Source organism: Nocardia sienata NBRC 100364, assembly GCF_001613205.1.
GTDB lineage: Bacteria > Actinomycetota > Actinomycetes > Mycobacteriales > Mycobacteriaceae > Nocardia > Nocardia sienata.
The window spans coordinates 56899-113479 of the sequence record NZ_BDBX01000024.1; the positions used below are offsets into that span (position 1 = coordinate 56899).

Genomic DNA, 56581 nt, shown 5'->3' on the forward strand with positions numbered 1-56581 from the left:
TTCGCGACCAATCCCGAGATCGCGCGGCACGCGGTCGATCAGCGGATGGTCGCGTTCATCGAATCGCTGGCCGATACCGTGCAGATGCTGTGGAGCGAGGGCAACTGGACCCTCGGCATGCTTCCGGTCGGCACCACGGCCAAGGACTGGGAGACCGGTATCGACGCCGTCCTGCGGTTGTCGGGCCTGCTGCACGTGCTGCCGCCGGTCACCGAACCCCGCTCCGACGATGCCGAACCCGCGGCCTCGCGCCCGCGTCCCCGGATCCGCTCGGCGGAATACGACGACCGGGACGAAGACTACGACGATTTCGCCGACGACCGCGAAGACGGTCGCTACGGGCGGCCGGTTCCCAATGTCCGGTACCGTCAGGACGATTCCGAGGATATCGACGAACCGGACCGGCGCGACTCCGCTACCGGCGAGGCCCCGCCGCGGCGGCCGAGCCTGGCCGTGGTGCCCGATGCCCGGCCGGCGAACCGGCCCGCGCGCTCGGAGGCCGACCGCGACTCCGGCCCGCGGGAGCGCCGGGAATCCGCCCCCGGTGACGACCAGGACCCACCCCGGCCGGGCGGTCCGTTCCACCCGGGATTCCGCCCCTACCAGGGTCCGGTCCCGCAGTAGATTTCCCCGATACGCACTCCGCGCGACCTGCGACAACTCTGCGCGGAGCGTCCCCGTATCCTGCTTCGCAGGGCGTCGCAGCGGGCGCCGGGACATTACTGCCGTGACTCGCCTACGTGGGCGGAAGGACACCGATGATCGACCAGGCAACGACCGACCGGGACGTTTTGGCCGGACTGGTGCGCGACTTAGCCGTCGTGCACGGCAAGGTGACGCTGTCCTCGGGTAAGGAGGCCGACTACTACGTCGACCTGCGCCGGGCGACCCTGCACCACCGGGCGGGTCCGCTGATCGGCAAACTGCTACGCGACCTGGTCGCCGACTGGGAGTTCGACGCCGTCGGTGGCCTCACGATGGGGGCCGACCCGGTCGCGCTCGCGGTGATGCACGCCCCGGGTCGGCCGATCGACGCGTTCGTGGTGCGCAAGGCGGCGAAGACCCACGGGATGCAGCGGCAGATCGAGGGCCCCGATGTGGTGGGCAGACGCGTCCTGGTGGTCGAGGACACGACGACCACCGGTAATTCCCCGCTGACCGCGGTGCGGGCGCTGCGCGACGCGGGCGCGACAGTGGTGGGGGTGGCCACCGTGGTGGACCGGGAGACCGGCGCCGACCGGGTGATCGCCGACGAGGGCCTCGAGTACCGCTCCATCCTGAGCCTCGGGGACCTCGAGCTCGGCTGAACACCGCTGCCGATCACGGCGGCTGTGCACCGGTCCGGCCCGCTCGGTTAGCCTGAGAATCCGACAGTACTGCAAGTGAAGGGTCGTGGAGTCGTGGTGAGCATTGCCGGCAAGAAGGGGCACGACAACGTAGCAATGCTCGGCATCGGTGCGTACCGGCCGACGCGCGTGGTCAGCAATGACGAAGTGTGCAAGGTCCTGGATTCCACCGATGAATGGATCTTCGAACGCAGCGGTATCCGTAACCGGCGCTGGATCAGCGGCGACGAGTCGCTGCGCTCCATCTCGGTGGCCGCGGGCCGGCGTGCCCTGCGCAACAGCGGTGTGGACCCCTCGCAGATCGGCGCCCTCATCCTGGCGACCTCCAGCTGGCCGATGCTCACCCCGCACGGCGCCCCGATCGTCGCCAGCGACCTGGGTATGAACGGTATCGCCGCCTTCGACCTGACATCGGGGTGCGGTGGCTTCGGGTACGGGCTCGGGGTCGCCGGCGATATGATCCGCGCCGGTTCGGCCGAGTACGTGCTGCTCATCGGGGCCGAGACCATGACCATCGGCATCGACCCGACCGATCGCGGTACGGCATTCATCTTCGGTGACGGTGCCGGTGCGGTGGTGATCGGCCCGAGCGAGGAGAACGGGATCTCCCCGACGGTCTGGGGCAGCGACGGCGAGAACGCCGAAGCGATCAAACAGGACGTCAATTTCGTCGACTACATGCAGCGGGCCCAGGACCTGCAGGGCACCGACCCCAAGGTCGAACCGGTGGGCCGGATGGCGCTACGTATGGAGGGGCCGCGGGTGTTCCGCTGGGCCGCCGTCACGCTGCCGCGGGCGCTGTCCACCGCGCTCGATGTGGCCGGGGTGTCCAAGGACGATATCGAGGTCTTCATTCCGCACCAGGCCAATGCCCGGATCAACGAGCTGATGAAGAAGAATCTGGGCCTGGCCGACGAGATCCCGATGGCGGGCGATATCGAGAACACCGGCAATACGTCCGCGGCCTCGATCCCGCTGGCCATGGAGGAGATGCTGGCCACCGGTAAGGCCAAGGGCGGTCAGCTGGCGCTGCTGCTCGGTTTCGGCGCGGGGCTCAGCTACGCGGGTCAGGTCGTCATCCTGCCGCCGGCGCCCGCCGAGTCGAGTCTCTGATATGCGCCCGCTACGGGCCGGATTCCTCGCCGCCACCGCGGTGACCGTGGCGGGTGCGCTCACCGGTCGACAGCGCTGGCAGTGGATGGCCAAACCGCTGATGATGCCGCTGCTCGCGGCCGATATCGCCACCTGCCGAGCCGATATCCTGCCCGCCGACCGGACTCTGCTGTTGAGTTCGCTGGGGGCCGCGACCGTCGGGGATGTACTGCTCATCGACCCCGACGACGATCGCCGGCTCATCGCCGGAGCGTCCTCGTTCGCCGTGATGCAGACCGGGTATGCCGCGCTGTGGTGGCGTCACGGCGCGCGGCCGTCCCCCGCGGTGGCGGTACCGAGGATGCTGGCCTGGGCCGGCGCCGCTGCATTGCTCCGCGCCAAGGCGCCCGCACTCGCCGCGCCGCTGAGCGCCTACGGCGCGACGCTGGGCACCGCGGCGGTACTCGCCTCCGATCCGGCCCTGGCCGCGGACGCGGACAACGTTGCGGGGCTGAATATTCCGAATGCCGATCCGCGCAGCCGGCTCGGGGTGGGGGCGCTGCTGTTCACGGTCTCGGACGGGCTCATCGTGCTGCGGCGGCTCTTCGCGCGTGGTGAACGGTCGCGGCGGGTGATCGAAGCGGTCATCCTGGCGACCTACGGCGCCGCCCAGTTCCTGCTCGCCGACCCGGCCGCACACGAGCGCACACCGCTCGGCAACGCTGAGCCCGAACGGATTTCCGCGGGTAGCGCCTAGGCGCCACCCGATATCATCCCCGCATGAGCTACCCGCCGCCCGCGTACGGTTATCCGGCGTACGGTTATCCGCCACCGCCCGCTCACCCGCAGGCGATCACCGTATTGGTCCTCGGCATCGTCGGAATGATGTTCTGCCAGGTCTGCGCCCCGTTCGCGTGGGTGATGGGACGCCGGACCCTCAACGAGATCGACGCCTCCGGCGGCACCGTCGGTGGTCGCAGCAATGTGCTGGTGGGTTACATCCTGGGAATCATCGGCTCGGTGCTGCTGATCCTGGGAGTGCTCGCGGTCATCGCCTACATCGTGTTCATCGCCATCGCGCTCGGGTCGAACTAGCGCCCGAACACCCGGACGGCACCCGCAGTCACCAGGCGGCGGTGAGGTCCGCGTGCTGGCGGATCCAGGTATGCATGGCGATCCCCGCCGCGACTCCCGCGTTGATACTGCGAGTGGAGCCGAACTGGGCGATGGACACCGTGAGGACCGCCGCGTCCCGCGCGCTTTCGGTGATCCCCGGCCCCTCCTGCCCGAACAGCAGCAGGCAGCGTCGCGGTAGCCGGACGGTTTCCAGCGGTACCGAACCCGGGACATTGTCCACCGCGACCACGCTCAGGTCCTCGGACCGGGCGAATTCGAGCAGGGCCTCGATATCCGGGTGGTGGGTGATGTGCTGGTAGCGGTCGGTGACCATGGCGCCGCGCCGGTTCCAGCGGCGGCGGCCGACTATGTGCACCGCCCCGGCGGCGAAAGCGTTGGCGGTACGCACGACCGTGCCGATGTTCGCGTCGTGTCCGAAGTTCTCGATGGCGATGTGGAACGGGTGGCGGCGGCGGTCGATATCGGCCACGATCGCTTCCCGGGTCCAGTAGCGATACGCGTCGACGACATTGCGGCGGTCGCCCTCGGCGAGCAGAACCGGATCGAGCCGATCGTCCTCCGGCGGTGGCCCGTCGTGCTCGGCCGTCCACGGTCCGACCCCGTTGGGGTTCTCGCCCCATTCGGTCGGGCCGGGTCCGGGCTCGGGGTCCGGGTCGGGATCGTCGGATTCCTGTCGCGCTGCCGGCTGCGGGTCCGGGCTGGGCGCTGTGGCGACGCCGGATATCCGGAGCCGGGCGGGGCCCGGCTCGGCCCCTAGCGCTGGGTTGGTCACGGCACGATCGTAGTGCGGGCGGAACGGGGTGCTGCCGGCTCGGTCCGGTCCACTCGAAACATGTTGGGGCCCGCAGGTTCTGGAGGCGAACGGTTCACTCGCCAGGTCGGAGCATTCGGGAAGTCCGCGCGACACGCCCGGCGTAAACCGGGCTTGACGATATGCTCCTACCCGTTCCTCGGGTTGTTCGGCGCTGATTCCACGAGGTCCGGACCGAATCCGGGCGGAGTCGAACGGTTGCGCGTCGAGTCGGTAACAATTGAGCGGCGGAAAAGTCGATTCGCCTGGCAATATGGGTTTCATGACCCCGCCCAGCGACGATCTCGACGTTCCCCGGCGCTGCGCCGGGCAACAGCGCAGGCCGCTGGGCGACCCCGCGACACGCTGGTCCGAGCGGGCCGACCGGGCCGAGGCCGCGATCATCTCCCGCCATCTGCGGCCGGTGTGGCTGCTGCCGGGGACCGCGCTCGGCGTGGTGGGCTGGCCGTCGATCCGGCGCGAGCGCTTCTTCTTCACCTGGCACTACTGGTGGCAGGCCCATCTGATCGATTGCGCGGTCGACGCCGCCAACCGGGCGCCGACAATCGAACGCCGCAAACGGGTGGCCGCCCTGGTCCGGTCCCACCGGCTCCGCAATATTTCCGGGTGGACCAACCGCTACTACGACGATATGGCCTGGCTGGCCATCGCCCTGGAGCGCGCGGCCCGGATCCGCGACAACGAGGAGGCCGTCGGCGGGCTCGGCCCGCTGGAACAGAAGCTGTACACGGCGTGGAACCCGGCGGTGGGTGGCGGCATCCCGTGGCGGGTGGGAGCGGATTTCTACAATGCTCCGGCCAATGGTCCCGCCGGTATCGCGCTGGCGCGGCTGGGCCGCTACGAGCGGGCAGCGGAAATAGCGGGCTGGATCGACGAGACGCTGCGCGATCCGGAGACCGGTCTGATCTTCGACGGTATCCACCTCCCCGCCCGTGAGCTGGAACGCCCGGTCTACACCTACTGCCAGGGTGTCGTGCTCGGCCTGGAAACCGAGCTCGCGGTACACACCGGCGATTATGCGCATCTCGACCGGGTGCACCGCCTCTTGGACGCCGTGGAGGACCACCTGACCGTCGAGGGCGTGGTGCGCGGCGGTACCGGTGGGGACGGCGGCCTGTTCAACGGTATTCTCATCCGCTATCTCGCGCAGGTCGCGCTGATGCTGCCCGGGAACGAGCACGAACAAGTCGCCGACCGGCGCACGGCCGCGCGCATCGTGAAGGAGTCGGCGGCCGCGGCCTGGGAGAACCGGCTCGATGTGGAGGGCGAACCGCTTTTCGGCCACGACTGGTCCGTATCGACTCAGCTGCCCAGCGGTAGCCGCGGTGCCGGAGGGCTCACCTCCAACGGGGCGGTCAGTTCCTCCCGGGTACCCGAACGGGACCTATCGGTACAGCTGTCGGGATGGATGCTCATGGAAGCCGCCCATATGGTCACCGCGGCCGGCCTGTAGTTCGTAGCGGCTGTGCCCGTTGCCGGGGTGGTGGTTCGCCTGGCCGAGCCCGGGCAGTGGCATGGTGTCGGCATCGGCGGACGCGGAATCGAGTTCGAAGTCCTCGATCGGCTGCGACATCTCCTGCCGGTACTGCCGGATGCCGATGATGGTGCCGACGATCAGGCACACCACCAGCGAACCGATCACGATCGGCATGAGCCAGGAGATCCGCTGGATGAAGCCGCCGGCGTAGTACCCCATCAGCAGCAGGACCGGGGCCCAGATGATCGCGCCGATGGTGCTGGCCACGGTGTAGCGGCGGTGGTCCATGCCGGCGGCGCCGGCCACCATCGGGCACAGGGTGCGCACCCAGGGAATCCAGCGGGCGATCAGGACCGCCACGAAACCGTGCCGCTGCAGCAGTTCGGCGACCCGGACCAGATTGCGGGTATTGATATAGCGCCCGTTCTTACGGGCGACGAGCCGGTGGCCGGTTCGTCGCCCGACCATATAGCCGACCTGGTTGCCGGCGATGGCGGCGACCATGGCGCCCACCGCGAGCAGCCACACCTGGGTTTCGCCCGTGGTGTGGGAGGCCATCACGATTCCCGCGGTCAGCAACATCGAATCGCCGGGCAGGAACAACCCGAGAATGAAGGCGCATTCGAGGAAGACGAAGGTCAGGACCACGGTCCAGACCAGTGCCGGTCCCGCGGAGATCAGGGGTTCGAAGCTGCCCATCGCATGGGGCACGGCCTGGGCGCTCACCACTTACCGAACAGGGGAATCGTTTGCGCCGACCGGCCCCGCGTGATGTACCACCGGCAGGGGCATAGTGCTGTCGATCTGCCCGGGCAGGTCCATGGTGGGAAGCTCCGCGGTCGAGGTCAGGGCGCCGTCGGCGACGGGATCGCCCGCCTTGCGCCCGAGCAGCTTCTTGGCGACCGCGCTGATGCCCGGCAGGATCGAGACGAACACGATGAGCAGGAAAATGGCCTCGACATGGTCGCGGATGAAGGCGACATTGCCCAGGAAATACCCGAGAACGGTCACTCCGCCGCCCCAGGCGACGGCGCCGACGATATCGAAGGCGACATAGCGCTGGTAGCTCATCTTGGAGACCCCGGCCAGCACCGGCATGAAAGTCCGGACGATCGGGACGAAACGGGCCAGGATGATCGTTTTGGGGCCGTGCTTCTCGAAGAATTCGTGCGTTTCGGTGACGTAGCTCTTCTTGAAAAAGCGTGTGTCCTCTTTGTTGAACAGCGCGGGACCGATGGCCCGGCCGATCCAGTACCCGCACTGGTCACCGGCGAAAGCGATGAAGACGACGGCCGGAACCAGTACCCAGATGGACACCGGGGGGTTGGGTTGCGCGGCCAGCAGACCACCGGTGAAAAGCAGCGAATCGCCGGGCAGCAGTGGGAACAGCAGGCCGGTCTCGATGAATACGATCACGAGGATGGCCGGAAGCACCGCGTTCTTCAGCCAGGTCTCGGTCAACAGGTGCATCGGGTCGAGCAGTTCGGTCAGAGCCAGATTGCTCGTCACCGCGTCGGTAGCTGCCAGCGCAATCACCCGGCCCACAGTACCGGTTACATCGACCGCTGTACGGTGCGGCGGCGCAAACAATCCCCTTATACCGGATGAAACCTGCCTGCCTTAGGGTATGTGCAGAAACAGACAATCCCACGTCTGCCGCACAACACGGAGGTCTTCACAGTGCCGATCGCGACTCCGGAGGTCTACGCCGAGATGCTCGGTCAGGCCAAGGCGAACTCTTTCGCCTTCCCGGCCATCAACTGCACATCGTCGGAGACGATCAACGCGGCGATCAAGGGTTTCGCCGAGGCGGGTAGTGACGGGATCATCCAGTTCTCCACCGGTGGCGCGGAGTTCGGTTCCGGCCAGGGCGTGAAGGATATGGTCACCGGTGCGGTCGCGCTGGCCGAATTCGCCCATGTGGTGGCCGCGAAGTACGACATCACCATCGCGCTGCACACCGACCACTGCCCCAAGGACAAGCTGGACGGGTTCGTCCGGCCGCTGCTGGCCATCTCGCAGGAGCGGGTGGATGCGGGGCGCGATCCGCTGTTCCAGTCGCATATGTGGGACGGTTCGGCCGTGCCGATCGACGAGAACCTCTCCATCGCGCAGGAGCTGCTGTCCGCCGCTGCCGCAGCGAAGATCATCCTCGAGGTCGAGATCGGCGTCGTCGGCGGTGAAGAAGACGGTGTCGAGGCCGAGATCAACGAGAAGCTCTACACCTCGCCCGCCGACTTCGAGAAGACCATCGACGCGCTCGGCGCCGGCGAGAAGGGCAAGTACCTGCTCGCCGCCACCTTCGGCAATGTGCACGGTGTGTACAAGCCGGGCAATGTGGTGCTCAAGCCCGAGGTGCTGGCCGAGGGGCAGCGGGTGGCCGCGGCCAAGCTGGGCCTGGCCAATGACGCCCAGCCGTTCGATTTCGTGTTCCACGGCGGTTCGGGGTCGCTGAAGTCGGAGATCGACGATTCGCTGCGTTACGGCGTGGTGAAGATGAACGTCGACACCGACACCCAGTACGCGTTCACCCGGCCGGTCGCCGCGCATATGTTCAGCAACTACGACGGTGTGCTGAAGATCGACGGTGAGGTCGGGAACAAGAAGACCTACGACCCGCGCAGCTACCTCAAGAAGGCCGAGCTGTCGATGGCCCAGCGGGTGGTGCAGGCGTGCAACGACCTGCGGTCCGCAGGGCGTTCCATCAGTGCCTGATCTCTTCGCACCGTCCGTAGCCGGATGACACTCGATCTCCGCGTGCTGGGGCCCGTGCGTCTACTGGTCGGCGGTGAACCGGTGCCGGTCGGCGGGCCCAAACCCCGGGCCCTGCTGGCCGCACTCGCGGTGAACCGGCGCCGCGCCGTGTCCTCCTCGACCCTGGCCGATATGGTCTGGAACGAGGAGCCGCCGGATGCCTACGCGGCCAGTCTGCAGGTGTTCGTTTCGAATATTCGCAAGGCGCTGCGCAATTCCGGGATCGACCCGGCGGGTGTGCTGCGCACGGAGTCCTCGGGCTATCGGCTCGAGATCGCCGACGATGCCTGCGACCTGGGCCGCTTCGAAGCCGCCCGGGACGCGGGCACCCGGGCGTCGGGGGCCGGCGACCACGCCTCGGCGTCCCGGCTGTTCGCCACCGCCCTGCGTGAGTGGAACGGCCGGGCGCTGTCGGATCTGGCCGGACTCGGTTTCGCCGACAGTTTCGCCACCGCCATGGAGGAGGAGCGGCTGCTGGCGGTATCGGCCCGGTTCGACGCGGAGATCGCGTGTGGCCGGGCCGCCGCCGTGATCGGCGAACTGGTCGCGCTCACCAGTGAGCACCCGCTGCGGGAGCCGCTGTGGGGCCAGCTCATCACGGCGCTCTATCTGTCCGAACGTCATGCCGACGCGCTGGAGGCGTGCCGGCGGGTGCGGGCGGTACTGGCCGAGGAACTCGGCATCGACCCCGGGCCCGCGCTGGTGGAGCTGGAACGGCGGGTGCTGCGCCAGGAACCACTGAGCACCGTCGAGATGAAGAGTGTCGAGCGGATGGCCGCGGCGATGACCGATACGGTCACCGAGGTGCCGCGCACGGTACGGAGCGGTCAGCTGCGGTTACCGGACGGGCGGACAGTGGTGGTCGCCCACGGCGGCTTCCGGATCGGCCGGATGACCGATAACGATCTGATCCTCGACGATCCGAAGGCCAGCCGGTATCACGCCCTGATCAAACTGGGCCGGGCGGGACTGCTGATCGAAGACCTCGACTCCGCCAACGGAGTCTTCGTCAACGAGCAGCCGATCGATTCCGCGCTGCTGGCCGACGGCGATGCGATCCGGATCGGCAATACCGTGCTGGCCTTCCAGGCCGTCCGCTGAGGTATCAGCCCAGCACGTCGTGGCGGACGATGGTCTGCTCGCGGCCCGGTCCGACCCCGATACAGGACATCCGGGCACCCGAGAGCTCCTCCAGCCGCCGCACATAGGCCTGGGCATTGGCGGGCAGCTCCTCGAAGGTCCGCGCGCCGGAGATGTCCTCCCACCAGCCGGGCATCTCCTCGAAGATCGGCTTGGCGTGATGGAAACCGGTCTGGGTGGTCGGCATCTGCTCGACCCGTTCGCCATCCACCTCGTAGGCCACGCAGATCGGCACCCGGTCCAGGCTCGACAGCACGTCGAGTTTGGTGAGGAAGTAGTCGGTGATGCCGTTGACCCGGGTCGCGTAGCGGGCGATGACCGCGTCGAACCAGCCGCAGCGGCGGGCCCGGCCGGTGGTGACGCCGACCTCACCGCCTGTCTTGGCCAGATAGGCGCCCGATTCGTCGAACAGCTCGGTCGGGAACGGGCCCGAGCCCACCCGCGTGGTGTAGCACTTCAGGATGCCCAGCACCGTACCGATCTGGTTGGGTCCGATGCCCGCGCCCACTGCGGCGCCGCCGGCGGTCGGGTTGGACGAGGTGACGTAGGGGTAGGTGCCGTGGTCCACGTCCAGCAGGGTGCCCTGCGAACCCTCCAGGAGCACGGTCTCACCGCGTTCGAGGGCCAGGTTCAGTTCCAGCCGGGTATCGCTGATGCGGTGCGCGAATCGCTCCGCCTGGCCGAGAACCTCCTCGACAACCTGCTGGGGGTCCAGGGCGCGCCGGTTGTAGATCTTGACCAGCACCTGGTTCTTGAACTCGAGCGCGGCCTCGACCTTCTGGGTGAGGATCTTCTCGTCCAGTACATCGGCGACCCGGACCCCGACCCGCGCGACCTTGTCCTGGTAGCAGGGGCCGATACCGCGACCGGTGGTGCCGATCTTGTTGTTGCCGAGGAACCGTTCGGTGACCTTATCGATGGCCACGTGGTACGGCATGATCAGATGCGCGTCGGCGGAGAGCAGCAGACCCGAGGTGTCGACATCCCGGTCCTCGAGCCCGGCGAGTTCGTCGAGCAATACGCCCGGGTCCACGACCACACCGTTGCCGATGACGTTCTTGACGCCGGGGGTCAGGATGCCGGACGGAATGAGGTGCAGCGCGAAGTTGTCGCCGTTGGGTAGCACCACGGTATGGCCGGCGTTGTTACCGCCCTGGTACCGCACCACCCACTGCACGCGGCCCCCGAGTAGATCGGTGGCTTTGCCCTTGCCCTCGTCACCCCACTGGGCTCCGATGAGGACGATTGCCGGCATGGTCGTGTCTCCTACGATTCGACGCGCAACACTCGAGTGCTGCAGCTACCTGCCGTAATGCGGAGGAAGCCGGGAGCACAGTCTAGCCGAGACCGTGCGGGCGCCGGGGAACGGTCGCCGGGGCCGGGCCGTTGCGCGGGTCGCCACCGGGCACCCTTTACACTCATGGGTGACCGGTCCGAGGGAGGGTGTTGGGCGTTTGAGTACCCAGGTTCTCCGCTGTGCCGACGCACCGGTACCCATCGCCCTCGCCGCGCAGCCCACCGCGCAGACCGGGGCAATACCGGACACCGGCCTGATCGACGAGCTCCTGCCGGTGCTGGCGGCCGACAGCCTGCCGCGGCTGATCGTGCTGGGCGGCGACGCGGCGCTGGCCGCTGTGCTCACCCACCTCATGCGTACCGAGCGGTTGCACGTGGAAGTCGGCTATGTACCCCTGGAGCGGACCTACGCCGCCGAGGCCTATGACCTCGCCACCGGAAACGCCGCGGCGAAACGGGCACTGGAGGGTTCGGCCATCGAAACCCCGCTGATACGCGACGACACCGGTACCGTGCTGGTCGGGCGCGCCAAGATCACCGGGCCAGGGGGCGGTCAACTGAGCGGTGAGGCCTATGTCGACGACACCTGCCTGTTCTCCGGCTCGATCCGGGCCATGTTCGTCACCCCCACGCTGGAGTTGCCCGGAGTCCGAGCGAGCTATCCGCGCCGGTTCCGGCGCCGCCGCTGGACCTACGGTCGTGCCGCGCAGCTCGGTACACCCGCAGCGGTGATCAACCGCGACGGTATCCAGAGCGACCGGGTGGTCCCGCGGTCGACGTTCTACCGGCATCACGAACCCTGGCGACTGGTCCGCTGATGCGGAACCCCCGCCGACGCTTCGTCCTCCGCCGTCCGGGGGCCGGCCGGTCCGCGCAGTTCGGACGGACTGCGGTGGGCGGACAAGGGTTGCTTCGCCGTCGGCGGATCGGTCCGCAAGAGCGGATGGGTGGGCGGCCGTGACCCCCGGCGTACCGGCTCTGCGGCGCGGTGCGATCCGTCCGAGTCCGGTCTTCCTGCTGGTCGTGGCTCTCGCGGTGGCCGGCGGTGTGCTCGCCTGGGGCGCGGATCTGGATTCGGTATGGGCAAAGGCCGGTGTTTTCGTACTGGTGGTGTTCGGCTGGGTGGTGAGCCTGTGTCTGCACGAGTTCGCTCATGCCTATATCGCCTACCGGGCCGGAGACCGCGAGGTGGAACTGCGCGGCTACCTGACGTTGAATCCGCTCAAATACAGTCATCCGCTGCTGTCGATCGTGCTGCCGATGGTTTTCATCGCGCTCGGCGGAATCGGGCTGCCGGGCGGTGCGGTGTATGTGCACACCCATCAGGTGCCGACCCGTACGCAGCGATTGATCAGTGTGGCGGGCCCGGCCGTGAACGCGGTGTGCGCGGTGGTCCTGCTGCTCATCGTGCGGTTCTTCGGCAGCGCGCAGGAGCATCCGGCGTTCTGGTTCGGGCTCAGCTTCCTGGCCTTCCTGCAGGTGACCGCCACCCTGCTGAACCTGTTGCCCATCCCGGGCCTGGACGGTTACGGCGTGGTGGAACCGTCCCTGAGCTACCAGACCCGGCGCGGGCTCGAACAGTTCAAACCGTTCGGCATGCTGATGCTGTTCGCGCTGCTGTTCACCCCGGCGATCAATCAGGTCTTCTTCGATGCCGTGTACGCGCTCTACGACCTGTCCGGGGTATCGGAGCAGTGGTCGCGTTACGGCGGATATCTGACAAGGTTCTGGGCGTAGCCGATCCGAGAGGGCCCGCCCGGCGCGGCGCCGGCCGGACGGGCCCGGATTCCCCGCCCGGGCCGGCGTCCGGGTATCCGAAACATTCGACGCTGCTGCGCCGTGTCGGCGACGCGGCACACGGGAGGGGTCCGACCGAACCGGCTGTGGGCCGGTGCGGTCACGTTTCAGATTAGTGGAGACCGGCCGCCACGGCACAGTGGTCGACTACTCGGATACCGGCTGTGGCCGGGCGAAGAGGTGCCGCGGCCTGCGATCGCGGAATCGGCCGATTCCGGCGATCCGGTAGTCGACGATGCCGGCGACCGGTGCCTAACCGGCTGTATCGGCGGGCCGATTGGTCGGTGTCACATACGGATGGGGAACGGTGGGCGGTAGCAGCGCCAGGGCGGAAACGCGTTGTACCCCGCATACCTGCAGCAGGTCCACCAGCGTGGACCGGATCTGGGCGAAAACCACATGCGCCGACAGACCGGCCCCCGCAACCAGTTCCGGGCGTGCCTGTTTGGCCACCGAGCGCAGCACCCGGGCGGCCTCCGCGCGGTCGGGTTGTTCGCCCGGATCGGTGATTATCATGCGCCGTACCACCTCGACCGCGGCGGCCAGCTGCTCCACTTCCACGATCAGGCCCGGATCGAGGATCTCGTCATCGCGCACCAGGGTCAGCGAACGGCGCAGCAGCACCCGAGTGTTGCGGACCGCGTTGTCCAGCGGATCGGCCGCGGCGCGTAAACGCTCCAGCCGGCCGCGCGAATTCCAGTACAGCGGAGATATCCGGCTCACCTCGCGGCCTCCTTCCAGCGATTTGCGCAGCGCATCCAGCTGCGCCTGGGTGGCCCGGACCGCCGTGAGCGCGCTGTGTACTTTGCCGGGGTCCTGTTCGAGCAGGCCGTGGGCGCCGTCGGTGAGCGATTTCGCCATGACGCCGAGAATCGCCGCCGCCTGCTCGCGGGCCCGGCGCACCGGATGCAACGGCACCGCGGCGACGACCACCACCCCGACCAGCCCCCCGATCAGCGCGTCCACCATGCGCGAGAAGCCGGCGCCGGTCTCGGGCGGCATCAGGGTGGCCACCAGCACGGCCGAACCCGAGGCCTGGATACCGATGATGGCTCCGCCGTCGAGGAACACTGCCAGTGCCATGGCCACCGCCACCACCAGAGCGATCTGCCAAACCCCGGTACCCACACGCGAAATGAACAGATCGCCGACGCCGATACCGACCGCGACACCGACCACCAACTCCAGCGAGCGGCGCAGCCGCGCGCCGAAGGCGGTGCCGATGGACACCACCGCCGCGGTCGGCGCGAAGAAGGGGAGCGCGTGGCCGACCACGTCCTTGGCCAGGAACCAGGCCAGTGCCGCCGCCAGTGAGCACTGCAGAATCGGGATCGCCGAGAGGCGGAGCCGCTTCCAGGAACGCCGCATCCGGTCGGCACCCCTGGCCCGGGCTCGGCCCACCGGGGAATTCGGGTCGATCAATGCCGCGGGTGCGTTCAGCCCAGACCCAGTTCGCCGGCCGCTCGCGGATCGCAGTCCTCGAGCAGGTCCAGGCAGCGGGCGTACTCGTCGGATTCCCCGATGGCCTTGGCCGCTCGGGCCAGGGCCGCGACACTGCGCAGGAAGCCACGGTTGGGTTCGTGCTCCCACGGGACCGGACCGAAGCCCTTCCAACCGTTGCGACGCAGCAGGTCCAGCCCGCGGTGGTAGCCGGTGCGGGCGAACGCGTAGGCGGCGACGACATCGTGGTTGACCGCTTCCGAGGCGTCGGCCGCGCGTTCGAGCGCGGCTTCGGCCAGGGCTGCCCACGCGATCGAGGCGGCGGGATTGTCGGCGGCGACGCGCACCGGATCGGTGCCGGCGTCGAGCGCGTCCTCCGCGTCGTGTAGTTCAGGAAGCAGTACCGGTTGCGGGCCGAGCAGATCACCGAACGAGGTCATGAGCTTCATTGTGCACGGGTATCGGGAATGCTCGATAGGCTGGCCATCTACGTCACATTCTGTTAGCCAGCAACGAGGGGTATAGGTGTCGCACCCGACCGACGACAAGGAACCGATCCGCTCCGAATCCGACTCCGGCGCAGAGGGCGGATCCCGCGCGGGTTCGTCCGCCGCGCAGAAGCCGCAGACGTCCGAAACCGGATCGCAACAGTCGCGGGCGGCGGATGTGGTGGCCTCGGCGACCGGCGGGGAAGCGACCGGAAGAGTGGGGGAGGCCGGCGAAGCAGGCCCTGACGAGGAGGGCGGTGCGCCGACCGGGACATTCGAACACGACTCGCGGGACTCGGGCGGAGAGTCGGCAGACGGTGATGCGCAGGCCGGGGATATGGCGTCGGGAGCGGCCATGGAGTCCGGCGGCCGGGCGGCGGAGCAGTCCGGCGGCCCGGAGAGCGTGGACGGTGGGCCCGCGGAAGCGACGGCTCGGGGTGCGGATGCCGGGACCGAGTCCGCGGTGCCGGTCGCGGAAAACGGGGCGGGGTCGGAGACAGCGTCGAGTGAGGGTGCCGGATCGGACGAGCCGGCAGCGGGCGCCGTGGATGGTTCGTCCGCCGAAGATCCCGGCGTGCGGGCGCCGTCGGCAGGCGCGGAAGCGGGAGCGGCAGCTGCCGACAGTCGGACCGACGGCGATGCCGGGCAGGTCGATCCCGGCTCTCCCGACCATGCGACCGCCGAGGTGCCCGCGGCGTCGGCCGAGGAGAACACAGAAGAGGTGCCGGGCGCGGCGGCAACGGCGTCCGACGAGCGTGGTGACCGGCCTGCCGGCAAGTCCGCCGATGCGGCCGGGCAGACCGCTGGTACACCGGCGGCGCAGGCCGGACCCGTTGAGGTGACCACCCCGCAAGCCGGTGGCGAGGAGCCGAGTTCGGACGGTACGGCAGCGTTTTCGGACACCGACGCCGAGCCCACCGAACCTGTCGCCGACGCGATGGAGGCGCCGGCCGCATCCGCCGCAGACGAGGAGGAAACTGCCGCCTCGCCCGGTGATACGGAGACACCTACCGCCGCAACTGCCGCGTCGGCCGGTACCGAGGAGGAGGTTGCCGCCGGGCCTGTCGGGTCGGCCGGTACCGAGGAAGAGGATGCCGCCGGACCTGTCGCGTCGTCCGGTACTGCCGAGGAGGCTGCCGACTCGACCGACAGGGCGGAGACGATCGCCGCGGCCGGCGCCGGAGAGGACGCGACCGCCGAGATCACCGCGCGCGGAGTCGAGCCGGATGCCGAGACGGTGGAGACCGCGAGCGAGGTGGCCGGAACCGGCGCGGCCGAGGACCCGACCGCCGCGGAACAAGCCCCGGCCGAATCCGGGGATACCGGTGCGGCCACCGAGAGCGACGACGCCGCGACCACCGACCCCACCGTCGAACTGGAGGCGCCGGCCGGCAACGAGGCGAAAACGGTGGTGATCCCGCGGCCGCCGCGGCCGGAAGAAGCACCGACCGAATCCATTTCGGTGCGCAAACCCGACCCGAACGCTACCGAGCGCATCGATATGACCCAGGTGCGCAGCCCCGGCCGTCCCGCAACGAAACAACCCGGCGGTCCGCAGGGTCCGGCCCGCACCGATCGGGTCGGGCCGGGTACGGCGGGACCACTGTCGAAACCGCCGAACACACCCCGTCCGCAGCCGGGCCCGAAGCGCCCCGGTGCGCAGGCGCCGAGCCGTCCGGACCAGTCCGCACCGCAGCGGCCGGGTGGGCCGGCCCCCGCACCGCAGGGTGCCGGCGGACCGCAGGGCGCCCCGCGTCCGGTCGGTGGTCCCGCGCGGCCGCCGGCCGGGGCGCAGCGTGCGGCCGGTGCGCCGTCACCGGCCGATATCAAACCGACTGTGGCCGAACACCGGGTCGCGCAGGTGCCGCAGTACGGTGCCTCCGGACAGATCGCAAAACCGCAGCGGGTGGAGCCGGCGGCCGCGCCGGCGGGGTCCGCGGGTAATCGGAAGTGGCTCATCGCCGCGGGGGCGGCCGTGGTGGTCGTGATCGCGGCGATCGCGATCGTGGCCGGCCTAGGCTCCGGTGACGATTCCCCGCAGGCCCGGATCCGTACGGCCATCGGCGATTACACCGGCGCGCTGGAAAGCGGCGATCTGGCCGGCCTGCGCGACAGCACCTGCGGTGGTCTGCACGATTACTACCAGGGGTTGTCGGAGGAGCAGTTCGCCGGTGTGCATCAGCAGGCCGTCGACGGGGGCAGTATTCCCGAGGTGACCGGCGTCGACGCCGTGCAGATCACCGATCGGACCGCGCTGGCCCAGGTGACCGTGCAGACCGAGGCGGATTCCGAGCAGACCACCCGGACCTTCGATCTGCAGGAGACCGACGACGGCTGGAAGGTCTGCGACCCGCCGGCCGGTACCCAGTAACCCGCTGCGCCACACGGCGATCGGGCACCCCGGCGGACCGTCGCCAGGGCGACCCGGTTCGTCACCGGCGCCGACCGCGGCCTCGGACGCGCCTTTACGAAGCCGTCCTCGCTTCCATCGGCCACGGTGGCGGTCGGCGCCACCCGGTACACCCGCACATGTGGCAGCTTTCGCGTTCGTAGCAGCGACCCGGGGTGGTGCGTGCTCTTCCGGCTCGGGCCGGTAACTTTCGCGTTCGCCCACTCACCGACCGGGGCGCTCGTCCCGGGTCGCCGTGCGAACGGGCAGGCGAAATATAGGTCTTCGCAATCGGCGGGCCGGCGCGAGGATGGTGGTGTCACCTCGCTGCAAGGACTTTCGTCATGAGAACTCGTAGAATGCCGGCCCGCCTCTTGATCGCCGGATGCGCGCTGTCGATGCTCGCCGCCGTCCCGGCCGCCGCCGATACCCCGCAGTCGTCGAACCGGAGCCAGGATTCCCATCCGCTGCCCGCCGACCGGGCCGGAGCCGAACCCGAACAGGACGGGCAGCCCTACTACATCGATTGCGCGCACGCCCGCCGGGAATCCGAAACCCCGTTGCTGGGTGGTCAGCCCGGCTAATCCTGGCAACTCGACGCCGACGGTGACGGTGTGGCCTGCGAGGTGGGGGAGGATTGAGCCGAAATCCGTCTTCCTGACGGCAGCACTGCGGTTTGCCCGCGGGTCTTCGGTCCTCGCCGCGCCGTCGCGGGATCGGTAGCGAAGTGCCCGGTACCCATCGGCCCGGGTATCGGTTACGCTGGCCGCTCGTCGAACACTCCGGGGTATGTGGAGGTGCGCATGGTTACGAAAGTCGCTGGTCGATGCGCCGCCGTGGCGGCACTGTGCGCCGGGACGCTGCTACTCGGGGCGTGCTCGGACAACGAGGGCGCCGCGGTCCCCGTGTCCCCGGCCGCCGCGTCGTCGCAGCCGGAGAGTCCCCAGGAACGCAACCTGCGGGTACGCGACGAACTGGTCCGGCTGGGTTGTGATACCAATTCCTGTATTCAGACCTATTTCGCCTGTGAGGACGGCCTGCTCTCCGGGCAGGCGTGCGAGTTCTACCGCGCGCATCCGCTGAATTGACAACCGGCCAGTCCAGTTGCGCAACTGGACTGGCCGATCCGCGTCGACTGCCTCGGTTCGCCCCGAGTCAGGCCGCGTCCCGTTCCCGGTAGGAGCGAGCTGCGTCCAGGTCTCGGTACATCCGCTCGAGGTCGTATCGGTCGGCTGCGTCCTCGGTAACAGAACCGAGTGGTCGGTAGTGTTCCAGTAGTTCGCCGATCCGGGATTCGTGCACGAGATAGTCGTATGCGATGAAGCCGAAGGTTCCCACTCCCACGAGTGCCACAAAGAGTGTCATGTGTTCAGCATCCGGCAACTGGACTTGCCGCGAAAGAGCCAATCGCTTAATACTGGACCCTATGGCGACAAGAGTGATCGGTGCAACAGGCCTGGCTCGCGATCTCGGGCACTGGCGTAGCGCCGAGGGGGCGACCGACGGCGGTGCCCGCAAATCGGCCCGGCCTGCCTACCTCGCGCTGGCCGAGGGGATCCGGTTGCTGATCCACGATGGGCGCGCTCCCCTCGGGATAGCCCTGCCCAGTGAACGCGATCTGGCCGCCACCCTCGGCGTCAGCCGTACCACGGTCACCTCCACCTACGCCCTGCTGCGCGAACACGGCTATCTCATCACCCGGCAGGGCTCGCGCAGCACCGTCGCCCTGCCGCCGGCCGTCGCGCACGACGGCACCCGGGCCGCCCGCGGCATCCTCGCCACCATGGCCACCGGCGCCGCGCCGGCCGTGGATCTGACCTACGCGGCGATGACCGCGCCGCCGGAGATGGAAGAGGCATACGCCCAAGCGCTACAGGGCATTCCGTCGTACCTGGGTACGCACGGCATGGATCCGGTGGGCATCCTGCCGTTGCGGGAAGCCCTGGCCCGCCGTTACACCGAACGCGGCCTGCCCACCATCGCCGACCAGATCCTGGTGACCCTCGGCGCCCAGCACGGACTCCGGCTGCTGCTGAATGTGCTGGCTCCGTCCGCGGGCCGGGTCCTCATCGACCACCCCACCTACCCCAACGCCATCGAAGCCATCCGGGATGTGGGCGCGCGCCCGGTTCCGGTGCCGCTGCGCCTGGAGGATCCGGCGGCCGCCTGGGACCTCGACGGACTGCGCAGCGCCGCCCGGCAGACCGCCGCCTCGCTGGCCTATCTCGTCCCCGACCACAACAATCCCACCGGGTTCCTCATGGACGACACGGCGCGGGCCGACCTGGCCGCCATCGCCCGGGACACCCGGATGACACTGATCATCGACGAGTCCATGGCCGATCTGTCCCTGGACGCGCAGACGCGGGTATCGCCGGTCGCCGCGTTCGCGAAGGGGTCGGAGGTCGTCACCATCGGCTCGGCCTCGAAGTCCTTCTGGGGCGGTCTGCGCGTGGGTTGGATCCGGACGTCGGAATCGCTGATCACCCGGCTGCTCGGCATCCGGGCGACCGTCGACCTGGGCACCCCGGTGATGGACCAGCTGGCCGCGGTCCATCTGCTGGAACACGCCGACCCCATCCTCGAGCGCCGGCGCGCGCAGTTGCGTAACCAGCGGGAAGCGTTGCTGGCCGCAATGGCCGAGGAACTGCCCGGCTGGTACGTGCTTCCCGGAGTCGGCGGTATGTCGGTGTGGGCGCAGCTGCCCACGCCGGTGTCGACGGCACTGGCCGCGACCGCTCCGAACCACGGGGTGCTGCTGGCGGCGGGCCCCCGATTCGGTGTCCAAGGGGCGTTCGAACGGTTCCTGCGCTTGCCCTACACCAGCCCCGAATCCGAGCTGCGGCGCGCGGTGACCTCGATCGCGACGGCCTACGCGACACTCGGGCCACAGGCCGGCGATTCGTTCCAGCCGCTCACCTGCTACTAGAAAGCCGGCGGGCTCAGATCTTCGCGGTCAGTGTGGCGGCGGCGCGGGCGATGGCGAGTTCCTCGTTCGTGGGCACGACCAGGACATCCACCTTCGCGTCCGGCGGGGAGATCCGCCGCGCGGTCCGTTCCGGTGCCGTATTGCGGCCGTGGTCCACCGCGATTCCGAACGCGGACAGGCCGGCCAGCGCGTCGGCGCGCACATCCGGGTTGTTCTCGCCGACCCCGGCCGTGAACGTGATCGCGTCGACCCCGCCGAGTTCGATCAGGTAGGCACCGAGGTAGTGCCGGAGGCGGTGTACGTAGACGTCGTAGGCCACTCGGGCCGCCTCGTCGCCTTCGCCGATGAGCCGCCGCAACTCCCGGAAATCGTTCACACCCGCCATACCCCGTAGGCCCGAACGACGGTTGAGCAGGCGGTCGACGCCGTTGACGTCCAGCTGGGCGGTGCGCATGAGATGCAGGATGATGCCGGGATCCAGGTCTCCGGGGCGGGTCCCCATCACCAGGCCCTCCAGCGGCGTCAGTCCCATGCTGGTGTCCACCGGGCGCCCGCCCCGCAGCGCCGACACCGACGCGCCGTTGCCGAGATGGAAAACGATCTGTTTCAGCGATTCGGCCGGCCGGCCCAGGAATTCGGCGACGCAACCCGATACGTACTCGTGCGAGGTGCCGTGGAAGCCGTAGCGGCGGACACCGTGTGCGGCCGCGACCTGCGCGTCGATCGCGTAGGTCTTGGCGGCGTCGGGCAACCCGTGGAAGAACGCGGTATCGAACACCGCGACCTGCGGAACCTCGGGCAGCAGGGTGCGCACCGCCTCGATCCCGCGCACGTTCGCCGGATTGTGCAGCGGTGCCAGTGCCGACAACTCGTCGATGGTGGCCAGCACCCGGTCGTCGACGAGTGTGGGCCGGTAGAACACTTCGCCGCCGTGGACTACCCGGTGCCCGACCGCGGTCACGCCCGCGCCGGTCAGATCGTGGCCCGTTTCGGCGAACTTCTCGAACGCGAGCCGCAACCCGGCCGTGTGGTCGGCAATGGCGACCCGGTCGGAAAGAGTCCGGCCGTCGGTGGTGTGTTCGATCGCGCCGCCGTCCTCACCGATCCGCTCCACCAGTCCGGCCGCCACCACGGTGCCCGACTCCGGCGCGAGCAGTTGATATTTGATCGAGGACGAACCGGAATTGACCACCAGCACCAGGTTGCCGCCCACCGTCGGCTCCTTCTCTCCGTACCGCGGCGCGTTCACTGCTGCTGCGCCTGAATAGCTGTGATGGCCACCGTGTTCACGATATCGGTGACCAGTGCGCCGCGGGACAGGTCGTTCACCGGTTTGCGCAATCCCTGCAGCACCGGGCCGATCGCGACCGCACCCGCGCTGCGCTGCACCGCCTTATAGGTGTTGTTGCCGGTATTGAGGTCGGGAAAGATGAAAACCGTGGCCCGGCCGGCCACCTCGGAGCCGGGGAGTTTGGCATCGGCGACGGTGGGTTCGATGGCCGCGTCGTACTGGATGGGGCCCTCGACGAGAAGTTCGGGCGCCCGCTCCCGGACCAGTCCCGTCGCCACCCGCACCTTGTCCACATCCGCGCCGCTACCGGATTCACCGGTCGAATAGGAGAGCATGGCCACCCGGGCGTCGATCCCGAACCTGGTCGCGGTCGCGGCCGAGGAGACGGCGATATCGGCGAGCTGTTCGGAGCTCGGATCGGGGACCACCGCGCAGTCACCGTAGGCCAGCACCCGGTCGGCCAGGCACATGAGGAACACACTCGACACCGTCGAGACACCGGGCACCGTTTTGATGATCTCGAACGAGGGCCGGATCGTATGCGCGGTGGTGTGCGCCGCCCCGGAGACCATGCCGTCGGCGATCCCCCGATGCACCATCATGGTGCCGAAATAGGAGATATCGGTGACGGTCTCCCGCGCCCGCTCCAGGGTCATGCCCTTGTGTTTGCGCAATTCGGTGTACTCGCGGGCGAAATCGTCGAGATGTTCGGAGCTCCGCGGGTCGAACACCCGCGCGTCGGCGATATCGACGCCCAGCTCCGCGGCCCGGGCCCGGATCGCCGTCTCGTCCCCCAGGATGATCAGATCCGCGATCTTGCGCTGCAGTACCCGGCCCGCCGCGCGTAGCACCCGGTCGTCGTCACCCTCGGGCAGCACGATCGTCTTGCGGTCGGCCCGGGCACGTTCGATGAGCTGGTATTCGAACATCTGCGGGGTCACCACGCTGGACAGCGGAACCTCCAGCCGGCGCAGGAAATCCGCGGCGTCCACATGGGTTTCCATGAGCGCCAGCGCTGTATCCACCTTGCGCGGGTTGTGCGCCGACATCCGGCCGCGGGTGCGATGGGCCACCCCGGCGGTCTCGTAGGTGCCCAGATCTGTGGTCAGGATGGGTAATCGCGGTTTGAGCCCGGTGATCAGCCGGGCGATCGCCGGGTGCGGGAGCAGTCCGCCGTTCATGATGATCCCGGCCAGCGAGGGGAAACTCTCGGCCTCGTGCGCGTTGACCACACTGAGCAGCACATCGGAGCGATCGCCGGGAGCGATCACCACCGCACCGTCGGAGAGACGCTCCAGAATGTGTTCCGCGGTCATCCCGCCGACCATCACCCCCAGCGCCTCGCGATCCAGCAGTTCCGGATCGCCGCTGTACAGCTCGCCGCCCAGCGCCTCGCGCAATTCGGCCATGGTGGGCGAGATCAGCAGCGGCACCTCCGGCAGAGTCCAGGACGGCACGCCGAAGGGCGCCAGAGCCTCCCGGACCGCCTCGAGCTCGCCGGGTGCGCAGCGGTTGGCGATAACTGCCAGCAGCTGCGCGTGCTCGGACTTCAGCTCGGCGGTGCACAGCTCCACCAGCTGCTCGACCTCCTCGGCCGACCGCCGCGCCCCACGCACCACCAGCAGCACCGGCGCCCCCAGATTCACCGCGATCCGGGCATTGAACCGCAGCTCGCTCGGACCGGCCACATCGGTGTAGTCGCTGCCCACGATGACCACGGCATCGCAGACCGCGGCCACCTCGTGATATCGCATGACGATCTCGGAGATAGCGGCATCCGGGTCGGCGTGCACCTGCTCATAGCCGACCCCCACCGCCTGCTCGTACTCGATATCGGCGGTGCTGTGCTCGAGCAGCAGCTCGAGAATGTAATCCGGTTCGGTGGCCGAACGGGTGATCGGCCGGAACACCCCCACCCGCGCGGTGGTCGCGCACAGCATCTGCAGCACGCCGAGCGCCACGGTCGACTTACCGGTATCGCCCTCCGGCGATGCGATGTACACACTGGACGCAGCAACCTCGGCCATACGGAGAGCCTAGCTGTGTTCACCGGCGTGTTTGTGGTGCGCGGCGTCGAGGGTCGAGTGGTGCGTACCCAGCCTCCGGTCGGCCTCGCGGGATACGACGCATCCGCGACGGGCCCGCAGTACCTGGAGTTTGTGCGAGTCCGGTGCGCGAAGATAGCGCCGGATTCGGTATCGGGCGATTCCCGGATGTTTCGAAAATTCTCGTGCGAAAATCGTTCGGTGTCATCCTGGGACAGGCTGTGGCAGAACGTAATCGAAAGAGCCGTACCGCCGATCCAGGACCTGGCCGCCGTCTTCAAGACGGAGTACGGAAAGACTTCGCATACGCTCCGGGGCGGCGCCGGTGTCATGGAGGACGCGGCCCAGCGGTCCGAGCGCTCCATAACAGGTCTCGGGAACGATTCGCCGGCTGCTTCGAATCTGCGAGTTCTGTCCAGTACCCCGCACTACGATCTGAACACACTGCTCTCCAGGTATGCCTATACCGACGACAACGGTTGGACCGGGGCAGACAGCACATATGTGCGACGGCTACCGGATGGTCGCCATGTCTTTATGTTCTCCGACACATTCCTCGGCCGTGTCGACGAGTTCGGCGCGCGTTCGCGGGATACACCGTTCGTGAGCAACAGCTTCGTCCTCGTGGAACGGGACGGCAGTATGCGTACCGTGCTCGGCTCCGCGCCGGACGGTGGTGTTCGAGCGGTGTTTCCGCCGCGTGGCGAACAGTTCCATTGGCTCGGCGGATCGCACGTGACCAGTAGAAATACGCTGGATACGATGTTCTTGGGATTCACCGGCGATTCCCGTGTGGTGGATCGTGGCGGGGATTTCGACGCCGAGCGTCTCCGGATGGCCTTGATTCCGGGTGGGCAAGGGGAACTGGATTTCCAAGAGAATCTGCTGGTCAGATTCGACGCTCACGACCTCCGGCAGTTGGACGTGACGGCGATGCCCTCCGAATCGGGGGTGCACTGGGCATCGTGGGTCGAATTCGACCAGCACACGAATAAAACCTACGTGTACGGAGTCGACGACCGTGGGCCGAGAAATTCATGCACATCGCAAGGGTGAACGGAGATGATCTGCGGACGCGGTGGGAATTCTCCGACGGTACCGGGGGATGGTCTCCTCATGAGACCGACTCGGCGCCGGTGATGTCGGGCGTAGCCAACGAGTACAGCGTTTCGCGATTCGACGGCGACAGATTTCTGCTCGTCACCCAGGACACCAACGCTCCATACAGTCCGGACATCCTCGGATATCTGTCGGATTCGCCCGCTGGTCCGTTCGATTCACCCACGTTGCTGTATCGGGCCACGGAATCCGGCCCGCTCGGTTTCTTCGGCGACCCCGAAGCGGTGGTCTACAACGCTCATGAACAGCCCGACCTACGACGAGGCAACGAGCTGACCATCACCTACAACCTGAACGGGAGCGTCGAAGGCGTTCTGGAGAACACTGCCAAATACCGGCCGCAGGCGGTCAAGGTCAGAATCGACACTTCGGGGTAACCCTCGCGCGAGACGCTGGCTGTGCTGTCATCAGTAGCAGCGCCGAGCCGACGACCGGCAGCCACAACGCCGGCCGCGACGGGCTTCTGCACCTATCGACCCCGAACCCACCTGCTGCTGCGCCACAGCCCCGATACCAGTCGTGGACCACTCCACCCTGTGCTGGATATCGGGTCCGGCTCGGCGAGGGGCCGTCCTACATCTGCTTTCGCCGACTCCCCCGCGAGGGCCGGGCGGGTATGCCGGGTGAACAATGCCGCAGTGGCCGTGCCGACAACCAGGACTGCGACGGGCAGAAAGGTGGACTCGCGGAGCGCCGAACCGAGCGCATGCCGCACCGAGTCCTGGATCGGGGCGGTGTCGAGCCGCTCGGCCACCGGCACGTCGCCGATGCCATGGGCACTCATCCGAGCGGCGACCAATGCGCTGATGGCGGCGCTACCCAGGACACCGCCGAGTTGCCGGGTGGTGTTGTAGATACCCGCGCCCGCGCCCGCCTGCTGGGTGGGCAGGTTGTGGGTGGCATTGGTCGCCAGCGGAGCCCAGATACAGGAGTTGGACACGCCGGCCACTGCCGAGGCGATCAGGAGAGCGGCTGTCGAGGCCTGCGGATTCTGCATCAGCAGCGCGAACCATGTCACCGACAGCGCGAAGAGGCCGAAGCCGAACGTGGGAACGATGCGGGGATGCAGCCGGTCGGCGAGCCGGCCGATGAGCGGTGCACTGATCGCGGTGACGATCGCCATAGGAGCGATCGCCAGGGCGGAGTCGGTGGGCGACATCTCCCACACCGACTGTAGACAGAAGTAGATCGACACAAGGAATGCGGTGGTCGCAGCATTCATGGCTGCGATGGCCACAGTGGACAGGGCGAAATTGCGATCGCGGAACAAACCCAGTGGGAGCAGCGGCTGGTCGACGCCACGGGCCTCGACCATGATGAACGCCACGAGCAGCAGTACACCTGCGCCGATCAAAAGCCGAATCCACTCCGACCAGTCCTGGTGATAGCCCTCCTGGATTCCGAAAATCAGGGCGAACATGCCGATAGAGCTCAGAACCGCACCGGGGATGTCGAAGGTACGCGATCTGGTGGGCAGGGCCGGAACCAGTCGCGCTGCCAGTGCCAGCGCCGCGATACCGACCGGGACATTGACGAAGAAGATCCATTCCCAGCCCGGGCCGTCCACGAGCACGCCGCCCAGCAGTGGGCCGATCAGCGTGGCCAGGCCCGCGCACCCTCCCCACACGCCCATGGCCGCCCCACGGCGCTCGGGCGGGAACATGCGGGTGATCACCACCATCGTTTGCGGCATCAGCAGTGCCGCCCCCAATCCTTGAACGGAGCGGGCCGCGATGAGCATTCCGATGGTCCCGGCCAGCCCGCACCACAGCGAGGCGGCGGTGAACACCGTCAGGCCGAGCAGGTAGATATTCTTGGGCCCGAAACGGTCACCGAGCCGTCCGGTGATCAGCTGCGGCGCGGAATAGGTCAGTAGGTAGGCACTGGTCACCCACAGCATGTCCGGGATATCCGCGTCCAGGCTGCGCATGATGGCCGGATTGGCGACCGCGACGATCGTCATGTCCACCAGAACCATGAAGAAGCCGACAACCAGCGCTGAATGCGCGAACCAGGGGTTGTGTCCGGTCATCGGACGTTCCTTCTCCCACAGGTATCGGGCTCCATGGCATCAACGGTCACCACCATGGAGGGCGGGGTGGTGCGCCCGGAGGTAGGCGTCACGATCGCAATAGGAGCCGGCGAGGGCATCGCCATAAGCGATCAGCTCGGAGTGCGTTGCACTCCGAGGCTGGTAGCGCTGCCGGATCAACTGCTCCGAGCTGTAGCCATCGCACGACTCGGTGAGGATCTCGGCCAGCACCGTCGCGTCTTCCATGGTGTAGCTCATGCCCTGGCCGGTCATCGGATGTGGCGAGAACGCGGCGCTACCGAGCAGGATCACGTTGCCGCGGTGATAGGGCGTGCTGTGATAGACGGATACCGGTACGCGGGAAAACTGACGCGGATCGAGCTGAGCGAGCACGTCCTGGCTGTGCGTGACGAAGCAGGCCAGTTGCGTGTTCAGGTCGGTCCCGTATTCGTGGAATACCGGCACATCCAGAACCGCCGGGAGGCCGACGAAAACCCTGGCCAGTTCGGTGTCCACCGGATAGAAGTAGGCGAACCAGCCGCTGGAATCGAAATAGAGCCGGTTACGGGCGAGGACACTGGGCGTGACCGGGACAGTTGCCATCCGTAGGACGTGATCGTGCCGGCTCATATGGCGGGTCGCGGCGACGAAGTCGCTGAGGGGCGAGGGTGATCCGCCGGAATCGACGAACATATGTGCCCGCACCGACGTACCGTCATCCAGCGTTGCCCCGGTGACCCGAGAATCTGCGGTGTGAATATCGACCAGCCGCCTGCCGAAACGGATATCGATATTCGACAGCTCGCCGCATGCCGAGTGAATCGTACCCAGCGTCTCGGCGTACGGCGCGGTCAGAAAGTAGCCGGTATCGGTGTGCTCGGCGAAATTGTAGGAGAGAAGCAAAGATCCATCGTGGTAGAAGTCGATGACATCGCGCTTCAACGCGTCCCGGAGCATCAATTGATCGAGCAGGCCGTGTTCGTCGAGAATCCGAATGCCACGCGGCTTGAGTATATCGGCACCACGTCGGGGCATCCCGGCACCGGGTTCGATCACCAGCACGCGACGACCGCTGCGGCCCAGCAGCAAAGCCAGGAGCGCACCGCCGACTCCGGCGCCGAGGACAACGCAATCCAGCACCGGGGTCGTGGGGGATGTCGAGGTCCGGGCCGTACTCATCGATCCGACACCAGGAATCGCCCGGGGGCGATGATCGCGGCGGGGTCGTACAGTCGTTTGAGCATGCGTAAGGGCTCGTCGTCGTAGTCTGCCGAACGATCCGGTAGCTCCCACGGCTCGTGATCGATATCGGAGCGGTACGGCAGGAATCCCGCGCGCAAGAACGAGCGACGCGCCGCCCGGCGCAGTTCGTGTGCCCGCTCGATACCACTCGGATCCCGCAAAAAAGGGATTTGGGTAACCATATTGGTGGAGTGCTGCGAAACCACGTTGAACTCGAGCATGCCCGCTGTGCCGTACCGCTCGGCCTCGATCTCGAACAGTTCGATCGCCTTACCCAGGTCGGTCCCGCGGAACGGCACCACGGGCAGAAACATCAACCGGCCGATCCGGGATCGGTCTACCTGTGAACAGGAACTGACGCCCAGCCCGTCCAGGACGTTCTTACAGGACGGAATGCCGCGCGCGAACAGAGTTCGGGTATAGAGCGGGTCGTCTGTGGCCGTCTCCGCGGTATCCAGCGACCGATAGGACAGCAGGCCGTGGACGCGGGAGAAGGTTTCGCGGATGATCGTCTCGGCGTGCTCGACGGCCGCTCGAGAGCCGAGCAGGGGTACCTGGACGGTCACAGCATCTACGTCGGCGGTAACAGGGATCGCGGCGCGGCCGGCTTCGGGTACCACGAAGAGGTCCTTCAAACGCAGCATTCCGTCGCTCGCGTTGCGCGATCGGCCGACGCGGATCATCGCATCCACCACCTCGAGGAGGGAGGACTTGGTGAAGGTGGCGTGCACCAAGAGGGTTGTCTGCGGGCGCGGTATGAGGCTGATCGCCATGGCGGTGATCACACCGAGGTTGCTTTGTACGAAGGCCCGGGTCAGATCGGGACCCGCCACAGCTCCCGGGCGTCGACCGTTGCGGTCCAGGCCACCGGTGGTCATCACCCGGCCGGTACCGAGCACTACTTCGAGTCCGAGGAGATCGTCGATCCGGGGCCGGATCGTACCGTCGCCGCGCTCGAGCGTATTTCCGACGATGCTCGCATCGGCGCAGCCCGCGGTCACGTTCAGCATCCATGGTGTGCCGTCGAGAAGTTGAGTGAGTTGTCGCTGGGTCACACCTGGTTCGACAACGGCGTAGCCGAGATCCAGATCCAGTGTCCGGACTGCGGTCATCCGGCCGGCGTCCAGGACCGAACAGTCGTCGTATACCGGCGACCGCGACCCCATGCCCCAGTTACGGCCCGTGCTCAGCGGGAATACCGGGATACCCGTCCGCGCCGCCGAGACGACTGTCTGCCGAACCTCCTCGGTGGACTCCGGGTAACAGGTCCCCAGGATCTGTCGCGGGTGGTGTTCACCGAGATCGGCCGAATGCCGGCCCTGGGTATGCTGCGCACCGGTCATCGCTGCGACACCTGTGACAGCCGCGATCTTTCGCTCCACACGCGCGATTGTGGATTCCGCCGGTCATCCATAACGGCATCGGCGATGCCGGGGTCGTGAGGGAACACTTCTCACCTACGTTCTGATATCGAATTCGGTAATGCCGAATGGGCTCGAGGCCAAGTGTGTCCACTGCCTGGAGGGATCGACAGTAGGGAATTCCCTACAATCAACCGCTGGGCATACGAACCGGCAGATTTCCGAAGAGCTGTGCGTGAACGAAGCACGACGCAAGCCCATCGCACCCGCTGGTCCACCGAACTCGGCGTCTCTGCACGGACCGAACCGGCCGCACTCCGCCGGAACCGAACGCATCGGACCACCGGCGAATGCGCCACAACTGTCCAGCCGGACGGATTGCGACAGGGCACTCCGCCCCAACTCGATCGAGTACGTTATCCGATGTAGGGGATTCCCTACTGTCCGACCCGGGTTACCGGAAATAACCTGATCGGTGGCGCCGTCGGTGAGTTTATCCGTGACTTTCCGGTGGAACCGCAAACGACTCCGATCGAAGGATCCCCGTGAACGGCGACAGTTTCACCGATTTCGCCCACCGCGATCGAGCACTGCGCACACAGAACTGGTGCTTCATGCGCAGACCAGGGTGGCGTTCTTTGCGGAAAGCACACAAACTCAACGCCCGGAGGACGCCGATAATGCGTTCGCTTACAGTTTCGATCAGTTCGGCGACCGCCGCCTTTCTGAGTGTGTGCCTTGCTGGTATCGCCTACGCAGTACCGATACCGGATACGTCACGAGAGACCACAACGGAAGACGGCTGGCACCTACGGGTGGCCATGACCGAGGCAAATCTCGACCGAGTTCCGAACTTGGCGGCGACGCCGTTCACTCGAGAGGGTTTTGTGAGCCTCACCGCGATCGCCGATATCTCCGGGTCCGGGCGGCAGGCGGTCAGCTCGGGCAGCCTGACCCTCGGATACCAGGTGGGCTGTCAGATCGATGTGTCGAACGGAATGTCCGTCGGCATATCGGCGTTGGTCGGCCCGAATATCGGGGTTACGGTGGCGCCGGCCCCGGGGATCAATATCGGCGGTAGCGCGCTGATGATGCCCTCGATCTCGGTGAACCCGAAACCGGGAACGATCACCAGCCTGCCCTTCGGGACGAAACCGCTGACCGGAGCTCATGGCTCCATCGACGTCGAACAGGTACAAATCAAGGTGGATGCCTGTGCGGGGCCGGTCAGTGTGCGCTCGTACGCGATTGCGGCGATATCCACGGCCACGGCGGACAATTCGATCGCGGCCTACGGCGAACCGGCCTGGCTGTGATGACAATGCACCGTGCGGTCACAATGTTGTTAGCGGCCGCTGCGATGTGGACAGGTGCCGGCATCGTGGCGCACGCGGACCCGGTCGTCGCGGCGCCTGGCGCGCCATGCGTCACAGGGCCGAATACCGGTACCGGGCTGCCGTGCGTGATCTCACGGTCCGACCCGCCCAAGCGTCCGGACCAGGGCAGCGCCACCCTTTCGTCTGGACCTGGCACGACAACGTTGGCGCAGGCCGCGCAACGCGCCACCAATAACAGGCCGCCGCCCTCGGCCTGCCCACCCAGGCCGGCGGCATCAGCGTTGATTCCACCGCCGACGGGCCACGGCACCGAACATCCCATTGTGGGAATATCGTGAGATCTCGGAATCCTTCCTGTTCCGGGACAACATACTTCGACACCGATCGATCATCCGGGCACCCGTGGCACGACAGCCGGCCGGGTCGCGGAGCCGGCCATAGTGGCTCGGGGTGGAAATCACCCGGGTCCCCGGCCTACCCCAATTCGCGCAGCCGCGGGGCCAGGTCGCGCTGGAACAGGTCCAGGAAGCGCTTCTGGTCGTGTCCGGGTGCGTGGAAGACCAGGTGGTTGAGCCCGGCGTCCACATAGGGCTTGACCAATTCGACCGCTTGGTCCGGATCGCTGGCGACGATCCAGCGTTTGGCGATCTGCTCGATCGGCAGCGCGTCGGCCGCTTCCTCCATTTCGATCGGGTCGTGGATGCTGTGCTTCTGCTCCGGGGTCAGCGATAGCGGCGCCCAGAAGCGGGTGTTCTCCAGCGCGAGTTCGGGGTCGGTGTCGTAGGAGATCTTGATCTCGATCATCCGGTCGATCGTGCCGACCTCGCGGTCCACCTTCGCCGCGCCTTCGGCCACCGCCGGCATCAGTTTCTCGGTGTACAGCTCCATGCCTTTACCGGAGGTGCAGATGAACCCGTCGCCGGCGCGGCCCGCGTAGCGGGCCACCACCGGGCCGCCGGCGGCGATGTAGACCGGGATCCCGCCTTCGGGGACGTCGTAGATGGAGGCCCCGACCGTCTTGTAATAGGTGCCGTCGAAATCGGTGCGGGCCCCGGTCCACAGGGCGCGCATCAGATCCACCGATTCGCGCAACCGCGCGAAGCGCTCCTTGAACTCCGGCCATTCCCCGGAGTAACCGGTGGCGATCTCGTTGAGTGCCTCACCGGTGCCCACACCCAGCATCACCCGGCCCGGATACAGGCAGCCCAGGGTCGCGAACGCCTGCGCGATCACGGCGGGGTTGTACCGGAAGGTGGGGGTCAGCACCGAGGTACCGAGCAGGATCCGCTCGGTACGCTCACCCGCCGCGGCAAGCCAGGCCAGGGAGAAGGGCGCGTGGCCGCCCTTGTGCCGCCACGGCTGGAAATGATCGCTGACGGTGGCGCTGTCGAGGCCGTGCTCCTCGACCAGTACCGCCAGCTCTACCAGTTCACGGGGTCCGAATTGTTCCGCCGATGCTTTGTATCCGAGCTTCAGTTCGCCCATTTGCGCCCACTCCTGTCGCATTGTGGTCGGACCGTCTCCGGCCCGGATTCGACCCTAATAGGCGCAGTTGGGCCGAGCCCACCCGCAACCCACGGACGGCCGGAGCGAAGGCGGAAGCGCGCCGGGTCCGCCTCGGACGGGCGCGTCGTAGACGGGCGCGGGCGGTCGCGGCGGGCTCGTTCCCGCCGCGTGTTCCCCGCTCCGGGGCGCGGCATACCCGGCCCGCGCGCCACGAAGAGCAGAATGACGGGGTGAGCCCAGATGACCGGATTTTGTCCTACCTCACCGATATGGACGGGGTGCTGGTGCGTGAGGACCATATGGTGCCCGGCGCCGACGAGTTCCTCGCCGAATTACGGGCCGAGGAGATCCCGTTCCTGGTACTGACCAACAATTCGATCCGCACACCCCGCGATCTGCAGGCCCGGTTGCGTCAGACCGGGTTGGAGATCCCGGAAAATTCGATCTGGACCTCGGCGCTGGCCACCGCCAGTTTCCTCAACGAGCAGCGACCGGGCGGTACCGCCTACGTGGTGGGCGAATCCGGACTCACGACCGCCCTGCACGAGATCGGCTACGTTCTGACCGAGGTGGACCCCGACTACGTGGTGCTGGGCGAGACCCGCACCTATTCGTTCGAGGCGATCACCACCGCCATCCGGCTGGTCGAGCGCGGGGCGCGGTTCATCGCCACCAACCCCGACCCGACCGGACCGTCCCGGGACGGCGTACTGCCCGCGACCGGTTCGGTGGCGGCCCTGATCACCCGGGCCACCGGCCGCGACCCCTACTACATCGGCAAACCCAACCCGCTGATGATGCGCTCGGCGCTGCGCCGCATCGGCGCGCACTCACAGACCAGTGTGATGATCGGCGACCGGATGGACACCGATGTGATCTCCGGGATGGAAGCCGGTATGCGCACCATCCTGGTGACCTCCGGTATCTCGACGAAGGTATCGGTCGAGCAGTATCCGTATCGGCCGACGTCGGTGCTGAGCTCGGTCGCCGACCTGGTCGGGCGGGTTCGTACCCCGTTCACGGAGGCAGCGAATCCGCTGACCTGAGCGGGCCGTAGGCGTGGACGGGCCTCTGCGTGATCAGCTCAACGCGTGGTCGAGGTCGCCGAGGAGGTCTTCGATGTCTTCCAGGCCGATCGAGACCCGGACGACCCCGTCGGAGAGGCCGATGCTCGCCCGGCCTTCGGGGCCCATGGCCCGGTGGGTGGTGGTGGCCGGATGGGTGATGAGGCTTTTCGCGTCGCCCAGGTTGTTGGAGATATCGATGATCCGCAGCTTGTTCAGTACCTCGAAGGCCCGCTTCTTCGCGAGGTCCGCGGCGGCCGCGAGTTCGAAGGTCACCACGGTGCCGCCGCCGCTCATCTGCGCGGTCGCCAGCGTGTACTGCGGGTGCGATTCCAGCAACGGGTACCGGACCCAGCTCACGGCCGGATGCTCGTCGAGGTAGCGCGCGATCCGCAGCGCCGACTCGGTGGACTGGCGGACCCGCAGCGGCATGGTCTCCAGACCCTTGAGCAGCGTCCAGGCGTTGAACGGGCTCAGGGCGGGGCCGGTGTGGCGCATGAGCGTCTTGACCGGGCCTTCGATGTACTCGGAGGTGCCGAGGATCGCGCCGCCGAGTACGCGGCCCTGACCGTCGATGTGTTTGGTGCCCGAGTAGACCACCACGTCGGCGCCGAGTTCGAAGCCGCGCTGCAGCAGCGGGGTGGCGAACACATTGTCCAGGACCACCTGCGCGCCCGCGGCGTGCGCGAGCTCGCAGACCTTGCGCACGTCGACCAGGGTTTGCATCGGGTTGGCCGGCGTCTCGAAGAAGACCGCGGCGGTGGGTTCGGACAGCGCCGCTTCCCACTGGTCGAGGTCTTCGCCGTCGACGAAGACGGTTTCGACGCCCCAGCGGGGCAGGATCTCGTTGCACACCACGAAACAGGAGCCGAACAGGCTGCGCGCGGCCACCAGCCGGTCGCCCGCCTTCAGCAGCGCCCCGAGGGCGACGAAAACGGCCGCCATACCGCTGGCGGTCGCGAAACAGGCTTCGGCGCCGTCGAGCAGGCGCATGCGTTCCTGGAAGGTGGTCACCGTCGGGTTGCCGTAGCGGGAGTACACGTAGTGCGGGTTGTCCCCGGTGAACGCGGCCTCGGCCGCTTCGGCGCTGGCGTAGACGAACCCGGAGTTCAGGTACAGGGCCTCGGAGGTCTCGTCGAACCCCGAGCGGCTCAGGCCGCCGCGCACCCCCAGGGTCGCCGGGCCGACTCCTTCGGGTAACGGCCGTTCGAACGAACCGCCGCCGATCACGACTGCCGCCAGGGCAGTCCGTGGGCCCGCCAGCCGGAGCCGCCGCGGTGCCCGAGTTCGTCCAGCGGGCCCTCGAAGCCGTCGCTGATGTTGTAGGAGGGTGCGATACCCGCGGCGGTCGCGGCGTCGGCCGCATGCGCCGAACGCTGACCGGAGCGGCACAGGAAGAGCACGGGCGCGTCCGCGGGGCGGTCGGACAGGGCGCTACGCAGCTGGTCCAGGAATTCGGCGTTGCGGGTGCCGGTGCCGTCGACCCACTCCACCAGCAGGGTCGGCTTGGCGATGGAGCTGGTGTCGGGTACCCCGACGAACTTCCACTCGGCTTCGGTCCGTACGTCCACCAGGACTGCGTCCGGGTTCCCGGTCAGCAGTTCCCATGCCTGCTCCGGGCCGATATCCCCTGCGTAACTCATACTGGCACCTCCTGCGAATCCGCACTTGCCGCATCCGATCGATGCGCGCCAGGTCGTCACCCGGAGCACCCCACCGCGGAGGAGGGTTGCCGACCAGCGAGCCGGGGCTTGGCACTGGCACTCATGACCCAACCGAAAAGATTGCCCGGCGAGTCGGGCGCTGTCAAACCTCGGTTGACGCCGCAGGCGGGCTCATTCGGCCGGCTGGTTGCAGACCAGCCAGTCGCCGTCGGACTGGAACAACCACCAGGTCGCGGTCCGCTCCTCGCCTTCGACACGGCTGGTCACTTCGATGTTCGCGGTATCGCCGGTGATGTGCACCGGGCCGAATCTCGTGATTTCGATATCTTTCCCGGTTTCGCCGGGTTTCAACTGCCCGGCCAGCGGGGAGCGGGCGGGTACGAAACCGGGGCAGACCGCCTGGCGGGGTGGTTCGGGCCCGTAGCGGTTGCTCACATCGGCGAACTCCCGGACCGCGCCGGCGATCCGGTCGGAATCTGTGACATTTTTCTCAGCGGGCGCCACCAGGCCGGCGATGAGTACACCCGCCAGGACCAGTGCCGCGACCGCCGCGGCCACGACGAACGGGGTGATCGAGCGTGGTCGCTCGTCGCCGCCCGTTTCGTTGGCGGGCTGCTCGCCGGCCGCTCCGGGATCGCTCATACCGACGATCATCCCTGGTCCCCGGATCGCACCGTGCCCGCACCCCGATAGAATCGCGGGTACAGCGGGTACCGCAGCACAGCGCTACCCGCGTAGGCGTGGGACGACGAACGGTGAACAGCCACCCACGGACGGCGCGATGTAGGTGCATACGAGCCGAGCGTCAAGTTAGCCTAAGCTAACAACAACGCCAGTGATTCTTTCGACCGATAAGGGTGCGCGTAACAGATGACCGAGCAGAAGGAAGCGAACCGCCCGCTTCGGATCGCGATCGTCGGGGCCGGGCCGGCCGGTATCTATGCCGCCGACGCGTTGATGAAATCCGATGCGGACGTCTCGATCGATCTGTTCGAGCGGATGCCCGCCCCGTTCGGACTGATCCGCTACGGCGTGGCCCCGGACCATCCGCGGATCAAGGGCATTGTCACCGCCCTGCACAAGGTGCTGGACAAGGAGCAGGTGCGCCTGCTCGGCAATATCGACTACGGCACCGATATCACGCTGTCGGACCTGCGTCGCTTCTACGACGCGGTGATCTTCTCCACCGGCGCCAACGCCGACCGGGCGCTGCCCATCCCGGGTATCGACCTGGACGGTTCCTACGGCGCGGCCGACTTCGTCTCCTGGTACGACGGGCACCCGGACGTGCCGCGCACCTGGCCGCTGGAGGCCGAGAAGGTCGCGGTGCTCGGTGTCGGCAATGTCGCCCTCGATGTGGCGCGCGTGCTGGCCAAGACCGGTGACGAACTGCTGCCGACCGAGATCCCGCCGAACGTGTACACGGGCCTGAAGAACAACAAGGCCGTCGAGGTGCACGTGTTCGGCCGCCGCGGCCCGGCGCAGGCCAAGTTCACCCCGCTGGAGCTGCGCGAACTCGACCACTCCCCGACGATCGAGGTGATCGTCGATCCGGAGGACATCGACTACGACGAAGGTTCGGAGGCCGCGCGCCGCCATTCCAAGCAGGTCGATATGGTGGCCAACACCCTCGAACAGTGGGCCATCCGCGACCAGGGCGATCGCCCGCACAAGCTGTTCCTGCACTTCTTCGAATCCCCCGCCGAGATTCTGGGTGAGGACGGCCGGGTCGTGGGCCTGCGTACCGAACGCACCCAGCTCGACGGCACCGGCAATGTGAAGGGCACCGGCACGTTCAAGGAATGGGATGTGCAGGCGGTCTACCGGGCCGTCGGTTACCTGTCGCAGAACATCTCCGAGCTGCCCTTCGACGATCAGGCCGGGGTCATCCCGAACGAGGCCGGCCGTGTCCTGGTCGACGAGGATGCCGACGGCGCCGCCCGCTATATGCCCGGCACCTATGTGACCGGCTGGATCAAGCGCGGTCCGGTCGGGCTCATCGGCCACACCAAGGGTGACGCCAACGAGACGGTCGCCTGCCTCGTGGACGACAGCGCGAATTTCGTGCCGGCGCCGAACCCGGAGCCCGAGGCCGTGCTCGAGTTCCTGGAGGGCCGGGGCATCCCGTTCACCACCTGGGCCGGCTGGTACCGGCTGGACGCACACGAGCGGTCGCTGGGCGAGCCCGAGGGCCGGGAGCGGGTCAAGGTCGTCGAGCGCGAAGATATGTTGCGCGCGAGCGAACCCCACAAGGTCTGACCCACCGTCCGCTGCTCCCGCTCCCCGGTCGAGAGCAGCGGACGCCCCGATCTATCAGGCATGCTGTAGCAGTGTTCGACGCCCATGTGCACATCATCGATCCGCGCTTTCCGCTGATCGAGAACGAAGGCTACCTACCGGAGCCCTATACCGTCGCCGACTACAGGCGGCGGATGGCCCGCTTCCGGCCTTCCGGTGGCGCGGTGGTGAGTGCCTCGTTCCAGGGCAACGACCAGAGCTATCTGCGCGCCGCCCTGGCCGAACTCGGACCCGGCTGGGTCGGGGTGACCCGTCTGGATCTCGACGCCTCCGACGCCGAGATCCTCGACCTGCACGAGGCCGGGGTGCGCGCGGTCCGGTTCAACCTCAAACGTGCGGCCGCGGATATCGCCAGCATGACCCGGCAGGCTCTGCGTGCCTACGAGCTGGCGGGCTGGCATGTGGAGATCTACGTCGACGGCCAGATGCTGGCCTCGCTGCAACCGGTGATCCTGAAATTGCCGAAGGTGTCCATCGACCATCTCGGAATGTCGGCGGAGGGTCTGTCGTATCTGCTGGACCTGGTCGACCGAGGTGCGCGGGTCAAGGCAACCGGTTTCGGGCGGGTCGATATGGATGTCGCTACGGCGTTGCGCCGGATCCACGCGGTCGATCCGCAGGCGCTGATGTTCGGCAGCGATCTGCCCGGCACCCGCGCGGGCCGGCCGTTCCGGGAATCGGATGTGGAGCTGATCTGCGATGTGGTCGGCACCGATATGAACGCGGTGCTGGAGGACAATGCCCGCGCGTTCTACGGACTGCCCGCGATCGACCGCACCACCGAGGACCCCACCCCGACCCTGCCGCTGTTCGTGCCGCCGCGCGACGACCGGCCGTCGGCTCACGACGGGACAACACGTCCGTTGCCCATCATCGGAAAACGTTCCGGCCCGAGCTGACCCGGTCCCGTGGCGGCCGGTCGCCTGCGTCCTTCGACACGGATCACGCCCTGGGCTATACCGATTTCGCCGCCGCCGATATCGGCCGCGGGATAACTACCGTGGCAGAGCGAACCGCCGAGTCCCAGAACCCGATAGACCGCCGCTCTGCTGTCGGAGGAGTTGCGGGCGCTGCGCCGCGAGGCGGCGGCTCAGGCGGCGATCGCGCCGATCACCCACACCCCGCTCGCCAGCAGCGCCCCCAGCAACTCCACCAGGATCGACAGCCCCACACCCTTGATCGCGTGTTTGCTCGACAGCCAGGCCTGCCGGTTGTCGGGGAGCCGTTGCAGCTCCGAGAGATACACACCGACCACGAAACCCACGAACAGGCCGACCACCGGAATCACGAAAAACCCGACTATGCCGGCGAGACCGCCCAGCAGCAGCGTCCGGTTCGGCACCCCCGCTTCTTTCAGTTTGCGGCCCGGCCAGGTGTACTTGACGACGCCGGAGATGGCCAGCGCGACGGTGCCGACCGCCAGTACCGCCCACGCGGTCGTTCCGCCGGTGACGAAGGCCCAGATGGCGATCGCCCCGAAGATCAGGATCACCCCCGGCAGAATCGGCACCACGATGCCGATGAGGCCGACCAGGATCACCAGGCCGACAACGATTTCTCCCCAAGCGCTCACCGCACCAAAGTAGCCCGGATCGGGCGCAGTCGCCGGTCCGGCGAACGGAGTATGGGCACCGTCGGTTCTGTACCGGACGGATAGCCGCCGACCGGTACGAATTCGCGCATGTCACCGGTTGCGTGCCGATCAGGACGCAACGCCTGTGGCCAGGATGCGCGCGGTCAGGTCCAGCACGCCGGCGCGGTGGCTGCGGGCGCCGATCATATCGGTGATTTCCGGACGCATGCTCGCGAAGATCGCCAATGCCAGGAATTCGGTGTCGGCATCGGGAGCGACCTGCGCGATCAGATCGGCCAGCAGGGTGCGCCAGGGTGCCCAGCTGTCGGATTGACAGACGTCGGGCAGGGCGCGCATCAGCGGGGCGAGTTCGATCGCGGTGAGGTCGAACACCGCCGCGACGACCGCCGCGATCCGATCCCGCACAGGCACTGCCGTATCCGCCGCGAGTTCGCGCACGGTGTCCCAGCCCTGGCCGGTGCGCTCCTCGACCAGTGCGCGGACCAGCCCGTCCCGGTCGGCGAACCTGCGGAACAGCGTTCCCTTGCCGACTCCGGCCGCTGCCGCGATGTCGTCCATGGAGACGTTGTCACGTCTCTCGTCGCAGATCAAACGCCCGGCGACGGCCAGGATCGCGGCTCGATTGCGTTCGGCGTCGGCACGCACCCGGACTCCTCCAGTTGACAGAAGCGGACTGTTGGTCCGTATGATACCCAACCATAAACGGACTAACAGTCCGTATGGAAAGGTGGAATGCCGTGCGTGCAGTTCGATATCACGAGTACGGAGCGCCGGAGGTGCTGCGCGTCGAAGAGGTCGAGGATCCGGTACCGGGGGAGGGCGAACTGCTCGTCCGCGCCACGGCCACCGGCGTCAACTATTTCGAAGTTCAGGTGCGTGCCGGGGTGCTGCCCGACCCGCTCGGCTCGCCGTTGCCGCATATCCCGGGTATCGAAGTCGCCGGCACGGTGGTCGCCGTCGGTCCCGGCGTCGCGGCATATCGCGTCGGTGAGCGGGTGGTCGGAAGGGTCGCCGCCGGGAGCTACGCCGAATTGGTGGTCGTGCCCGCTGCGGACGCCGCCCCGCTCGACGAACGGCTCGGCGAGCATCGCGCGCTCGCCTTGCTCGGGCAGGGTGCCACCGCAGTGGGAGTGTTCGAGACCGCCGAGATCGGACCGGGCGACTCCGTCCTGGTGGAGGCGGCCGGTGGCGGTATCGGAACCCTGCTGGTGCAGCTGGCCAAACGGGCCGGTGCCCGGGTCGTGGCCGGTGCGAGCGCCGAGGAGAAGCGTCGTCTGGCCGCCGACCTGGGCGCCGACACAACTGTGGACTACTCACGACCCGGTTGGACCGAAGAGGTGGGGCCGGTATCGGTGGTGCTGGAAACCGTCGGCGGGCAGATCGCACGCGAGGCCTACGGCCTGCTCACCCCGCCGGGCGCCCGGATGGTCGTCTTCGGCACGGCCAGTGGGAATCCGGTGGAGATCGGTTCGGATCGGCTTCTCGCGGTCGGCGCCACGCTGATCCCGTTCAGTCTCGGCTACCGCCCGCAGCGCTGGCCGGAACTGATCCGCCGGGCCGAGGAACTGGTCGTGCGCGGCGAAATCGATCCGGTGATCGGGACGGTCCTGCCCTTGGCGGAAGCCGCGGCGGCGCACCGCGCCTTCGAGGCCCGTACCGCGCTCGGTAAAACCATCCTCACCCTCTGAGCAGGCGGGCCGTCCTTCAGTCGGGGTTGTGTCCACCCAATGGAGACCGGCGTACATCCGGTCGGAGGTCGCGGGTGTCCACGTGGACGCGATCGAGGTTGCCGCCCATGCCCGCACGCTCACCGTGGGCGTTCCCGACCGGCCCGCGGGTGCCGCGAGCGGCTGTGTGGAACGGGCTGCCGGGTCGCGCTGAGCGGCGGCGAACCCGCCTCGGCCAGCGGTCCGCGGCTGCGCGAGGTGTGTTCGCGACGGTGGCTGTCGGCCGTGGCCGGGAGCACGTTTCCGGAAGCCGGGCCGGCGGGCCGGGCGGATGATGGGCCGACCAGTAGGCGAAACGTGGAGGTAGTGATGCGGCCGGTGGTACTGCTCGTGGCGGCAATCCTTTTCGCGGCAATGGGTCTGTACGCGCTCGCCGTGCCCGCGAAACTGACCGCGCCCTTCGGCATTCCCGTGACCACGGCCACCGGGCGCTCCGAGGTCCGCGCGGTGTACGGCGGGTTCGGGCTCGCGATCGCGGGTGCGCTCGGCTGGGCGGCTCTGCACAGCGGGGAACTCGGCCGGGGTGTGGTGCTGGCGGTGGCCGTCGCGCTCGCCGGGATGGCTGTCGGCCGGGTCGTTTCCCGGCTGCTGGACGGCTCGGTCGCGTTCTACCCCATCTGGTTCTACTTCTGGGTGGAGGTGGTCGCGGCCGTCGCCCTGGTCGCGGCCGCTTGACGGCTACGGGGTATGGGCCGGGCCGCGGCTGTCGACCCGGCGTCGGACGAGTCGGCTCGCGCCCGGGCGTCGGTCTCAATTCTGGCGTGGCAGCAGTTCGGTGACGAAACGATCCAGGAAGCCGGCCGGCGATCCGCCCGCCGCCGGGACCACTACGAACTTGCTCAGCCCGGCGTCGAGGTAACCGTCGATCAGCCGGTGCAGGTCCGGCCAACTGCCCGCGACCAGGTCGGCGGGGTCGGTTCCGGGACGTTGCTGCGCGATCCCCGCCGCCAGGTCGGCCGGGATACCGTCGGTCGCCAGCAGCAGGGTGATCCCGAAATGATCGGCTTCGATCTCTCGCCCGGCCGCCGCGGCCTCGGCGTTGATCGCCGCCACCCCGGCGGCCGCCTCGGTGGGGGTGAGGAAACTGCCCAGCCAGCCGTCGCCGTACCGGCCGATCCGCCGGAACGCGGCGGGTGCGCGCCCGCCGAGCCAGATGTCCAGGGGCCGGGCCGGGCGTCTGCCCACCCGCGCCGCACGCACGGTGAAGTAGTCGCCGTGGAAGTCGACATCGTCTTCCCGCAGTACAGCGCGCAGCAGCTGCAGGGATTCGTCGAACACGTCGCCGCGCCGCCCCGCCACCGGGAACAGATCGCGTTCCTGCGGGGTGGCCGGCTGCAACCCGAACACCGGCAGCACCCGCTTCGGCGCGAGCGCTGCCAGCGAGGCAAGCTGTTCGGCGACCAGTACAGGGTGGCGGCCGGGAAGAATCGCCACCGACGTCCCGACCTTCAGATGGCTGGTTCGCGACAGCGCGAAGGCCATCCCGACGGTGGGGTCCACGGCAGGTGCGTAGATCAATTCGGAGAACCACAGGGAATCGATTCCTTCGGCCTCCAGCCGATCCACCAGCTCCGGCAGGTCTTCCGGATCGCTGCCGGAGCCGGTACCGACACCGAATCGAATCTTCATCACGCCACTCCTGGTCCGGACGGGTTGCTCGTACGCGACCCTACGGCGCCGGGCCCGAGCGGCCCAGGGCCCCGGTTCGGGCCGGGCGCTCTGCGGCATCCTGGCCTGCCGGCCCAACGACCTGCTGCAGCCGGTCGTTGCGCAGGCCGAGCAACCCGGGACCGGCACCGACGGCCGCAACGACGAAGGACTCGGTATCGGTGAGCTACGGCCGATCCGCGCTGTGGTGCGCCGGCCACACGAGCCGACCGAGTGACCAGGCGGCAGCCGCGCACCGTCTGCCCGCAAGCCGAGAACATCCGAAGCGAACTCGTCGCCCACGGCATACGACCTCACCACGCTCGCCACGCCGCGATGTTCCACCTCGCTCCGGACCTGATCACACCGAACTCCTCGGGATCTCACCCACCACCGCCGGCCGCTGGGCCGCTCTGTCCGTCCGAACTCGGGCGCAGTACACCGCGATGCGCCGCAGCGACCGGCCCGACCGTGCACCAGCCGACCACGATCGCAAGTCCCGGAAACCGCTATAGCGGGCTCTGGTCGAAAGGGCGGCTCTCTGGTGGTGGGGCAGGAGTCGGGAGGGATGCCGGTGCCGACGAGAAAGTCGCGTTCAGGCCTCAGTCGAGGCGCAGACCGAACTCGTTCGCCAGCGCCAGCGCCTGCTCATCGGTGGCCAACACGTAGTAGTTGGTTCCCGGCTCATCGAGCTCGACCGACCGGAACGTCCTGTGATCATCCGCACCGGGCGGATTGAGATCATGAATGTTGGCCAGGATACCCATGAAGTCGAAATAGCCATCGAAATCGTGTTGCAGTGACCACTCCACGACAGAGCCGTTGCATACGAACCGAAGGATCTCCCCACCGTCGGGATCGCTGCTCAGCTCGACATCGTCGACGACGACCGCGCCACCGGTGCAAGCTGCCGCATCGCGCAACAGGTAATCGTAGCTACCCTCCAGATCGTCGACTTTGTCGCCGTGCACCCCGATCGCCACCCCGAAACATTCCAGTGCATCGGACAAGCCTTCACCGGCCAGCTCGTCGTCCAGCCCTTCGTCCAGCCCGTCGATGTCGCGGAGCACCTTGTGCGCGGTATCAGTCGAGATCATGCCAAGCGAGACCAACCGAACAGCCAGGGTGTTGTATGTCGCTTTGTACTCTGTCGTCACCGGCCGAATCCTGACGCGTTGCTGCGGCGACCGCAAACCGTGACCATGACATGGCGACCGACAGGGCAGCTTTGCTGACGGTAGCGTTTGCGCCGACCGCTTTCCGGCTTGGTGCGGCACCGGAAGCCATCTGCCATAGAGCATCTCGCGAATCTGTTCCCGACCCCTTACCCGAATGGGCTCGACATCGGGCTCAGGGGCCAGGGACCCCGATTCGGCGCGTGGTGACGTCCCGGAATCGCAGCAGAGACCGGGATGGTCGGGGCCGAAACACTACTGCTGCACCAGCGATTCTGCCCATCCATTTCTGAACCGGCGCCGAATACCAGATGGTATGTCTCATAGCTTCAAGCCATAACTGCTGCTAGGGCGCTGTTAAAGGTCTCGTCCATCGGCTGTCGGGGGCTTGGGTGAGAGCGCAGCCGTAAAGTCCGGGCGCCTGCCCGGGCGGACAACGAAACCAGAGAAACGAGGATTGAAATGGGACTGCTCGGTGGTCTGCTGGAACTCGTCGGTAGCGTCGTCACGAACCTCGCCGCTGTTGTCGGTGACCTCGGCGGCGTCCTCTTCTGAGTAGGTCGCCCCGCCGACGGATGTGCTCGTGAACACTGCACCTGACGAGTATTTCCGTGCGGGCGGATTCGCTGTTGGGTGCCCGCTCCGGCCCATCGCCGCGCGGTGACGGCCGGAGCGGGCATTTCGATGTAGCAACACCTTTCGTGCCGGGCATCTCGCATACTCCCCGGCGCATTCGCATTCGCTGTGAGGAGTTCAGTTGCTTCTGAGTGTTGTCGGACAGCTCATCGGCACGGTGCTGGATCTCGTTATCGCGCTACTCGTTCCCTAGCGGGGTCCGCGCGAGGCCGATTGCCGCGCGGCACTGGGGCCGCGCCGTTCTGATCAAGTCGGAGGTCTGGATGAGCCGCGCCCGCACGGCGTTCCAACGAGCGGTCTGTGCTGTGGGGGCGGCGACCGTATCGGTCGCCGCGCTCTCGCTCGGACCACCCGCGGTCGCCCGTGCCCAGGACGGTGTCGAGGTGGCGTTGGCGGAGGCCGGGGGCTGCCCCGGCCTATTCGTTCTCGGTGTGCAGGGGACCGGCGAGTCCACCCCGGATTCCCCGGTGGCCGCGGACGCCGGTCTGCTGTCGCTGGTCCTGGGCCCGCTGACCGAAATGCCGATCGGGTCGGCCGTGGGCCGCGCCTATGTTCCCTACCTGGCCGGTTTCGGCGGCGCACTACCAGGTGCCACCACGGCACCGTATTCCGTCTCGGCGGGTGAGGGGCTGGAACGGTTGCGCGATATGGCCACCGAGGTCGCTCAGCGCTGTCCGGATTCTCAGCTGGGATTGGTCGGTTACTCGCAGGGTGCGCATATCGTTTCGATGTTCGCGCGCGAGCTGGGCACCGGTGGGGGCGCGGTGCCGGCCGACCGGGTCGCGGCCGTGGCACTGCTGGCCGATCCCACCCGTGCCCCCGGGGCGCCGGTGTTTCCCGGACTGCCGGACGCCGAACGTCCAGCACCGGCACCCGGAACCCGAGGCGCGAAACTCTCCGCGCTGCAGGTTTTTCCAAGGCATCCCGCGCCGGGCGGCGGTATCGGGCCATTGCGTGATATCGCGCCGGACTTCGGTGAACTCACCGGCCGGGTAGCCTCGCTGTGCCTACCCGGTGACCTCGCCTGCGATGCCCCCACCGACGCCCCCCTGCTGCACATGGTGGTCAATATCCTCGGCCAGGCCGAACTGCTCCCGTCGGACCCGGTGGCGGCACTGGCGTCGATCGGCGACGGTTTCTCCTCGACGCTCTCGCGCACCGCGACCGCGGTCGTCACCCACGATCTACGCGGATACTCGCTGGGCACACTGTGTTTGACACCGGAGAAACCGCTCGGCGTCCGGCTGGCCGAAGCCGCCGACCCGCGCTCGGGCAGCGAACCGCAGGCCCGCGAAGCGCTGCTGAAACTGGGTACCAGCGCGCTCAACACCTTGCTGGCAATCATCGGAATCGCCCTCGAACCCGCCGAGGTCGCCGGTATCGCCACCGCGCCCGACCCGCTGACCGGTATCGAACGGGCCACCGACGCGCTCGTGGCCGCCGCCCGTCGTCCGCTGCCCCGGCGCACCGTGTTCAACCTGATCAGCAAATCGTTCAACGCGCTCGGCCGATTGAGCGCCGAGAACGCCGAACTCCTCGACCCCGGGCTGTGGCTGCGCTACGCGGATACTGTCCGCAAACACGGCGACTATTTCCACGCCGGCTACACGGCGGACGGCCGGCCCGCCGTCGACCTGGTGCTGAAATGGTTCACGGCGGTCGCCGAAGACCTCGCCACCGATCGCATCCCCGTCCCGCCGCCGGCGCAGCCGGGTCCCGCCGCTCCCGCAGTCCCCGGCCCCGCTCCGGCCGTCCCCGGCCCCGCTCCCGCACCACAACGGCCGGCGCCGCAGTCGGCCCCGCTCGTCCGCGAGCCCGATATCCGCAATGTCGCTGTAGGCGCCGAGTCGCCGCCTCGGCCGCGCGCGGTGGCCGAGATCGCGGCACCACGACTCCTTTACGGCCTGGCCTCGTATCTACTCGGGCTGGTGCTGCTGTCGGTGGTTTCGGCGGGTGCGTGCGGTGCGATCAGGGTCGCGCATCGGGGGCACGGTTTTCGGGGACGGCGGCCGTGGTGCGCGGCCTCTGATACGAGGGCCGAAAGCGAGCAGCCGGGTTCGGCCCCTGGATGAGGAAGCGGACGTAGCCTTTCCGGCGACCTCGGCGACCTCGGCGACGACGCCGGAATCAGGACCTGTTCGGCGACCACCGGCCGTCCGCCTTCGCCGCTTCGATGGCCGTGTGACCCGGCTCCCGCATCCGGCCCGCGGCGATCAAGCTCTCCGCCTTGCCCTGGTTGATCACCGACCACGGGCTCCTGGGCGTGCGCGGTGAGTAGCGCTGGAGATAGTGGTGGGCATCGAGGGCGCGGCGGTGGCTGTCGATCCAGCCGTAGCAGAGGGCTACATCGAGGGCCTCGGTGATGGTGACGGTGGTGACGGACGCGTTCTTCTTGGCGATCTTCAACCAGATCTCGGCGGCGGTGTCGTGGTTTGCCGAAAGCCACCTCTCGTAGTCCTCGGCGGTATCGAAGGTGGCGGCTCGGGTCTGGTCGGCAGTGGACATATGCGGGCCTCTTCCGGCTGGAGTGTGGTGGTCTGTTTCGATCCTCCAGCGATAAGTGCGCACCGAGTGAGCACTTATTTCCGGGCGCCGCCGTAGCGTTCGACCAATTCCGCGCCCAGCACCGCGAGCTCACGGCGCACCGAGTCCGGTTCCACGACTTCCACGGTCGCACCCCAGCCCGCGAGTTGTTCGGCGACCGCCCGCGGTGTGTGCGCGGTGAACCGGACCCGGACGCGGCCGTTGGAGGCGGGCCCGGCGACCTCGCAGTGCCTGCCGTGCCTGTCGCGCAGTACCGGCAGCAACTGTTCGCCGACGAGGACGGTGGCGGAAGTGGTCGCGCGGCGCTGTTCCATCTGTTCGACGACCTCGGCCCAGACGGCCGGCAGATCGAGATCGGCGGGCCGGTGCGCTTGCTGATCGATGGGTTCGGCGTGCGAGATCCGATCCAGCCGGAAGGTCCGGCGGCCGTGCTCGGTGCCGGCCAGCAGGTACCAGACGGCGTCCTTGTCGACCAGGCCCCATGGATCGACCACCCGATCGGTGGTCGTACCCGCGCGGCCCTGGTACCGCAACGCGACCCGGCGGCGTTTCACCACCGCCTGCTGCAACAGTCGTACCGTCTCGGGGAGTTCGCGTTCGGTGCGGCCCCAGCCTGCCGGATCGATCACCACCGCGTCGGCGGCGGCCTCGGCCTCGCCGCGGAAGGTCGCCGGGAGGGCGCGCAACAGTTTGCGCAGGGCCGAGCGCGCCTCCGGGAGCGCCCCGGCGGACGGGCCGGTGAGCAGGAACAACGCCCGCGCCTCGCCCGCGGTCAAACCGCTCAGATCGGTGCGCGCCCCGCCGACCAGCTGCCAGCCGCCGCCCCGCCCGGGCTGCGGATATACCGGGACACCGGCGGTCGAGAGCGCCTCCAGATCCCGGCGCGCGGTTGCCACCGACACCTCCAGTTCGGCCGCGAGCTCGGCGGCGGTGACCCGCCCCCGCGTCTGCATGAGCAGCAGGGTGGCCACCAATCGATCGGCTCGCATGGTCCCATTCTGCCCGGGAAAGTGCTCAGAAGTTGCGCACTTTGCTCGCGAGGATGGTGTCACCAGCTCGAACCACGACCGAGGAGAACGACGATGCTGCGCGGAATGACGACAGTGAATTTCTACGCCGACGATCTGGCGGCCGCCCGGGACTGGTACACGGAATTCCTCGGGACGCCGCCCTATTTCGCGGTGCCGGGGTACTACGAATTCCGGGTCGGCGACTACGAGCACGAATTCGGCCTCATCGACGGCGCGCACAAACCGGAGCGCGCCGAACCGGGGCCGGGCGGCGCGATCCTGTACTGGCACGTCGATGACCTGGCGGCCACCTACGAGCGCCTGCTGGAGTTGGGCGCCACCGAATACGAGCCGATCACCACCCGCGGCCCGGGTTTCGTCACCGGCTCGGTGGTGGACCCGTTCGGGAACCTCCTCGGCATTATGAGCAATGCCCACTATGTGCAGGTCCTCGGCCGGAAATGACGCTTCCCGCTCGCCCCGGCCCGCGTCCGATCAGAACAGGGTCGGTTCCCCGAATCCGGGAGTGCGTTCGATCGCCAGCAGCTTCGATTTCGTATCGATACCGCCCGGCGCCGAGAAACCATGCAGGGAATGATCGGCGGCCAGGACGCGGTGGCAGGGCACGATGAGGGGAATCGGATTGCTGCCGAGCGCCTGACCGACCGCCTGCGCGGCCCCGGCCGCGCCGCAGCGGCGCGCGACCTCCCCGTAGCTGAGCGTGTGCCCGGGGTCGATGGCCCGGGTGACCGCGTACACCGCGCGGTGGAACTCCGGCGGTCCGGTGAGGTCGAGCGGTATCCAGCGCAGATCGTCGAGATCGCCGTCGAGGTGGGCGCGGATGCGGGCGAGCGCCTCGCCGCGCGGACCGGTGCTCGGCTCGGGGACCGGGCGAGCGTCGTCGCCGCGGAACCCGGCGCCGGGGTCGTAGCCGGGGAGAGAGAAGCGGGCCACGGCGTCCGCCCGCCAGGCGATGGCACAGCGGCCGATCGCGGTGTCGAAATTCGTCGCGTCCAGCGGCGCGACCGCACTGTCCGGCATACCGACAGTCTGCTCGTGCCCACCGACAACCACCGGTCCCGGGGCCGATCGCACCGACCCCGTGACTCGGAGCCGCTGTTGTCATACTGTCAATATGCCCCGCGGGGCTGACACTGGATCGACGACGAACCGAGGTAGGGCGTGAGTACACCATCCACCGCCACCAAGCAGGGCCCGCTCGCGGGCATTCGCGTGATTGAACTGGCCGGGATCGGACCCGGGCCGCATGCCGCGTTGCTGCTGGCCGATCTCGGCGCCGATGTGGTGCGGATCCAGCGTGCCGGCCAGCTGCCCGGCGGCGCGGACCGGCCGCAGCTGCGCGGCCGCACGGTCGTGGAGGCCAACCTCAAGGACCCGGCCGATATCGAGAAGGTCCTCGGGCTGGTGGGCAAAGCCGACGTCTTCATCGAAGGCTTCCGGCCCGGCGTCACCGAACGGATGGGACTGGGACCCGACGACCTGCTCGAACGCAACCCGCGGCTGGTCTACGGCCGGATGACCGGTTGGGGGCAGGAGGGTCCGCTGGCGGACCGGGCCGGGCACGACATCAACTACATCAGCCTCACCGGCGTACTGCACGCCATCGGCCGCAAGGGCGAACGGCCGGTGCCCCCGCTGAACATGGTCGGCGATTTCGGCGGCGGCTCCATGTTCCTGGTGTTCGGTATCCTGGCGGCCCTGGTGGAACGCCAGAATTCCGGTAAAGGCCAGGTCATCGACGCCGCGATGGTCGACGGGACCCTGGCGCTGTCGAATATGATCTGGGCCTTCCGCGGTACCGGTGCCTGGTCGTCGGAACGCGGGACGAACCTGCTCGACACCGGTATGTCGTTCTACGACACCTACGAGACCTCCGACGGTAAGTACATGGCCGTCGGCGCGATCGAGCCCCAGTTCTACGCCCAGCTGCTGGCCGGTCTGGAGATCGACCCCGAGGGCCTGCCCTTCCAGATGGACCCGGCCGGGCAGGACACGCTGAAGAAGCTGTTCACCGAGAAGTTCCGCAGCAAGACCCGCGACGAATGGGCCGCGATCTTCACCGGCACCGATGCCTGTGTGAGCCCGGTGCTCACTTTCGACGAGGCGAGCGAGAACGAGCATATCGCCGCCCGCGGTTCGCTCATCGAACTGGACAACGTCACCCAGCACGCCCCGGCGCCCCGTTTCTCCCGCACTCCCAACGGCGTGCCCACCCCGCCGCCCACCGAGGCCACCCCGATAGAAACCATCTGGGCGAACTGAACTCCGCGGGCGGGCCGGTTCGTGCGCCGGTCCGCCACCTCGGTCGCAGCCGGGTCGTCGAACCGGCGTGGGCCGTCGGCTCGGCTTCGTACATACCCGAGCGGCGGCCCACAGGCACGGGAACTCCACACCGGCCGGATCGTGGAACTCGTGGCGACGAACCGGTGGACTCGCCGGCCCGGCCGGACACGTTGTCCGGCAAACCTCGGGCTCGGCGGTTCAGAACCAGGTGTTGGGCCGGATGTAATTGGCCAGATCCACCAACGCGTAGCGGTGGCGGCGGCCGGGCGCGAAGCGGGCCAGGGTGCGCAGCCCGGATTCGGTGCCGTCGCGTAACGCGTTTTCGGTGAACGCGACTCCCATGATCGGCGGCTGCGGCCGCCGCGGCGTATTACCGGCCTGCAACCAGGCCAGAGCGCTACCCAGCACCATCACCCGCAGTTGGACGGCCCGGCGTTCGTCCGGCGGAAGGGCTTCCACACGGGCCGCCGCCTCGCGCAGGGTGTGCTCCGGTAGTTCCGCCACGGGCGCGCTGGTGAGCAGCAGCAGGACCACGGTCATCCGCGCGGTGGTGAAATAGCGGGAGGAACCCGGCACCTCGTCCAGAGCGGTGACGGCCTCCCGGTGGCGGCCGGCGGCGGTGAGCAGACGGGCCGAACCGAAAGCCGCGCTCACCAGCCCGTGGTCGGTACGCCAGGTGGTGGCGTAGAAATTCTCGGCGTAATCGCGCCAGGCGCGGGTCTCGTCCGGTGCCCAGTGCTGGAGCACGAGTTCGGCGGTGGCGGCCAGAGCCAGTTTCGGCGCCAGTTCCCCCGGAAGGACCCGCAATACCGCGTCGAACGCGGAATAGGCCTTCTCGTAGTCCTGCTCGCGCAACCCGGCCATACCGGTGTACCAGTCGATCCGCCAATCCCGGCGGCCCGTCTGCGGTATGGCGTCGAGCAGATCGGTGGCCTCGGCGACGCGGTTCAGATCCAGCAGGATACGGGCCTCGGCCAGCCGCAGTTCGCGTTCCATGTTTTCGGGGTCCGCGGCCGGGTCCGCGGCGAGCTGCTCGCGCGCCTCGTGCAGCGCGGCCAGTGCCTGGTCCGGATCGGATTGCAGTGTGTCGGCCAGGTGGGCGGTGGCCGGTTCGGTGCGGGGCAGCAGCGGGATCGGCAGCGCCGCGGCGATATCGGCGGCCGAGAGCAGGGTGTCGCGCGCGATGCCGTCGGCGTAGGCGTCGGTCTGGCCGATCAGCTCCTCGGCCCCGAACGCGCTGCGCTGTTTACCGAAAACCGTGGACCGGTGCGGCCGCTCCACTCCGGTTTCGAAGGCCAGGATCTCTCGCAACACCCCGGACAGCTGATCGGCCATGGCCCCGGCGGATGGGAACCGCCGGTCCGGGTCGGTATCGGTGGCGCACAGCAGCAGCCGGTGGAACGACTCGTACCGGGCCAGGATCGGCTCGTCCTCCGGGGTGGGCAGGCCGTCGCGATAGGCGCCGTGTTCGGTCGGCATGTTGAGCGTGAGCACGGCCAGCGTGCGACCCACCGTGTAGATATCGGAGGCCACCGTCGGACCGGTGCGGGCGATCTCGGGTGCCTGGAAACCGCGGGTGCCGTACAGGTTCCCGTAGGCATCGATCGGTGCGACCGCCCCCAGGTCGAGTAGTTTGACCTGGTCCTCGGTGACCATGATGTTGTCGGGTTTGAGGTCGTTGTAGGTGAGCCCGGTCGCGTGCAGATAATCCAGCGCGGGCAGCACCTCGAGGATGTAGGCGATGGCCTGCGCCACGGGGATCCGTTCGGGCCGCTTGCGGTCGTCGAGCATGCTGCGCAGGGAACGGCCGCCCACGTACTCCATCACGATGAAACCGATCGGCTCACCGCCGGGCGGCAGGTGCTCGACGAAATTGTGGATCTTCACGATGCCCGGATGGGCCACCTCGGCCAGGAACTCCCGCTCCGCCACGGCCACCGCCTGGGCCTCGATATCGTCGGCGTGCAGCAGACCCTTCAGCACCACCCAGCGGTCGCTGACATTGCGGTCCACGGCGAGATAGATCCAGCCCAGCCCGCCGTGCGCGAGGCAGCCCTGGACCTCGTACTGGCCGGCCACCATATCCCCGGGGTTCAGCGTCGGGCGGAAATCGAAGGCGGCGCCGCAATTCGGGCAGATACCGCGCGTGGTGGCCGGACCACTCGCGCTCGCCCGGCCCACCGGTTTGCCGCAGCGCCAGCAGAACCGTTTGCCCTCCCGCACCACCGGATCGGTCAGGACCGCGGCGACCGGGTCGGCGGCCTCGACGGGTGGTATCTCGACCAGACCGGCGACAAGGGTGCGCACCGTGGGCCGCGAACGCACGGTACGGGTGCTGCGGCCGGTACGCAGCTGGGAACCGCTGCCGTGCCCGGAACTCCCGGTGGACCTCGAACCCGTTCGGTCACCGGTGTCGGCGGACGCCACGGCCGCCGCGGTGCCCGGGTACGCGGCGGTACCCGCGACCGCGGCGGTTTTCGGGGAGGCGGCGGTATCCGCGACCGCGGCGGTTTTCGGGGAGGCGGCGGTATCCGCGACCGCGGCGGTTTTCGGGGAGGCGGCGGCATCTGCGGCAGCGGTCTCGGGATGCGCCTCGGGGCGGGCAACGGCGGTGATGTCCGCAACGTCGACCGGGCCCGCGCCGGCAGCAGTTTCCGCGTACGCGGCCGTACCGGCGATGGCTGCGGTTTCCGGGTTCGCATCGGGACCGGCGGCGGTGGTTTCCGGGCGGCCGGCCGTACCCGCCTCGGCAGCGACTTCCGCGTAGGCGGCCGTACCGGCGACGCCGGCGGTTCGCGAGTGCGTGACGGGACCTGCGCCGGCGGCAGTTTGCGGGTAGCCCCCCGTACCCGCTTCGGCGGCGGTTTCCGGGGAGGCGGCGGTACCCGCCGCGGGAGTGGTTGCCGGGCCTGCGACGGTCCCGGAAGTGCCGTGATCGTCACGCACGCGGCCCGCCCCGAGTCGGGTGGACGCACTGGGCTGCCCGTCCGGTTGCCGGATGGGCGCGGCATCGACGGCACGGGTCGATGGCGGCTCCGGAACGTCTCCGGAGCCGGACCGGTCGACCGGCTCGTCCGTCGTCAAGGCGATCAGTCCCGATAGGTCGGGGGCGGGGGTCCGGGGGAGGGGCCGAGGGCCGAGAGCCACTGGTTGTAGAGGCGGTTCCACGTACCGTCCGCGCGGATACGGTCGAGCGTGCCGTTCACAAAGCGGACCAGATCGTCGTCGCCCTTGGGAATGCCGATTCCGTACGGCTCTTCGCTGATACTCGGACCGACCAGCTCGGTGTAGGGGTCCTGTTCGGCCAGCCCGGCCAGGATCGCGTCGTCGGTACTGACCGCGTCCACCTGCCGCTGCTGCAGAACCACCAGACAGTCTGCCCAGGTGGGGACGGTGAGAATGGATGCCTGGGGCTGGATCCGGCTGATCTGTTCGAGCGAGGTGGTGCCACGGATGGTGCACACCCGCTTGTTCGCCAGATCCTTCAAACTCTGGATGCCGGAATTCTGCACGGCCAGCACCCGCTGGTGTGCCTTCAGATACACGGTGGAGAAGGAGACCCTGGCCAGGCGGGCGCAGGTGATGGTCATGGTTTTGACCACCATGTCCACTCGGTGCTCGATCAGCGCCGCTTCCCGCTCCTCGGATCCGAGACTGCGGTATTCGATCTTGTCGGGATCCCCGAACAGGTCCCGGGCCACTTCGCGGGCGATATCGGCGTCGAAGCCGACGATCACCCCACTCTCGGGATCCCGGAAGCTGAACAGATTGCTGCCGGTGTCCAATCCGACGACGAGCCGACCGCGTGCCCGGATCCGGTCCAGCACCGGACCGGTCGCCCCGGGGCCGGCGGGACGCAGGCCGGCGGTGGGATCACCGCAGTTGGTGGGGTCGTCGGGCAGGGGTAGCGGGCCGTCGGCCTCCATCGCCGTCGCCTGCGCGGGTAGCGGCGGCTCGGAGTAGTCGCTGTGCGCTATCTCGTGGTGTGGGCCCGGGCCGGTGGCGCAACCGGCCAGGAGCAGCGCGGTGCACGCCACCCCGACACGCAGCGGCCACGATCGCCGCGACGGCCCGGAGCCCGCCGTCCGGACCGGGTTTCGCGCAAACCTCATCGATACTCCCGCAGTCTTGGCCAGATGCCGAAGGCGATATACGCCGCGGCGGCGAAGCCGAGGATCAACGCACCTGGTGCCAGATAGTCGAGTACCCGGGCGCTGTGGAAAATATTGCTACGTAGCGTGTCCCGGGTCTCGGTGATGCCGTTGCCCAGCGCGTGGTCCAGTGCTTCCACATGAACGGTAGCGTTTTCGGCGCCGGGCGCGGTGGCAATCGCTGCCGCGCGCGCGAATTCGCCGCGGTTGAGTGCCTCGTTCATCCGCTGGTGCGCCGCCAGCCAGTGCAGCAGTGCGGCCCGCGCGTCGGTGGTCGCCCGGTCGGTGTGCCCGGCGAGTAGTTCGTTGAGCCGGGTGATGTTGGCGTCGAACACGTGATCGTAATCGCCGGTGGTGTCGCGACGCACCAGTTTGAGTGTTTCCGCCGAACGCGCCTGCTGCGCCAGGATCCGGCTCTCGGTGAGCCGGGCGGCGGGCACCGTCCCGTCGGCCCGGCCGCTGGACATCGCCACCGACGAAACAGATCCGGCGATCACCGTCCACAGCATCAGCGTGAGCAACGCGCCGGAGGCCAGCAGCAGGCCCGGGTTGAACGTGCGGTGCCACCGCCGGGCCAGCAGCCGTTGCGCCCACACCAGCGCGATCACGGCGACGACGAGCAGCACGATGGCCGACCACGGCGGCCGGACGTGCCGGTCCTGGGCGGTATCGACCGCGGCCGCGCGCCGCACGTACAGCTGTTCGGCGGTCGGCAGCAGCACCGTCTGCATCTGCGACGACGCCTCGCTCAGATAGGCCGCCCCGACCGGGTGGCCCTCCCGGTTGTTCGCCCGCGCGGTCTCCACCAGACCCGAGTACACGGGTAGCCCCGACCCGATACCCATCCGCTGCAGGACGTCCTGAGCGTCGTCACCGGACAGCGTCACCAGATCGGCGCCCGCTTCCCCCAGCGCCTGGCTGTAGCGGTCGCGTACTTGTTCGGGCTCCAGACCGCCGGAGATGAAGGCCGTGGCCGCGGCGGCGTCGGCCACCGAGAGCGCGGTGTAGAGCCGATGCGCCGCGTTCGCATCGGGTTCGGTGTGGGCGAGCAGAACGTCGAGGTCGCGCTGGCGGTCGTGTACAGCGCCCGCGGTGATTCCTCCCGACCCCAGGCACAGCACGATCAGCAGGAGCCCGACGCCGAGCAGCCGCCCGGGCGAGGACTGGGCGAACAGGCGTAAACGTGCAGGGTTCAACCACTTCCAGGCCTGCGCGAGCCGGGGTCGGACGAGCCCCGCCCGCCCGGAGGTGGGCGCCGGTTCCGGGTGGGCCGGGTCGGGCTCGGACACCACCCGATCCTCCGCCAACCGCGTCATGTCCACCCTCCAACTCTGGGCGCCGTGTGCGCTGTATCGCTCCGCCGGTGCCGCGCGAGATCGCTCACACCGCTGCCATGAGCGTATTCGGTATTGTCCACGCGCGCGCCCCGACCTCCACAACCCATCACCCGCCACCACGGGTGGGGCAGGATGGAGGCAACGGTCGACGAGGGCGGTGCGAGATGCGTGGTGACGGTGACGGGTGGTCCATAAGCCCCGGTGGTGTGCGGCACTGGGGCCTGTTCGGTGCGGCCGGCTTGCTGCTGCGCGCCCCGATCGGTAGTGGTGGTTCGGCGGTGCTGTTGCAACATCGCGCCCTATGGAGTCACGAAGGCGGGACCTGGGCGTTGCCCGGCGGGGCCCGTGACAGCGACGAGTCGGCGGTGCACGCGGCGGTCCGCGAAGCCGACGAGGAGGCCGGTATCAAGGCCGCGGATATCCGGGTGCGGGCCGAACGGGTCACCGCCACCGCCCCGAGCGGCTGGACCTACACGACGGTGATCGCCGATGCCGGCAAACCGCTGCCGCTGCGCCCGAACATGGAAAGTGTGGAACTGGCCTGGGTGCCGGAGGACGAGGTGGATCAGCGTCCGTTGCATGCCGGGTTCGCCCACGCCTGGCCGGGGTTGCGGGCCACGTTCGCCTGGATGGACCCGGGTGAGTGGGCGACGGCGGATGCGGCGGAGCTGGCCGCGACCCTGCCGCGCACGGTCGACCTGGGTGCGGAGTTCGTCTGGTTGCACACCGGACCCGATGGGCCCGGCGACCGTGCGGTCCTGCTGAACCCGCCGTACCCGCCGGAGGATTCGGAACCGAGTGGCTCCCCGAACCCCGCGGGCGAGGCGGACGACCCGGGAGCGGGACTCGGCGGGGCCGCGCACGCGGAGGCCAGAGTGCTGGGGATTCCGCGCAGTGCGGTGCTCGGATCGGAGGGCTGAGTTGGGAAACGGCGCGGACGAGGGGGCGCGGGCGGGCAGACCGTATGTGCTGCTGTCGGTCGCGATGAGTGTCGACGGCTATATCGACGATACGGAACCCGAACGCCTGCTGCTGTCCAATGACGCCGATTTCGACCGGGTGGACGGTATCCGTGCCTGGTCGGACGCGATTCTCGTGGGCGCCGAGACGCTGCGGCGCGATAATCCGCGGTTGCTCGTACGCGACGAGTCGCGGCGCGCACAGCGGGTCGCCGCGGGCCGGCCGGAATATCCCCGGAAGGTGACGGTGACCGCGAGCGGCGAACTGGACCCGCAGGCGCGTTTCTGGCGATACGGTACCGCCGAACACCCGCCGCTGGTCTACACCACCGACGCGGGAGCCCGGCGGCTGCGCGACCGGCTGACCGCACCGGCGCAGATCGTGGCCCTGGGCCCCGAACTCGAGTTCCGGCCGTTGCTCGACGATCTCGGCGCCCGGGGC

Annotated in this window: 53 protein-coding genes, 2 pseudogenes and 1 riboswitch (2 of these 56 running past the window's edge); of the genes and pseudogenes, 29 read left to right on the forward strand and 26 right to left on the reverse strand. The window is 68.2% G+C overall.

Annotated features, from left to right (window positions below; translation table 11 throughout):
- From NS4_RS14715 to NS4_RS33995, 5 genes are all read left to right on the forward strand, one after another.
- Positions 1–624, forward strand: partial view of a TtfA family protein gene (locus tag NS4_RS14715; protein ID WP_063060100.1) — the 3' portion only. Its footprint begins 387 nt before the window's first position; the window shows 624 of its 1011 coding nt (coding positions 388–1011); its start codon lies off the left edge, out of view; the stop codon is at positions 622–624.
- Positions 625–758: 134 nt separating this feature from the next.
- Positions 759–1307, forward strand: a complete 549-nt coding sequence (pyrE, locus tag NS4_RS14720) for an orotate phosphoribosyltransferase (RefSeq protein WP_063060101.1) — start codon at positions 759–761, stop codon at positions 1305–1307.
- A gap of 93 nt (positions 1308–1400) precedes the next feature.
- Positions 1401–2459, forward strand: a complete 1059-nt coding sequence (locus NS4_RS14725) for a beta-ketoacyl-ACP synthase 3 (RefSeq protein WP_063060102.1) — start codon at positions 1401–1403, stop codon at positions 2457–2459.
- A 1-nt stretch (position 2460) separates the two neighbouring features.
- Positions 2461–3195 carry a lysoplasmalogenase gene (locus tag NS4_RS14730; RefSeq protein WP_063060103.1) on the forward strand — a complete coding sequence of 245 codons (735 nt, stop codon included), beginning with the start codon at positions 2461–2463 and terminating at the stop codon, positions 3193–3195.
- A 23-nt stretch (positions 3196–3218) separates the two neighbouring features.
- Positions 3219–3533, forward strand: a complete 315-nt coding sequence (locus NS4_RS33995; RefSeq protein ID WP_063060104.1) for a hypothetical protein — start codon at positions 3219–3221, stop codon at positions 3531–3533.
- A gap of 28 nt (positions 3534–3561) precedes the next feature.
- Here NS4_RS33995 and NS4_RS14740 read toward each other — a convergent pair whose 3' ends face one another.
- Positions 3562–4347, reverse strand: a complete 786-nt coding sequence (locus tag NS4_RS14740; RefSeq protein ID WP_245665415.1) for a TrmH family RNA methyltransferase — start codon at positions 4345–4347, stop codon at positions 3562–3564.
- A 301-nt stretch (positions 4348–4648) separates the two neighbouring features.
- Here NS4_RS14740 and NS4_RS14745 point away from each other — a divergent pair, with 301 nt between their 5' ends.
- On the forward strand, positions 4649–5839 hold the full coding sequence (locus tag NS4_RS14745; protein ID WP_084487322.1) for a glycoside hydrolase family 76 protein: 1191 nt from the start codon (positions 4649–4651) through the stop codon (positions 5837–5839).
- A gap of 87 nt (positions 5840–5926) precedes the next feature.
- Here the strand turns inward: NS4_RS14745 and NS4_RS14750 are convergent.
- Both NS4_RS14750 and NS4_RS14755 read right to left on the reverse strand, forming a co-directional pair.
- Positions 5927–6562, reverse strand: a pseudogene (locus NS4_RS14750) (DedA family protein); the annotation flags it as partial.
- A 30-nt stretch (positions 6563–6592) separates the two neighbouring features.
- On the reverse strand, positions 6593–7333 hold the full coding sequence (locus NS4_RS14755; protein WP_084487326.1) for a DedA family protein: 741 nt from the start codon (positions 7331–7333) through the stop codon (positions 6593–6595).
- Positions 7334–7543: 210 nt separating this feature from the next.
- Between NS4_RS14755 and fbaA the strand changes: the two genes are divergently transcribed.
- The gene (fbaA, locus tag NS4_RS14760; protein ID WP_063060263.1) at positions 7544–8578 is read left to right on the forward strand and encodes a class II fructose-bisphosphate aldolase; all 1035 of its coding nucleotides are present in this window, start codon (positions 7544–7546) and stop codon (positions 8576–8578) included.
- 24 nt (positions 8579–8602) lie between these two features.
- Entirely contained in the window at positions 8603–9718 is a 1116-nt protein-coding gene (locus NS4_RS14765; RefSeq protein WP_063060105.1) for a BTAD domain-containing putative transcriptional regulator, read from the forward strand.
- A gap of 4 nt (positions 9719–9722) precedes the next feature.
- Here the strand turns inward: NS4_RS14765 and NS4_RS14770 are convergent, their stop codons facing one another.
- Positions 9723–11012, reverse strand: a complete 1290-nt coding sequence (locus NS4_RS14770) for an adenylosuccinate synthase (protein WP_063060106.1) — start codon at positions 11010–11012, stop codon at positions 9723–9725.
- A 199-nt stretch (positions 11013–11211) separates the two neighbouring features.
- On the opposite strand from NS4_RS14770, the gene NS4_RS14775 reads away from it, so the two are divergent.
- A complete protein-coding gene (locus NS4_RS14775) occupies positions 11212–11871 on the forward strand; it encodes a hypothetical protein (RefSeq protein ID WP_063060107.1) in 660 nt (219 codons plus the stop codon).
- Between the two features lie 139 nt (positions 11872–12010).
- A complete protein-coding gene (locus NS4_RS14780; RefSeq protein ID WP_063060108.1) occupies positions 12011–12790 on the forward strand; it encodes a site-2 protease family protein in 780 nt (259 codons plus the stop codon).
- Between the two features lie 312 nt (positions 12791–13102).
- Here NS4_RS14780 and NS4_RS14785 read toward each other — a convergent pair whose 3' ends face one another.
- Both NS4_RS14785 and NS4_RS14790 read right to left on the reverse strand, forming a co-directional pair.
- The gene (locus NS4_RS14785) at positions 13103–14218 is read right to left on the reverse strand and encodes an FUSC family protein (RefSeq protein WP_063060109.1); all 1116 of its coding nucleotides are present in this window, start codon (positions 14216–14218) and stop codon (positions 13103–13105) included.
- Between the two features lie 68 nt (positions 14219–14286).
- Positions 14287–14730: a DUF3151 domain-containing protein gene (locus NS4_RS14790; protein WP_063060264.1), complete on the reverse strand. Its 444-nt coding sequence runs from the start codon at positions 14728–14730 to the stop codon at positions 14287–14289.
- 85 nt (positions 14731–14815) lie between these two features.
- Between NS4_RS14790 and NS4_RS33395 the strand changes: the two genes are divergently transcribed.
- The 4 genes and pseudogenes from NS4_RS33395 to NS4_RS14805 all read left to right on the forward strand — a co-directional run bounded on the left by NS4_RS33395 (position 14816) and on the right by NS4_RS14805 (position 18255).
- A complete protein-coding gene (locus tag NS4_RS33395; protein WP_063060110.1) occupies positions 14816–17149 on the forward strand; it encodes an Rv0361 family membrane protein in 2334 nt (777 codons plus the stop codon).
- Positions 17150–17511: 362 nt separating this feature from the next.
- A complete protein-coding gene (locus tag NS4_RS14800) occupies positions 17512–17751 on the forward strand; it encodes a hypothetical protein (RefSeq protein WP_157106053.1) in 240 nt (79 codons plus the stop codon).
- Between the two features lie 3 nt (positions 17752–17754).
- Positions 17755–17808: pseudogene (locus tag NS4_RS33885) on the forward strand (excalibur calcium-binding domain-containing protein); the annotation flags it as partial.
- Positions 17809–17970: 162 nt separating this feature from the next.
- Positions 17971–18255, forward strand: coding sequence for a hypothetical protein (locus NS4_RS14805; protein ID WP_157106054.1), 285 nt, complete (start codon positions 17971–17973; stop codon positions 18253–18255).
- A 67-nt stretch (positions 18256–18322) separates the two neighbouring features.
- Here the strand turns inward: NS4_RS14805 and NS4_RS14810 are convergent, their stop codons facing one another.
- Positions 18323–18532, reverse strand: a complete 210-nt coding sequence (locus tag NS4_RS14810; RefSeq protein WP_157106055.1) for a hypothetical protein — start codon at positions 18530–18532, stop codon at positions 18323–18325.
- Positions 18533–18593: 61 nt separating this feature from the next.
- Here NS4_RS14810 and yczR point away from each other — a divergent pair, with 61 nt between their 5' ends.
- Complete coding sequence (gene yczR / locus NS4_RS14815) at positions 18594–20096, forward strand: MocR-like transcription factor YczR (RefSeq protein ID WP_063060114.1); 1503 nt, start codon at positions 18594–18596, stop codon at positions 20094–20096.
- A gap of 13 nt (positions 20097–20109) precedes the next feature.
- On the opposite strand, the gene NS4_RS14820 is transcribed toward yczR, so the two are convergent.
- Positions 20110–21309 carry an acetate kinase gene (locus NS4_RS14820; RefSeq protein WP_063060265.1) on the reverse strand — a complete coding sequence of 400 codons (1200 nt, stop codon included), beginning with the start codon at positions 21307–21309 and terminating at the stop codon, positions 20110–20112.
- Positions 21310–21341: 32 nt separating this feature from the next.
- Positions 21342–23414, reverse strand: a complete 2073-nt coding sequence (gene pta, locus NS4_RS14825) for a phosphate acetyltransferase (protein ID WP_063060115.1) — start codon at positions 23412–23414, stop codon at positions 21342–21344.
- Positions 23415–23429: 15 nt separating this feature from the next.
- Here pta and NS4_RS14830 point away from each other — a divergent pair, with 15 nt between their 5' ends.
- Together NS4_RS14830 and NS4_RS14835 are read left to right on the forward strand one after the other, a co-directional pair.
- Positions 23430–24488, forward strand: coding sequence for a DUF5005 domain-containing protein (locus tag NS4_RS14830; RefSeq protein ID WP_063060116.1), 1059 nt, complete (start codon positions 23430–23432; stop codon positions 24486–24488).
- Entirely contained in the window at positions 24470–24928 is a 459-nt protein-coding gene (locus tag NS4_RS14835; protein WP_501193449.1) for a DUF5005 domain-containing protein, read from the forward strand. Before NS4_RS14830 ends, NS4_RS14835 begins: the two co-directional genes overlap by 19 nt.
- Before the next feature lie 92 nt (positions 24929–25020).
- Here NS4_RS14835 and NS4_RS14840 read toward each other — a convergent pair whose 3' ends face one another.
- From NS4_RS14840 to NS4_RS14850, 3 genes are read right to left on the reverse strand one after another with little or no spacing between them, the layout of a single operon-like run.
- Entirely contained in the window at positions 25021–26583 is a 1563-nt protein-coding gene (locus NS4_RS14840) for an MDR family MFS transporter (RefSeq protein WP_084487276.1), read from the reverse strand.
- Between the two features lie 39 nt (positions 26584–26622).
- Positions 26623–27762, reverse strand: coding sequence for an FAD-dependent monooxygenase (locus NS4_RS14845; protein ID WP_063060118.1), 1140 nt, complete (start codon positions 27760–27762; stop codon positions 26623–26625).
- Complete coding sequence (locus NS4_RS14850) at positions 27759–29168, reverse strand: FAD-binding oxidoreductase (protein WP_157106057.1); 1410 nt, start codon at positions 29166–29168, stop codon at positions 27759–27761. The genes NS4_RS14845 and NS4_RS14850 overlap by 4 nt, the downstream gene beginning before the upstream one ends.
- Before the next feature lie 698 nt (positions 29169–29866).
- On the opposite strand from NS4_RS14850, the gene NS4_RS14855 reads away from it, so the two are divergent.
- On the forward strand, positions 29867–30502 hold the full coding sequence (locus NS4_RS14855) for an MspA family porin (protein ID WP_084487278.1): 636 nt from the start codon (positions 29867–29869) through the stop codon (positions 30500–30502).
- Positions 30503–30997: 495 nt separating this feature from the next.
- On the opposite strand, the gene fgd is transcribed toward NS4_RS14855, so the two are convergent.
- Positions 30998–32008: a glucose-6-phosphate dehydrogenase (coenzyme-F420) gene (gene fgd, locus NS4_RS14860; protein WP_063060120.1), complete on the reverse strand. Its 1011-nt coding sequence runs from the start codon at positions 32006–32008 to the stop codon at positions 30998–31000.
- Positions 32009–32298: 290 nt separating this feature from the next.
- Here fgd and NS4_RS14865 point away from each other — a divergent pair, with 290 nt between their 5' ends.
- On the forward strand, positions 32299–33075 hold the full coding sequence (locus NS4_RS14865) for an HAD-IIA family hydrolase (protein WP_063060267.1): 777 nt from the start codon (positions 32299–32301) through the stop codon (positions 33073–33075).
- 33 nt (positions 33076–33108) lie between these two features.
- Here NS4_RS14865 and NS4_RS14870 read toward each other — a convergent pair whose 3' ends face one another.
- The 3 genes from NS4_RS14870 to NS4_RS14880 all read right to left on the reverse strand — a co-directional run bounded on the left by NS4_RS14870 (position 33109) and on the right by NS4_RS14880 (position 35399).
- Positions 33109–34323, reverse strand: coding sequence for an O-succinylhomoserine sulfhydrylase (locus NS4_RS14870; RefSeq protein WP_063060121.1), 1215 nt, complete (start codon positions 34321–34323; stop codon positions 33109–33111).
- Positions 34320–34736: a rhodanese-like domain-containing protein gene (locus NS4_RS14875; protein WP_063060122.1), complete on the reverse strand. Its 417-nt coding sequence runs from the start codon at positions 34734–34736 to the stop codon at positions 34320–34322. The genes NS4_RS14870 and NS4_RS14875 overlap by 4 nt, the downstream gene beginning before the upstream one ends.
- 16 nt (positions 34737–34752) lie before the next feature.
- Positions 34753–34865: riboswitch (SAM riboswitch) on the reverse strand.
- A gap of 63 nt (positions 34866–34928) precedes the next feature.
- Positions 34929–35399 (reverse strand): Rv0361 family membrane protein, encoded by a 471-nt coding sequence (locus NS4_RS14880; protein ID WP_157106058.1) that lies wholly within the window; start codon positions 35397–35399, stop codon positions 34929–34931.
- A gap of 228 nt (positions 35400–35627) precedes the next feature.
- On the opposite strand from NS4_RS14880, the gene NS4_RS14885 reads away from it, so the two are divergent.
- Positions 35628–37016, forward strand: coding sequence for an FAD-dependent oxidoreductase (locus NS4_RS14885; RefSeq protein ID WP_063060124.1), 1389 nt, complete (start codon positions 35628–35630; stop codon positions 37014–37016).
- A 71-nt stretch (positions 37017–37087) separates the two neighbouring features.
- Entirely contained in the window at positions 37088–37954 is an 867-nt protein-coding gene (locus NS4_RS14890; RefSeq protein WP_063060125.1) for an amidohydrolase family protein, read from the forward strand.
- A 191-nt stretch (positions 37955–38145) separates the two neighbouring features.
- Here NS4_RS14890 and NS4_RS14895 read toward each other — a convergent pair whose 3' ends face one another.
- On the reverse strand, positions 38146–38628 hold the full coding sequence (locus tag NS4_RS14895) for a DUF456 domain-containing protein (RefSeq protein ID WP_063060126.1): 483 nt from the start codon (positions 38626–38628) through the stop codon (positions 38146–38148).
- Between the two features lie 129 nt (positions 38629–38757).
- Positions 38758–39294: a TetR/AcrR family transcriptional regulator gene (locus NS4_RS14900; protein ID WP_063060127.1), complete on the reverse strand. Its 537-nt coding sequence runs from the start codon at positions 39292–39294 to the stop codon at positions 38758–38760.
- Between the two features lie 92 nt (positions 39295–39386).
- On the opposite strand from NS4_RS14900, the gene NS4_RS14905 reads away from it, so the two are divergent.
- The 3 genes from NS4_RS14905 (at position 39387) to NS4_RS14910 (ending at position 41051) form a co-directional block, all read left to right on the forward strand.
- Positions 39387–40337, forward strand: coding sequence for a quinone oxidoreductase family protein (locus tag NS4_RS14905; RefSeq protein ID WP_084487280.1), 951 nt, complete (start codon positions 39387–39389; stop codon positions 40335–40337).
- Between the two features lie 28 nt (positions 40338–40365).
- A complete protein-coding gene (locus NS4_RS32225; RefSeq protein ID WP_157106060.1) occupies positions 40366–40530 on the forward strand; it encodes a hypothetical protein in 165 nt (54 codons plus the stop codon).
- 155 nt (positions 40531–40685) lie between these two features.
- Positions 40686–41051 (forward strand): DUF4345 family protein, encoded by a 366-nt coding sequence (locus NS4_RS14910; RefSeq protein ID WP_063060129.1) that lies wholly within the window; start codon positions 40686–40688, stop codon positions 41049–41051.
- Positions 41052–41126: 75 nt separating this feature from the next.
- Here the strand turns inward: NS4_RS14910 and NS4_RS14915 are convergent, their stop codons facing one another.
- On the reverse strand, positions 41127–42005 hold the full coding sequence (locus tag NS4_RS14915; RefSeq protein ID WP_063060130.1) for a TIGR03854 family LLM class F420-dependent oxidoreductase: 879 nt from the start codon (positions 42003–42005) through the stop codon (positions 41127–41129).
- Positions 42006–42625: 620 nt separating this feature from the next.
- Positions 42626–43180, reverse strand: a complete 555-nt coding sequence (locus tag NS4_RS14920) for a hypothetical protein (protein ID WP_157106061.1) — start codon at positions 43178–43180, stop codon at positions 42626–42628.
- Between the two features lie 917 nt (positions 43181–44097).
- Between NS4_RS14920 and NS4_RS14925 the strand changes: the two genes are divergently transcribed.
- Positions 44098–45906 carry a cutinase family protein gene (locus NS4_RS14925; RefSeq protein WP_084487282.1) on the forward strand — a complete coding sequence of 603 codons (1809 nt, stop codon included), beginning with the start codon at positions 44098–44100 and terminating at the stop codon, positions 45904–45906.
- Between the two features lie 55 nt (positions 45907–45961).
- Here NS4_RS14925 and NS4_RS14930 read toward each other — a convergent pair whose 3' ends face one another.
- Positions 45962–46339 (reverse strand): YdeI/OmpD-associated family protein, encoded by a 378-nt coding sequence (locus NS4_RS14930; protein ID WP_063060133.1) that lies wholly within the window; start codon positions 46337–46339, stop codon positions 45962–45964.
- 74 nt (positions 46340–46413) lie between these two features.
- Positions 46414–47367: a helix-turn-helix transcriptional regulator gene (locus NS4_RS14935; RefSeq protein ID WP_063060134.1), complete on the reverse strand. Its 954-nt coding sequence runs from the start codon at positions 47365–47367 to the stop codon at positions 46414–46416.
- Between the two features lie 93 nt (positions 47368–47460).
- On the opposite strand from NS4_RS14935, the gene NS4_RS14940 reads away from it, so the two are divergent.
- Positions 47461–47853 carry a VOC family protein gene (locus NS4_RS14940; RefSeq protein WP_063060135.1) on the forward strand — a complete coding sequence of 131 codons (393 nt, stop codon included), beginning with the start codon at positions 47461–47463 and terminating at the stop codon, positions 47851–47853.
- Positions 47854–47883: 30 nt separating this feature from the next.
- On the opposite strand, the gene NS4_RS14945 is transcribed toward NS4_RS14940, so the two are convergent.
- On the reverse strand, positions 47884–48429 hold the full coding sequence (locus NS4_RS14945; protein WP_063060136.1) for a methylated-DNA--[protein]-cysteine S-methyltransferase: 546 nt from the start codon (positions 48427–48429) through the stop codon (positions 47884–47886).
- A 141-nt stretch (positions 48430–48570) separates the two neighbouring features.
- Here NS4_RS14945 and NS4_RS14950 point away from each other — a divergent pair, with 141 nt between their 5' ends.
- Positions 48571–49671 carry a CaiB/BaiF CoA transferase family protein gene (locus NS4_RS14950; protein WP_063060137.1) on the forward strand — a complete coding sequence of 367 codons (1101 nt, stop codon included), beginning with the start codon at positions 48571–48573 and terminating at the stop codon, positions 49669–49671.
- Positions 49672–49890: 219 nt separating this feature from the next.
- Here the strand turns inward: NS4_RS14950 and NS4_RS14955 are convergent, their stop codons facing one another.
- The 3 genes from NS4_RS14955 to NS4_RS14965 are packed head-to-tail and all read right to left on the reverse strand — an operon-like array spanning position 49891 to position 55159.
- Complete coding sequence (locus tag NS4_RS14955) at positions 49891–52776, reverse strand: serine/threonine-protein kinase (protein WP_245665418.1); 2886 nt, start codon at positions 52774–52776, stop codon at positions 49891–49893.
- A 5-nt stretch (positions 52777–52781) separates the two neighbouring features.
- Complete coding sequence (locus NS4_RS14960; RefSeq protein ID WP_063060138.1) at positions 52782–53804, reverse strand: glutamate ABC transporter substrate-binding protein; 1023 nt, start codon at positions 53802–53804, stop codon at positions 52782–52784.
- Positions 53801–55159 carry a GlnX family signal transduction membrane protein gene (locus tag NS4_RS14965; RefSeq protein ID WP_063060269.1) on the reverse strand — a complete coding sequence of 453 codons (1359 nt, stop codon included), beginning with the start codon at positions 55157–55159 and terminating at the stop codon, positions 53801–53803. The genes NS4_RS14960 and NS4_RS14965 overlap by 4 nt, the downstream gene beginning before the upstream one ends.
- Before the next feature lie 185 nt (positions 55160–55344).
- Between NS4_RS14965 and NS4_RS14970 the strand changes: the two genes are divergently transcribed.
- On the forward strand, positions 55345–56100 hold the full coding sequence (locus NS4_RS14970; protein WP_084487284.1) for an NUDIX hydrolase: 756 nt from the start codon (positions 55345–55347) through the stop codon (positions 56098–56100).
- Between the two features lies 1 nt (position 56101).
- A protein-coding gene (locus NS4_RS14975) for a RibD family protein (RefSeq protein ID WP_369690213.1) crosses the window boundary here: on the forward strand, positions 56102–56581 show its 5' portion. The gene runs 264 nt beyond the window's last position; only the first 480 of its 744 coding nucleotides appear in the window; the start codon lies at positions 56102–56104; the stop codon falls past the right edge of the window.

Excerpts from the sequence above, each read along its gene's own strand:
- NS4_RS14940 (WP_063060135.1), top strand. The coding sequence starts at position 47,461 with ATGCTGCGCGGAATGACGACAGTGAATTTCTACGCCGACGATCTGGCG.
- NS4_RS14770 (WP_063060106.1), bottom strand. The coding sequence starts at position 11,012 with ATGCCGGCAATCGTCCTCATCGGAGCCCAGTGGGGTGACGAGGGCAAG.
- NS4_RS14785 (WP_063060109.1), bottom strand. The coding sequence starts at position 14,218 with ATGCGGCGTTCCTGGAAGCGGCTCCGCCTCTCGGCGATCCCGATTCTG.
- NS4_RS14965 (WP_063060269.1), bottom strand. The coding sequence starts at position 55,159 with ATGACGCGGTTGGCGGAGGATCGGGTGGTGTCCGAGCCCGACCCGGCC.
- NS4_RS14875 (WP_063060122.1), bottom strand. The coding sequence starts at position 34,736 with ATGAGTTACGCAGGGGATATCGGCCCGGAGCAGGCATGGGAACTGCTG.
- NS4_RS14810 (WP_157106055.1), bottom strand. The coding sequence starts at position 18,532 with ATGACACTCTTTGTGGCACTCGTGGGAGTGGGAACCTTCGGCTTCATC.
- fgd (WP_063060120.1), bottom strand. The coding sequence starts at position 32,008 with ATGGGCGAACTGAAGCTCGGATACAAAGCATCGGCGGAACAATTCGGA.
- NS4_RS14925 (WP_084487282.1), top strand. The coding sequence starts at position 44,098 with ATGAGCCGCGCCCGCACGGCGTTCCAACGAGCGGTCTGTGCTGTGGGG.
- NS4_RS14855 (WP_084487278.1), top strand. The coding sequence starts at position 29,867 with ATGCGTTCGCTTACAGTTTCGATCAGTTCGGCGACCGCCGCCTTTCTG.
- NS4_RS14970 (WP_084487284.1), top strand. The coding sequence starts at position 55,345 with ATGCGTGGTGACGGTGACGGGTGGTCCATAAGCCCCGGTGGTGTGCGG.
- NS4_RS14880 (WP_157106058.1), bottom strand. The coding sequence starts at position 35,399 with ATGAGCGATCCCGGAGCGGCCGGCGAGCAGCCCGCCAACGAAACGGGC.
- pyrE (WP_063060101.1), top strand. The coding sequence starts at position 759 with ATGATCGACCAGGCAACGACCGACCGGGACGTTTTGGCCGGACTGGTG.
- NS4_RS14800 (WP_157106053.1), top strand. The coding sequence starts at position 17,512 with ATGAGAACTCGTAGAATGCCGGCCCGCCTCTTGATCGCCGGATGCGCG.
- NS4_RS14835 (WP_501193449.1), top strand. The coding sequence starts at position 24,470 with ATGCACATCGCAAGGGTGAACGGAGATGATCTGCGGACGCGGTGGGAA.
- NS4_RS14790 (WP_063060264.1), bottom strand. The coding sequence starts at position 14,730 with ATGACCTCGTTCGGTGATCTGCTCGGCCCGCAACCGGTACTGCTTCCT.
- NS4_RS14935 (WP_063060134.1), bottom strand. The coding sequence starts at position 47,367 with ATGCGAGCCGATCGATTGGTGGCCACCCTGCTGCTCATGCAGACGCGG.
- NS4_RS14960 (WP_063060138.1), bottom strand. The coding sequence starts at position 53,804 with ATGAGGTTTGCGCGAAACCCGGTCCGGACGGCGGGCTCCGGGCCGTCG.
- NS4_RS14910 (WP_063060129.1), top strand. The coding sequence starts at position 40,686 with ATGCGGCCGGTGGTACTGCTCGTGGCGGCAATCCTTTTCGCGGCAATG.
- pta (WP_063060115.1), bottom strand. The coding sequence starts at position 23,414 with ATGGCCGAGGTTGCTGCGTCCAGTGTGTACATCGCATCGCCGGAGGGC.
- NS4_RS14765 (WP_063060105.1), top strand. The coding sequence starts at position 8,603 with ATGACACTCGATCTCCGCGTGCTGGGGCCCGTGCGTCTACTGGTCGGC.
- NS4_RS14865 (WP_063060267.1), top strand. The coding sequence starts at position 32,299 with ATGGACGGGGTGCTGGTGCGTGAGGACCATATGGTGCCCGGCGCCGAC.
- NS4_RS14845 (WP_063060118.1), bottom strand. The coding sequence starts at position 27,762 with ATGAGTACGGCCCGGACCTCGACATCCCCCACGACCCCGGTGCTGGAT.
- NS4_RS14730 (WP_063060103.1), top strand. The coding sequence starts at position 2,461 with ATGCGCCCGCTACGGGCCGGATTCCTCGCCGCCACCGCGGTGACCGTG.
- NS4_RS14745 (WP_084487322.1), top strand. The coding sequence starts at position 4,649 with ATGACCCCGCCCAGCGACGATCTCGACGTTCCCCGGCGCTGCGCCGGG.
- NS4_RS14945 (WP_063060136.1), bottom strand. The coding sequence starts at position 48,429 with ATGCCGGACAGTGCGGTCGCGCCGCTGGACGCGACGAATTTCGACACC.
- NS4_RS14930 (WP_063060133.1), bottom strand. The coding sequence starts at position 46,339 with ATGTCCACTGCCGACCAGACCCGAGCCGCCACCTTCGATACCGCCGAG.
- NS4_RS14755 (WP_084487326.1), bottom strand. The coding sequence starts at position 7,333 with ATGCACCTGTTGACCGAGACCTGGCTGAAGAACGCGGTGCTTCCGGCC.
- NS4_RS14805 (WP_157106054.1), top strand. The coding sequence starts at position 17,971 with ATGGTTACGAAAGTCGCTGGTCGATGCGCCGCCGTGGCGGCACTGTGC.
- NS4_RS14840 (WP_084487276.1), bottom strand. The coding sequence starts at position 26,583 with ATGACCGGACACAACCCCTGGTTCGCGCATTCAGCGCTGGTTGTCGGC.
- NS4_RS14915 (WP_063060130.1), bottom strand. The coding sequence starts at position 42,005 with ATGAAGATTCGATTCGGTGTCGGTACCGGCTCCGGCAGCGATCCGGAA.
- NS4_RS33995 (WP_063060104.1), top strand. The coding sequence starts at position 3,219 with ATGAGCTACCCGCCGCCCGCGTACGGTTATCCGGCGTACGGTTATCCG.
- NS4_RS14885 (WP_063060124.1), top strand. The coding sequence starts at position 35,628 with ATGACCGAGCAGAAGGAAGCGAACCGCCCGCTTCGGATCGCGATCGTC.
- NS4_RS14850 (WP_157106057.1), bottom strand. The coding sequence starts at position 29,168 with ATGACCGGTGCGCAGCATACCCAGGGCCGGCATTCGGCCGATCTCGGT.
- yczR (WP_063060114.1), top strand. The coding sequence starts at position 18,594 with ATGGCGACAAGAGTGATCGGTGCAACAGGCCTGGCTCGCGATCTCGGG.